General features: G+C 69.9%; 60 protein-coding genes (2 of these 60 cut by a window edge). 14 read left to right on the top strand and 46 right to left on the bottom strand.

The features are described from left to right. The 9 genes from nuoF to H4281_RS08690 all read right to left on the bottom strand — a co-directional run. A protein-coding gene (nuoF, locus tag H4281_RS08650) for an NADH-quinone oxidoreductase subunit NuoF (RefSeq protein ID WP_182890366.1) crosses the window boundary here: on the bottom strand, positions 1–1,113 show its 5' portion. The gene continues 171 nt to the left of window position 1, outside the view; 1,113 of the gene's 1,284 nt are visible here — the first part of the coding sequence; its start codon is at positions 1,111–1,113; the stop codon falls past the left edge of the window. Further along, on the bottom strand, positions 1,113–1,976 hold the full coding sequence (nuoE, locus tag H4281_RS08655) for an NADH-quinone oxidoreductase subunit NuoE (protein WP_182890367.1): 864 nt from the start codon (positions 1,974–1,976) through the stop codon (positions 1,113–1,115). The genes nuoF and nuoE overlap by 1 nt, the downstream gene beginning before the upstream one ends. Beyond that, on the bottom strand, positions 1,973–3,304 hold the full coding sequence (locus H4281_RS08660) for an NADH-quinone oxidoreductase subunit D (protein WP_182890368.1): 1,332 nt from the start codon (positions 3,302–3,304) through the stop codon (positions 1,973–1,975). The genes nuoE and H4281_RS08660 overlap by 4 nt, the downstream gene beginning before the upstream one ends. Further along, entirely contained in the window at positions 3,301–4,062 is a 762-nt protein-coding gene (locus tag H4281_RS08665; RefSeq protein ID WP_182890369.1) for an NADH-quinone oxidoreductase subunit C, read from the bottom strand. The genes H4281_RS08660 and H4281_RS08665 overlap by 4 nt, the downstream gene beginning before the upstream one ends. Positions 4,063–4,068: 6 nt before the next feature. After that, positions 4,069–4,617 carry a NuoB/complex I 20 kDa subunit family protein gene (locus H4281_RS08670; RefSeq protein WP_009072052.1) on the bottom strand — a complete coding sequence of 183 codons (549 nt, stop codon included), beginning with the start codon at positions 4,615–4,617 and terminating at the stop codon, positions 4,069–4,071. A gap of 4 nt (positions 4,618–4,621) precedes the next feature. Further along, positions 4,622–5,032: an NADH-quinone oxidoreductase subunit A gene (locus H4281_RS08675; protein WP_037818926.1), complete on the bottom strand. Its 411-nt coding sequence runs from the start codon at positions 5,030–5,032 to the stop codon at positions 4,622–4,624. A 604-nt stretch (positions 5,033–5,636) separates the two neighbouring features. Next, on the bottom strand, positions 5,637–6,929 hold the full coding sequence (locus H4281_RS08680; RefSeq protein ID WP_182890371.1) for a geranylgeranyl reductase family protein: 1,293 nt from the start codon (positions 6,927–6,929) through the stop codon (positions 5,637–5,639). Between the two features lie 10 nt (positions 6,930–6,939). Then, positions 6,940–7,629: a demethylmenaquinone methyltransferase gene (locus tag H4281_RS08685; protein WP_182890372.1), complete on the bottom strand. Its 690-nt coding sequence runs from the start codon at positions 7,627–7,629 to the stop codon at positions 6,940–6,942. 10 nt (positions 7,630–7,639) lie between these two features. Continuing rightward, positions 7,640–8,296 (bottom strand): DUF4386 domain-containing protein, encoded by a 657-nt coding sequence (locus H4281_RS08690; RefSeq protein WP_182890373.1) that lies wholly within the window; start codon positions 8,294–8,296, stop codon positions 7,640–7,642. An 81-nt stretch (positions 8,297–8,377) separates the two neighbouring features. Here H4281_RS08690 and H4281_RS08695 point away from each other — a divergent pair, with 81 nt between their 5' ends. Then, positions 8,378–8,836: a MarR family winged helix-turn-helix transcriptional regulator gene (locus H4281_RS08695; RefSeq protein ID WP_182890374.1), complete on the top strand. Its 459-nt coding sequence runs from the start codon at positions 8,378–8,380 to the stop codon at positions 8,834–8,836. A gap of 12 nt (positions 8,837–8,848) precedes the next feature. On the opposite strand, the gene H4281_RS08700 is transcribed toward H4281_RS08695, so the two are convergent. Beyond that, on the bottom strand, positions 8,849–9,952 hold the full coding sequence (locus H4281_RS08700) for a glycosyltransferase (protein WP_182890375.1): 1,104 nt from the start codon (positions 9,950–9,952) through the stop codon (positions 8,849–8,851). Between the two features lie 3 nt (positions 9,953–9,955). Then, positions 9,956–11,026, bottom strand: a complete 1,071-nt coding sequence (locus H4281_RS08705; protein WP_304504534.1) for a glycosyltransferase family 4 protein — start codon at positions 11,024–11,026, stop codon at positions 9,956–9,958. 224 nt (positions 11,027–11,250) lie between these two features. Here H4281_RS08705 and H4281_RS08710 point away from each other — a divergent pair, with 224 nt between their 5' ends. Continuing rightward, positions 11,251–12,084: an inositol monophosphatase family protein gene (locus tag H4281_RS08710; protein ID WP_116202048.1), complete on the top strand. Its 834-nt coding sequence runs from the start codon at positions 11,251–11,253 to the stop codon at positions 12,082–12,084. Between the two features lie 52 nt (positions 12,085–12,136). Here the strand turns inward: H4281_RS08710 and H4281_RS08715 are convergent, their stop codons facing one another. From H4281_RS08715 to menD, 5 genes are all read right to left on the bottom strand, one after another. Next, complete coding sequence (locus tag H4281_RS08715; protein WP_246411637.1) at positions 12,137–12,526, bottom strand: DUF3592 domain-containing protein; 390 nt, start codon at positions 12,524–12,526, stop codon at positions 12,137–12,139. A gap of 84 nt (positions 12,527–12,610) precedes the next feature. Further along, the gene (locus H4281_RS08720) at positions 12,611–13,279 is read right to left on the bottom strand and encodes a hypothetical protein (RefSeq protein WP_182890378.1); all 669 of its coding nucleotides are present in this window, start codon (positions 13,277–13,279) and stop codon (positions 12,611–12,613) included. A 63-nt stretch (positions 13,280–13,342) separates the two neighbouring features. Beyond that, positions 13,343–14,857, bottom strand: a complete 1,515-nt coding sequence (locus H4281_RS08725; protein ID WP_182890379.1) for a M1 family metallopeptidase — start codon at positions 14,855–14,857, stop codon at positions 13,343–13,345. A gap of 91 nt (positions 14,858–14,948) precedes the next feature. Beyond that, positions 14,949–15,293: a hypothetical protein gene (locus H4281_RS08730; RefSeq protein ID WP_237597910.1), complete on the bottom strand. Its 345-nt coding sequence runs from the start codon at positions 15,291–15,293 to the stop codon at positions 14,949–14,951. Between the two features lie 31 nt (positions 15,294–15,324). Beyond that, a complete protein-coding gene (menD, locus tag H4281_RS08735) occupies positions 15,325–17,001 on the bottom strand; it encodes a 2-succinyl-5-enolpyruvyl-6-hydroxy-3-cyclohexene-1-carboxylic-acid synthase (protein WP_182890381.1) in 1,677 nt (558 codons plus the stop codon). Positions 17,002–17,094: 93 nt separating this feature from the next. On the opposite strand from menD, the gene H4281_RS08740 reads away from it, so the two are divergent. The 3 genes from H4281_RS08740 to H4281_RS08750 all read left to right on the top strand — a co-directional run bounded on the left by H4281_RS08740 (position 17,095) and on the right by H4281_RS08750 (position 20,142). Then, positions 17,095–18,018 (top strand): 1,4-dihydroxy-2-naphthoyl-CoA synthase, encoded by a 924-nt coding sequence (locus H4281_RS08740; protein WP_182890382.1) that lies wholly within the window; start codon positions 17,095–17,097, stop codon positions 18,016–18,018. A 67-nt stretch (positions 18,019–18,085) separates the two neighbouring features. Next, positions 18,086–19,225: an o-succinylbenzoate--CoA ligase gene (gene menE / locus H4281_RS08745; RefSeq protein ID WP_182890383.1), complete on the top strand. Its 1,140-nt coding sequence runs from the start codon at positions 18,086–18,088 to the stop codon at positions 19,223–19,225. A gap of 47 nt (positions 19,226–19,272) precedes the next feature. Then, the gene (locus tag H4281_RS08750; protein WP_182890384.1) at positions 19,273–20,142 is read left to right on the top strand and encodes a 1,4-dihydroxy-2-naphthoate polyprenyltransferase; all 870 of its coding nucleotides are present in this window, start codon (positions 19,273–19,275) and stop codon (positions 20,140–20,142) included. Here H4281_RS08750 and H4281_RS08755 read toward each other — a convergent pair. After that, positions 20,139–20,909: an AraC family transcriptional regulator gene (locus H4281_RS08755; protein WP_182890385.1), complete on the bottom strand. Its 771-nt coding sequence runs from the start codon at positions 20,907–20,909 to the stop codon at positions 20,139–20,141. The two genes, H4281_RS08750 and H4281_RS08755, sit on opposite strands and share 4 nt — an antisense overlap. Before the next feature lie 87 nt (positions 20,910–20,996). Between H4281_RS08755 and H4281_RS08760 the strand changes: the two genes are divergently transcribed. Further along, positions 20,997–21,665 (top strand): alpha/beta fold hydrolase, encoded by a 669-nt coding sequence (locus H4281_RS08760; RefSeq protein WP_182890386.1) that lies wholly within the window; start codon positions 20,997–20,999, stop codon positions 21,663–21,665. A gap of 113 nt (positions 21,666–21,778) precedes the next feature. On the opposite strand, the gene H4281_RS08765 is transcribed toward H4281_RS08760, so the two are convergent. Continuing rightward, the gene (locus H4281_RS08765) at positions 21,779–23,218 is read right to left on the bottom strand and encodes an aldehyde dehydrogenase (protein WP_182890387.1); all 1,440 of its coding nucleotides are present in this window, start codon (positions 23,216–23,218) and stop codon (positions 21,779–21,781) included. 106 nt (positions 23,219–23,324) lie between these two features. Between H4281_RS08765 and H4281_RS08770 the strand changes: the two genes are divergently transcribed. Beyond that, a complete protein-coding gene (locus tag H4281_RS08770) occupies positions 23,325–23,972 on the top strand; it encodes a TetR/AcrR family transcriptional regulator (RefSeq protein WP_220506941.1) in 648 nt (215 codons plus the stop codon). Here H4281_RS08770 and cds1 read toward each other — a convergent pair. The 3 genes from cds1 to H4281_RS08785 are packed head-to-tail and all read right to left on the bottom strand — an operon-like array spanning position 23,950 to position 25,798. Further along, positions 23,950–25,026, bottom strand: a complete 1,077-nt coding sequence (gene cds1, locus H4281_RS08775; RefSeq protein ID WP_182890388.1) for an L-cysteine desulfhydrase Cds1 — start codon at positions 25,024–25,026, stop codon at positions 23,950–23,952. The genes H4281_RS08770 and cds1 overlap by 23 nt on opposite strands. Next, on the bottom strand, positions 25,023–25,313 hold the full coding sequence (locus H4281_RS08780; RefSeq protein WP_182890389.1) for a DUF4229 domain-containing protein: 291 nt from the start codon (positions 25,311–25,313) through the stop codon (positions 25,023–25,025). Before H4281_RS08780 ends, cds1 begins: the two co-directional genes overlap by 4 nt. 11 nt (positions 25,314–25,324) lie before the next feature. Further along, positions 25,325–25,798, bottom strand: coding sequence for an Lrp/AsnC family transcriptional regulator (locus H4281_RS08785; RefSeq protein WP_182890390.1), 474 nt, complete (start codon positions 25,796–25,798; stop codon positions 25,325–25,327). 362 nt (positions 25,799–26,160) lie between these two features. Here H4281_RS08785 and H4281_RS08790 point away from each other — a divergent pair, with 362 nt between their 5' ends. Together H4281_RS08790 and H4281_RS08795 are read left to right on the top strand one after the other, a co-directional pair. Then, the gene (locus H4281_RS08790) at positions 26,161–26,373 is read left to right on the top strand and encodes a BldC family transcriptional regulator (protein ID WP_009072010.1); all 213 of its coding nucleotides are present in this window, start codon (positions 26,161–26,163) and stop codon (positions 26,371–26,373) included. A gap of 209 nt (positions 26,374–26,582) precedes the next feature. Further along, positions 26,583–26,768 carry a hypothetical protein gene (locus H4281_RS08795; RefSeq protein ID WP_182890391.1) on the top strand — a complete coding sequence of 62 codons (186 nt, stop codon included), beginning with the start codon at positions 26,583–26,585 and terminating at the stop codon, positions 26,766–26,768. A 117-nt stretch (positions 26,769–26,885) separates the two neighbouring features. Here H4281_RS08795 and H4281_RS08800 read toward each other — a convergent pair whose 3' ends face one another. From H4281_RS08800 to hemL, 7 genes are all read right to left on the bottom strand, one after another. Next, positions 26,886–28,184, bottom strand: a complete 1,299-nt coding sequence (locus H4281_RS08800) for a MinD/ParA family ATP-binding protein (protein WP_182890392.1) — start codon at positions 28,182–28,184, stop codon at positions 26,886–26,888. An 85-nt stretch (positions 28,185–28,269) separates the two neighbouring features. After that, complete coding sequence (gene ccsB / locus H4281_RS08805) at positions 28,270–29,262, bottom strand: c-type cytochrome biogenesis protein CcsB (RefSeq protein ID WP_182890393.1); 993 nt, start codon at positions 29,260–29,262, stop codon at positions 28,270–28,272. Between the two features lie 3 nt (positions 29,263–29,265). Continuing rightward, on the bottom strand, positions 29,266–30,870 hold the full coding sequence (gene resB / locus H4281_RS08810) for a cytochrome c biogenesis protein ResB (protein WP_182890394.1): 1,605 nt from the start codon (positions 30,868–30,870) through the stop codon (positions 29,266–29,268). After that, entirely contained in the window at positions 30,867–31,640 is a 774-nt protein-coding gene (locus tag H4281_RS08815) for a cytochrome c biogenesis CcdA family protein (protein ID WP_182890395.1), read from the bottom strand. Before H4281_RS08815 ends, resB begins: the two co-directional genes overlap by 4 nt. Positions 31,641–31,902: 262 nt before the next feature. After that, on the bottom strand, positions 31,903–32,484 hold the full coding sequence (locus H4281_RS08820; protein ID WP_037818850.1) for a TlpA family protein disulfide reductase: 582 nt from the start codon (positions 32,482–32,484) through the stop codon (positions 31,903–31,905). Further along, a complete protein-coding gene (locus H4281_RS08825; RefSeq protein ID WP_009071997.1) occupies positions 32,481–33,107 on the bottom strand; it encodes a histidine phosphatase family protein in 627 nt (208 codons plus the stop codon). Before H4281_RS08825 ends, H4281_RS08820 begins: the two co-directional genes overlap by 4 nt. Next, a complete protein-coding gene (hemL, locus tag H4281_RS08830) occupies positions 33,104–34,408 on the bottom strand; it encodes a glutamate-1-semialdehyde 2,1-aminomutase (RefSeq protein WP_182890396.1) in 1,305 nt (434 codons plus the stop codon). The genes H4281_RS08825 and hemL overlap by 4 nt, the downstream gene beginning before the upstream one ends. A 130-nt stretch (positions 34,409–34,538) precedes the next feature. On the opposite strand from hemL, the gene H4281_RS08835 reads away from it, so the two are divergent. Further along, entirely contained in the window at positions 34,539–35,024 is a 486-nt protein-coding gene (locus tag H4281_RS08835) for a TspO/MBR family protein (RefSeq protein WP_370318148.1), read from the top strand. On the opposite strand, the gene H4281_RS08840 is transcribed toward H4281_RS08835, so the two are convergent. The 15 genes from H4281_RS08840 to H4281_RS08910 all read right to left on the bottom strand — a co-directional run bounded on the left by H4281_RS08840 (position 35,021) and on the right by H4281_RS08910 (position 50,004). Beyond that, complete coding sequence (locus H4281_RS08840; protein ID WP_182890397.1) at positions 35,021–35,545, bottom strand: DUF5666 domain-containing protein; 525 nt, start codon at positions 35,543–35,545, stop codon at positions 35,021–35,023. The genes H4281_RS08835 and H4281_RS08840 overlap by 4 nt on opposite strands. Before the next feature lie 7 nt (positions 35,546–35,552). Beyond that, complete coding sequence (locus tag H4281_RS08845) at positions 35,553–36,755, bottom strand: ABC transporter permease (protein WP_182890398.1); 1,203 nt, start codon at positions 36,753–36,755, stop codon at positions 35,553–35,555. After that, the gene (locus H4281_RS08850; protein ID WP_182890399.1) at positions 36,752–37,450 is read right to left on the bottom strand and encodes an ABC transporter ATP-binding protein; all 699 of its coding nucleotides are present in this window, start codon (positions 37,448–37,450) and stop codon (positions 36,752–36,754) included. The genes H4281_RS08845 and H4281_RS08850 overlap by 4 nt, the downstream gene beginning before the upstream one ends. Beyond that, positions 37,447–38,697: an efflux RND transporter periplasmic adaptor subunit gene (locus H4281_RS08855; protein ID WP_182890400.1), complete on the bottom strand. Its 1,251-nt coding sequence runs from the start codon at positions 38,695–38,697 to the stop codon at positions 37,447–37,449. Before H4281_RS08855 ends, H4281_RS08850 begins: the two co-directional genes overlap by 4 nt. Positions 38,698–38,761: 64 nt before the next feature. Then, positions 38,762–39,100, bottom strand: coding sequence for a hypothetical protein (locus tag H4281_RS08860; protein ID WP_182890401.1), 339 nt, complete (start codon positions 39,098–39,100; stop codon positions 38,762–38,764). Between the two features lie 49 nt (positions 39,101–39,149). After that, positions 39,150–39,620, bottom strand: coding sequence for a transport-regulating membrane protein Mce1N (gene mce1N, locus H4281_RS08865; RefSeq protein ID WP_182890402.1), 471 nt, complete (start codon positions 39,618–39,620; stop codon positions 39,150–39,152). Then, positions 39,620–40,192 (bottom strand): hypothetical protein, encoded by a 573-nt coding sequence (locus H4281_RS08870; protein WP_182890403.1) that lies wholly within the window; start codon positions 40,190–40,192, stop codon positions 39,620–39,622. The genes mce1N and H4281_RS08870 overlap by 1 nt, the downstream gene beginning before the upstream one ends. Positions 40,193–40,212: 20 nt before the next feature. Next, positions 40,213–41,184 carry a porphobilinogen synthase gene (hemB, locus tag H4281_RS08875; protein ID WP_182890404.1) on the bottom strand — a complete coding sequence of 324 codons (972 nt, stop codon included), beginning with the start codon at positions 41,182–41,184 and terminating at the stop codon, positions 40,213–40,215. 92 nt (positions 41,185–41,276) lie between these two features. Continuing rightward, positions 41,277–42,809, bottom strand: coding sequence for a bifunctional uroporphyrinogen-III C-methyltransferase/uroporphyrinogen-III synthase (locus H4281_RS08880; RefSeq protein WP_182890405.1), 1,533 nt, complete (start codon positions 42,807–42,809; stop codon positions 41,277–41,279). A gap of 82 nt (positions 42,810–42,891) precedes the next feature. Further along, positions 42,892–43,839, bottom strand: coding sequence for a hydroxymethylbilane synthase (hemC, locus tag H4281_RS08885; protein WP_182890406.1), 948 nt, complete (start codon positions 43,837–43,839; stop codon positions 42,892–42,894). After that, entirely contained in the window at positions 43,840–45,153 is a 1,314-nt protein-coding gene (locus H4281_RS08890) for a glutamyl-tRNA reductase (protein WP_182890407.1), read from the bottom strand. Beyond that, positions 45,154–45,957: a redox-sensing transcriptional repressor Rex gene (locus tag H4281_RS08895; protein ID WP_182890893.1), complete on the bottom strand. Its 804-nt coding sequence runs from the start codon at positions 45,955–45,957 to the stop codon at positions 45,154–45,156. It lies immediately after the preceding gene. Positions 45,958–46,636: 679 nt separating this feature from the next. Continuing rightward, positions 46,637–48,193, bottom strand: a complete 1,557-nt coding sequence (locus tag H4281_RS08900; protein ID WP_182890408.1) for a molybdopterin-dependent oxidoreductase — start codon at positions 48,191–48,193, stop codon at positions 46,637–46,639. Between the two features lie 58 nt (positions 48,194–48,251). After that, positions 48,252–48,467, bottom strand: a complete 216-nt coding sequence (locus H4281_RS08905) for a glutaredoxin family protein (protein ID WP_182890894.1) — start codon at positions 48,465–48,467, stop codon at positions 48,252–48,254. 31 nt (positions 48,468–48,498) lie between these two features. Then, positions 48,499–50,004: an AMP-binding protein gene (locus H4281_RS08910; RefSeq protein ID WP_182890409.1), complete on the bottom strand. Its 1,506-nt coding sequence runs from the start codon at positions 50,002–50,004 to the stop codon at positions 48,499–48,501. Between the two features lie 281 nt (positions 50,005–50,285). Between H4281_RS08910 and H4281_RS08915 the strand changes: the two genes are divergently transcribed. The 3 genes from H4281_RS08915 (at position 50,286) to H4281_RS08925 (ending at position 53,240) form a co-directional block, all read left to right on the top strand. Then, positions 50,286–50,996: a sigma-70 family RNA polymerase sigma factor gene (locus H4281_RS08915; RefSeq protein WP_220506944.1), complete on the top strand. Its 711-nt coding sequence runs from the start codon at positions 50,286–50,288 to the stop codon at positions 50,994–50,996. Positions 50,997–51,092: 96 nt separating this feature from the next. Continuing rightward, entirely contained in the window at positions 51,093–52,181 is a 1,089-nt protein-coding gene (locus tag H4281_RS08920) for a DUF5667 domain-containing protein (RefSeq protein ID WP_182890410.1), read from the top strand. A 150-nt stretch (positions 52,182–52,331) separates the two neighbouring features. Then, a complete protein-coding gene (locus tag H4281_RS08925; protein WP_051729659.1) occupies positions 52,332–53,240 on the top strand; it encodes an HAD family hydrolase in 909 nt (302 codons plus the stop codon). A gap of 52 nt (positions 53,241–53,292) precedes the next feature. Here H4281_RS08925 and H4281_RS08930 read toward each other — a convergent pair whose 3' ends face one another. After that, a complete protein-coding gene (locus H4281_RS08930; RefSeq protein ID WP_182890411.1) occupies positions 53,293–53,700 on the bottom strand; it encodes a RidA family protein in 408 nt (135 codons plus the stop codon). A 70-nt stretch (positions 53,701–53,770) separates the two neighbouring features. Between H4281_RS08930 and H4281_RS08935 the strand changes: the two genes are divergently transcribed. Next, the gene (locus tag H4281_RS08935) at positions 53,771–54,382 is read left to right on the top strand and encodes a TetR/AcrR family transcriptional regulator (protein ID WP_182890412.1); all 612 of its coding nucleotides are present in this window, start codon (positions 53,771–53,773) and stop codon (positions 54,380–54,382) included. Positions 54,383–54,385: 3 nt separating this feature from the next. Here H4281_RS08935 and H4281_RS08940 read toward each other — a convergent pair whose 3' ends face one another. Next, complete coding sequence (locus H4281_RS08940) at positions 54,386–55,414, bottom strand: lysophospholipid acyltransferase family protein (protein WP_182890413.1); 1,029 nt, start codon at positions 55,412–55,414, stop codon at positions 54,386–54,388. Further along, positions 55,411–55,594 carry the 3' end of an NAD-dependent epimerase/dehydratase family protein gene (locus tag H4281_RS08945; protein ID WP_182890414.1) on the bottom strand. 863 nt of this gene lie beyond the right edge of the window, so the window shows 184 of its 1,047 coding nt (coding positions 864–1,047); the start codon falls outside the window, past its right edge — the gene reads right to left on this strand; its stop codon occupies positions 55,411–55,413. Before H4281_RS08945 ends, H4281_RS08940 begins: the two co-directional genes overlap by 4 nt.

The raw sequence follows: 55,594 nt of genomic DNA on the forward strand, positions 1-55,594 counted from the left end.
CTCCTCGGTGCCGTGGCCCTCGACCATCCGCTCCAGGATCTGCGCCAGCCAGTACGTGCCCTCGCGGCACGGCGTGCACTTGCCGCAGGACTCGTGCTCGTAGAACTGCGTCCACTTCATGACCGCCCACGGCACCGAAACGGTCTCGTTGAAGACCTGCACCGCGGTCGTGCCGAGCATCGAACCGGCCTCGGCCGCGCCCTCGAAGTCGAGCGGGACGTCGAGGTGCTCGGCGGTGAACATCGGCGTCGACGAACCGCCCGGCGTCCAGAACTTGAGCGGGATGCCGTCCTTCATGCCGCCCGCCAGCTCCAGCAGCTCGCGCAGCGTGGTGCCGAGCGGGCATTCGTACTGGCCGGGCTTCTCCACGTGGCCGGAGATCGAGTAGATCTTCGGGCCGGGCGACTTCTCCCGGCCCATCTCGCGGAACCACGACGAACCGGCGTTGATGATGTACGACGCGGACGCGATGGTCTCCACGTTGTTCACCGTCGTCGGCGCGGCGTACAAACCGGCGGCCGCGGGGAACGGCGGCTTGAGCCGGGGCTGCCCGCGACGGCCTTCGAGCGAGTCCAGCAGCGCGGTTTCCTCGCCGCAGATGTACGCGCCGGCCCCGGCGTGCACGGTCAGCTCGAGGTCCCAGCCGGTGCCGAAGATGTTTTTGCCGAGGTAGCCCTTCGCGTACGCCTCGCGCGCGGCCGCGTTGAGCCGGCGGATGCAGTGCAGCGCCTCGCCCCGGACGTAGATGAAGCAGTGGTGCGACCGCATCGCGTACGAGGCGATGATGCAGCCCTCGATCAGCGAGTGCGGGTCCGCCATCATCAGCGGAATGTCCTTGCAGGTACCGGGTTCGCCCTCGTCGGCGTTGATCACCAGATAGTGCGGCTTGTCCTCGTTGGGCGGCATGAACGACCACTTCACGCCCGCCGGGAAGCCCGCGCCGCCGCGGCCGCGCAGACCGGAGTCCTTGACCACCTGCACGAGCTGCTCGGGCGTGGCGGCCAGCGCCTTGCGCGCCGCGGTGTAGCCCTCGAGCGCCTCGTAGGTTTCGATGCGCCAGGATTCCGGGGACAGCCAGCGCTTCGTGAGGACCGGAGTGATGGGATCGGCCATTACTTCTTCTCCACTTCAGGAAGCGGAACATCCTGCATGCCTGGGGCGGACCAGCCGCGATCGGCCGCGATCTGCGCGCCGCGCAAGGTCTCGACCGCCTGCGACGGGCCGTCCACCGCACTGCGGTAAGCGGCCTCGTCCTCCGGCCAGAACCCGGCGAGCTGCCGCTCCGCGCCCTTGAAGTCGGTCAGCGCCGCACCGCGCGTCGGGGCGGGCTTTTTGCCTGCCTGCAACGCATCGACGAGCGCGACCGCCTGCTCCGGCGTCTGGTTGTCGAAGTACTCGTAGTTCACCTGGATGACCGGACCGAGGTCGCAGGCCGCGAGACATTCCGCGTGCTCCAAGGTGATCGAGCCAGCCTCGCCCGGCGTGCCCGCGGTTTCCTCGTGCCCCAGCGGCTTTTCCGCCGAACCGAGGTGCGTCTGGAGCTTCTTGTAGATGTCGTCGCCGCCGAGCGCCGCGCACAGCGTGTTGGTGCAGACGCTCACCAGGTGCTCGCCGCACGGGCGGCGCTTGTACATGGTGTAGAACGTCGCGACCGCGCTGACCTCGGCGTCGGTCAGGTCGAGGTGCTGCGCGCAGAAGGCGATGCCTTCCTGGCTCACGTAACCCTGCACCGACTGCACCAGGTGCAGCATCGGCAGCAGCGCCGAACGCGACATCGGGTACCGGGCGATGATTTCCTTCGCCTCGCGGTGCGTGTCGGCGTCGAACACGTCCACCGCCGGGGTGTCGGCGAGAATGTCCTCGGCCAGCGACGGGTCGGGCGCGATCGCGGCGACATCGGTGTCGGCTCCCGCGGCCGCGTACGTCTTCGTCGCGTCGTGCGGCCCCGGCTCCGGGACTGCGGTCGGGTTCGTCATCGGTCAACTCCCCCCAGAACCGGGTCGATCGAGGCGATCACGACGACGAGGTCGGCCACCAGGCCGCCTTCGGCCATCGCGGGCATCGCCTGCATGTTCACGAAACTCGGCTCCCGCAGGTGCACGCGCAGCGGACGGGTGCCGCCGTCGGACACCAGGTGCGCGCCGATCTCGCCGCGCGGCGATTCGACCGGCGCGTAGACCTGGCCCGGCGGCACGTGGAAGCCCTCGGTGACGAGCTTGAAGTGGTGGATCAGGGATTCCATCGACTGGCCCATGATCTTCTTGACGTGGCCGAGCGAGTTGCCCATGCCGTCGCTGCCGATGGACAGCTGCGCGGGCCAGGCGATCTTCTTGTCCTCCACCATGACCGGGCCCGGCTCGGCCATCTTCGCGACCTGCTTCATGATCCGCAGGCTCTGGTGGATTTCTTCGAGCCGCAGCAGGTACCGCGCCCAGCTGTCCGCGTCGGTCGAGGTCGGCACGTCGAACTCGATCTCGTCGTAGCGCGAGTACGGCTCGGTCTTGCGCAGGTCCCACGGCAGGCCCGCGGCGCGCAGCACCGGACCGGTGATGCCGAGTTCGAGGCACGCGTCCAGCGGCAGCACGCCGACGTCCTTGAGCCGGTTCCGCCAGATCGGCTGGCCGGTGAACATCTTGTCGTACAGCGGAAGCCGCTTGTCCATGAGCTTGCAGAAGTCGAGGACCTTCTCCGTCCAGTCCTCGGGGAAGTCCTGGGCGAGCCCGCCGGGACGGATGAACGCGTGGTTCATCCGCAGGCCGGTCAGGTACTCCAGCAGGTGCATGGCTTCTTCGCGCTCGCGGAAGCCGAGCGTCATCGCGGTGGTGGCGCCGAGGTCCATGCCGCCGGTCGCGATGAACACCAGGTGCGAGGTGATCCGGTTCAGCTCGAGAAGCAGCACGCGCAGCAGTTCCGCGCGCGGCGGGGCCTTGATGCCCAGCAGTTTCTCGACGCCGAGGCAGTAGCACATCTCGTTGGACAGCGGAGCGAGGTAGTCCGCGCGCGTCACGAAGGTGACACCCTGGGTCCAGTTGCGGAACTCGGCGCTCTTCTCGATGCCGGTGTGCAGGTAGCCGACGACCGCGCGCAACTGCGTGACCGTCTCGCCTTCCAGCTCCAGCACGAGCCGGAGCACGCCGTGCGTCGACGGGTGCTGCGGGCCCATGTTGATGACCATGCGGTCGTCGTGCTGGGCGTCGCCGAGAACTTCGTCCCAGTCCCCGCCGGAGACGTGGTAGACGGGGCCTTCGGTGGTGTCCCGGACTTCCGCGTACTCGGCTTCCGTCGTTTCTTCGTTGATGGTCACGAGTACGACCTCCGCTGGTCCGGCGGCGGGATTTCCGCGCCCTTGTATTCGACCGGGATCCCGCCGAGCGGGTAGTCCTTGCGCTGGGGGTGGCCGTCCCAGTCGTCCGGCATGAAGATGCGGGTCAGCCCGGGGTGGCCGTCGAAGACGATGCCGAACATGTCGTAGGCCTCGCGCTCGTGCCAGTCGGCCGTCGGGTAGACCGGGACCAGGGACGGGACGTGCAGATCGTCCATGTCCATGGTGATTTCGAGCCGGATCCGACGGCGGTAGGTCATCGACAGGAAGTCGTAGACCGTGTGCATCCGCTGCGGGACGTCCACGCCGTAGTCGACGCCGGTGACCGCCATGAGCATTTCGAACCGCAGGCCCGGGTCGTTGCGCAGCACCTTCGCGATGGCGACGAGGTGCTCGCGGCTGACGTAGAAGGTGATCTCGCCGCGGTCCACAGTGGTCTGGAGGATCGCGGACGGCGGGATCTTGTTGTCCGCCAAGGCGGCCATGAACTCGTCGGCGAACTCGTCGAACCAGCCGCCGTACGGGCGCTCCGCGGGCGGCGGGCTGTAGGCGGGCAGCCGCAGGCCGCCGTAACCGGAGGTGTCCCCGCTGCCGCGGACGCCGAACATGCCCTTGCGCTCGCGGCCGGCGACGACCGGTTCGGCCGCGCCGGGGCCGTGCGCTTCGAGGCCTGCTTCGGGCCGCTCCGCGCTGGACTGCGGGCCGCCGGTTTCGGGAGTCTCTTCGGGGTTCTCAGGCACCGGTGCTCACTTCTTCGCGTACTTGATCGAGGACGGGATCAACTCGGTACGGGCCCCGCTGGCCGCGCGGATCGCGGCGCGGCGGGCGTTGATCGGCTCGTCCTGGATCTTGGCGTGCAGCTTGAGGATCGCGTCGAGCAGCATTTCCGGCCGCGGCGGGCAGCCGGGCAGGTACATGTCGACCGGGACGATGTGGTCGACGCCCTGCACCACGGCGTAGTTGTTGAACATGCCGCCGGACGAGGCGCAGACGCCCATCGAGAGGACCCACTTGGGCTCGGCCATCTGGTCGTAGATCTGGCGAAGGACCGGGGCCATCTTCTGGGTCACCCGGCCGGCCACGATCATCAGGTCGGCCTGCCGCGGCGTCGCGGAGAACCGCTCCATGCCGAAGCGCGCGATGTCGTAGCGCGAACCGCCGACCGACATCATCTCGAACGCGCAGCAGGCGAGGCCGAAGGTGGCGGGCCACAGGGAGTTCTTGCGAGCCCAGTTGACCAGTCCCTCGAGGCTGGCCAGCAGGATGCCGTTGGGGAGTTTTTCTTCGAGGCCCATGGGTTCAGTTCCAATCCAGGCCGCCGCGCCGCCACACGTAGGCGTACGCGAACCCGACCGTCACGATGAACAGCACGATCTCCACCAGGCCGAAGACACCGAGTGCGTTGGCGTTCACCGCGAACGGGTAGAGGAACACCATCTCGATGTCGAACAGGATGAAGAGCATGGCCGTGATGTAGTAGGCCACCGGCATCCGGCCGCCGCCGACGAGCGGCTGCGGCGACGGTTCGATGCCGCACTCGTAGGCAGCGGTCTTCGCGCGGTTGTACCGCTTCGGCCCGACGAGCGGACCCAGCAGCACGGAGAACACGGCGAACCCCGCCGCGAGCACGAAGAGCAGAACGAGCGGCAGATACACGTTGAGTCCGGGCGCCGCCGGTCCGGGATCGGCCTGCGCCAGCACGGGCACCATCAGCACGGGGTCTTCGCCATCCTTTCCGCGCCGCTGCGGGTTGTTCTCGGGTGGTGGTCCGAGTTCTCGGTTGCGCACCCTAAGGGAGCTGGGTCACACCGCCGAGGGTCAGGGCGCCCTTACGGCCCGTGTCCGACCCACCACCTGCTTGTGAAATAGTTCACAAGCGACGAGTCGCGGTTGTGAAGCGATTCACAAAGCATGGGGGGAGTGTAGGACGTGAGTCACACTCTTGTCCCGAGGGGTTGCGGACTAAGGCGGCCCTAACTTGACCCGGCGGTTCTCCAGGCCCACCCCCGCCCGCACTCGCGAGACCAGCGGTAAAGGCCGATTCAAGAACCGCGCCAGCCCTCGCGGGCGACTCGATCTTGTGACGTATCACACTGACCGGCCGGACAACCCATTGCTCCAGCCGGGTAATGCTCCGGCCCCGAACGCCTGTGCCACCCCGAAACCCGGCTCCCGAACGCTCCCGCTACGCCCGGGCCCGAACGCCCCAATGTGGCGTTGGGTGCATGTCACGCACCCAATGTGGCGTTGGGTGCGTCTGACGCACCCAACGCCACATTGGGGTTTTCTGAGTAGCGCGGCGGGTGGCGAGAGGTCAGCGCGGGCTGGGAGTGACGCGGGCGAGAGCGGCGATCAGCCGGTCCACTCCGTCGCCGCCGCGGGCGTCATAACACCCGGAAAGCCCCTTGTACACCAAGGGAAGGAGCTTGTTGACCCGCAGCCCGTACTTGGTCGCCGCGTGCATGATCTTCGGCTTCCCGATCAGCTTCGCGAACACGTTCCCGAGCCGGTAGTACCCGCCCATCAGCTCGCCGACGGCCCGCGGGTAGCCCTCCAGCGCGCGTTCCCGCGACGGGCCTTCCGGCCGAGCCAGCGCCTGTACGACAGCCTCGGCCGCGAGTTGCGCCGACTCCATCGCCGCGGAAATACCCTCGCCGTTGAACGGGCTCACCATGCCACCGGCGTCGCCGAGCAGCAGCAAGCCGTTGCGGTAATGCGGCGTCCGGTTGAAGCCCATCGGCAACCCAGCCCCGCCGACCTTGCCGATCGCGTTTTCCTCGCGGTAGCCCCATTCCTCGGGCGTTCCGTCGAGCCACTGCCGCAGCAGCGCGCGGTAATCGGTGTTCCGGAAGGACGCCGACGTCGACAGCATCCCCAGCCCGACGTTGACCGTCCCGTCCCCGAGCGGGAACGCCCAGCCATATCCGGGCAGCAGCTTCGGATCACGGGGATCAGACCGGTCCCACAGCTCGAGGTGCCCCTCGATGAACGGGTCGTCGTGCTTCGGGCTCTTGTAATACCGCCGCACCGCGACCCCCATCGGCCGCTTCTCGTTCTTGTCGATCCCCACGCTCAACGCAAGCCGAGCCGACACCCCATCGCAGGCGAGCACCAACGGCGCCCGATAGCTCACGGGAGTCTTCTCCGGCCCGACCTTCGCCTCAACGCCGACAACCCGGCCGGAAGCATTGGTGATCGCCCCGGTGACCGTGGTGCGCTCGTACAGCCGCGCCCCCGCCTTGACCGCGGTCTTCGCGAGCAGGTCGTCGAAGTCGTGCCGGGTGCGGGAGACGCCGTACGGCGGGTAGTCGGTGAGATCCGGCCAGTCGAACTCCAACGTCAGGTCCCCGGTAAGGATCCGCAGACCGCGGCTGCGCACCCAGCCCGCTTCCTCGCTGGTGTCGAGGCCGAGGTCGATCAACTGCTTCACGCCGCGGGGGGTGAGGCCGTCGCCGCACACCTTCTCGCGCGGGAAGACGGTTTTCTCCAGCAGCAGCACGTCCACGCCCGCCCGGGCGAGGTAGGTGGCCACGGTCGATCCAGCCGGTCCCGCGCCGACCACGATCACTTCGGCGTCGTGGTCCGGGCTGCGGCGCGAGGTCGTCATGCCGCCGATTTTAGGCAGGCTTGCGCGCGCGGTGGATCGCGACGACGCCGAATGTGAGGTTCAGCCACTCCACCTCGGTCCATCCGGCGCTCGCGATGATCTCGCCGAGCCCGCGCTGATCAGGCCAGGCGAGCATCGATTCGGCCAGGTAGGAGTAGGCCTCGGGGTTGGTCGAGGACCGGCTGCCGACCCAGGTGAGCAGCTTGAGGATGAACCGCCGGTAGATGAACCGGATCGGAGCGAAGGTGGGCGTCGACACCTCGCAGATCACCAGCCGGCCGCCCGGTTTGACGACGCGCAGGATCTCGGCGAGCGCGCCCTTGGTGTCGACGAAGTTCCGCAGCGCGAGGGAGATGGTGACGGCGTCGAAGCTGTCGTCGGCGAACGGCAGGCACATCGCGTCCGCGGCGACCATCGGCACGTTCCGGTGCAGCCCGGCCTTGAGCATCCCGACGGAGAAGTCGGCGGCGAGGCACCAGGCCCCGCCGCGGGCGTACTCGACGGTGGAGACCCCGGTGCCCGCCGCCAGGTCGAGCACCTTCTCCCCCGGTTTGGCGTCCAGCACGCGCGCCGTGGTGGTGCGCCAGCGCCGGTCGAACCCGAACGTCATGAACGAGTTCGCCCGGTCGTAACCGGACGCGACGCCGTCGAACATCGCGGCGACTTCGTGCGGATCCTTGTCCAGGCTCGCTCGGGGCATGGGTCCGAGATTAGTCCGTCCGTGCCGCGCGGTCGCGCGGGAGCAGGACGCTGGCAGCGACCAGCCACAGCAGCCCGCCGAACCGGCCGACCGGGATCAGCGGGTACAGCGCCGGGGTCAGCAGCGAAAGCGAGGCGAGCACCGCGGCCGCGGCGACCACCAGCCCGGCGACCGACATCCAGCGCGGCATCAGGTTCAGGAACAACGCGGGCACCGCGATCCCGGCGATCAGCAACGCCAGCGGCACCACGAACCCAGGCCCGCCGGACGCGAAGGCGAGACTGGTCAACGCCCGCGCCACCGCCGGCGTCTCGCTGGCCTGCGCGGCGGTCCAGGTGACCAGCCCGCTCATCGCGAGCGCGGCCGCGGACAGCACGCCACCAGTCAGCCCGATCACCGCGCCCGGCGCCGCGACGCCGAGCCGCCGCTGTCTGCGGTAGGCCGTAGCGGCCCAGACCGCCAACGGAACCGACGCGCCGAACACCGCGAACGCGAGCAGCCGCACGACGCCCTGGTTGCCGCCGATGTACGCGGCGACCTCAGCCGCGCTGGAATCCGGCCGCGTCCCCGCCGCCCCGAGCACCGCCGACGCGACGGTCAGCAGCCCAAACGCCAGCGCCGGTGCCAGCAACGGCGGGCCGCCCTGCTGCCGAGTCATGGTCGTCATGGCAAACCTCCAGGTCAAATAGTTTCACCATAAAAACGATTACACTGGTGTAATGGATTGTCAAGCGATACGGTTCAGGGCATGCAAGGACCCCCGCAGTTCGGCAGCGCCTTCCTGCTGGCCCAACTGGGCGCACACGCGGCCCAGCGCTTCGCCGAACGCGTCGCGGGCCTGGGCCTGACGCCGCCCCAGACCGGCCTGCTCCGGGCGATCGCGCGGCGGCCCGGCGAGAGCCAGCAGGTGCTGGCCGCGGAGCTGGGCACGCCGCCGACCCGGCTGGTCGCCCTGGTCGACGGCCTGGAGCAACAGGGCCTGATCGAACGCCGCCGCAATCCGCGAGACCGCCGCCTCTACGCGGTTTTCCTCAGCGACAAAGGCCAGGAAACGATGGCCGCGCTGGCGAAAGCCGCCGCGGCACACGAAGACGAGATGATGGCGGCACTGTCCACAGAGGAACGTTCGGTGCTGCGCGACCTGCTGGCCCGAGTCGCCGCCGACCACGACCTAACCCCCGGCGTCCACCCCGGCTACCGCGGCTAGCTGTCCGCGGCCTCAGCCGAGCGCGGCCAGCATTCCCCGCACCGAGGTCGGCCACGCGAACTCCTCCGCCCGCGCCCGAGCGGCCGCCCGCCGAAGCTCCTCCGGGCTGTCCAGCAAACCGGTCACCGCGCTGGCGAACGCGGGCGCGTGATCGTCCACCGCCGCCCCGCACCCGGGTCGCACGATCTCCCGCAACGCCGACGACGCCGAAACCACCACCGGCGTACCGGAAGCGAGCGCCTCCAAGGCCGCCAGCCCGAACGTCTCGTGCGGCCCAGGAGCCAGCGAAACATCCGCACTGGCCAGCAACCGGGCCACTTCGCCCCGGCCGGCCAAGAAGCCGAGAAACGTCACCGGCAAGCCCCGAGCCCGCCGTTCCAGCGCCCGTCGCCGAGGCCCGTCGCCCGCGATCACCAAACGCACCCGAACACCGGATTCCGTCAGCTCGGCGACCGTATCCACGCTCCGCTCAACGTGTTTCTCCGGCGACAACCGCCCACAATGGACGATCAACGCGTCAGCACCACTGGCCAACACCGACCGCCAGCCGGAATCCCGCATCGACGGCGCGAACGTCGCCAGGTCCACTCCCAACGGCACCCGCCGGACGTTAGGCGCGGCGATCCGCTCGAACTCCGCGTGCGCGAAGGCCGTCGTGCAAACCACCGTGTCGTACGAGGCCGCCATCCGCCGGTTGGCGGCGTCCGCGACGTGCCGGGCCATCGCTCCGGGCAGCAAGAACTGCTCCAGCAACCGGTCCAGCCGCTCGTGCGAGATGACCATGCTGGGCACGCCGTTGCGCCGCGCCCAGACGCCCATTCCCCGCAAGGTCAGCCGGTCGGACACCTCCAGCCGGTCCGGTTCCAGCCGTCGCAGCACCGAACGGACCCGCTGCGGATCGACCGCGCGATACCCGCCGGTGCCGGGAATTCGCAAGGCAGGCAAGGAATACCGGCACACCCCGGTCGGCAGGGTTTCCACCGCGTACCGCCGCCCGGGCACGACCAGCGTCACCCGATGCCCGCTGGCGACGTACCCCGCGCCAAGGTGGTTCAGCGCGGTCCGCAGCCCGCCGGATCGTGGTCCGTAGAAGTTCGCCAGCTGGACGATGTGCATGGCTCAAGCCGCGCGCGCGACTCGGCCCTGTACTGCTTCGTAGTGCCCGACCAGCTCCCGGCACACCGCGGGCCACGTCCGGCCCAGGACCACTTTCCGCGCCTTCTCGCCCAGCCGGGCGCGCAACGCCGCGTCCCGCAGGTCGTCGACCTTGGCCACCAGCGCCGGACCGAACGACTCCCGGTCGGCGGGCAGCAGATATCCGGTCCGGCCTGGCAGGACGAGATCCTTCGGGCCGCCCGCGTCCGGCGCGAGCACCGGCAGCCCCGACGCCATCGCCTCCTGCACCGCCTGGCAGAACGTCTCGTGCGGCCCGGTGTGCACGAAAACGTCGAGGCTCGCGTACGCGACCGACAGCTCGTCGCCGTACTTCGCGCCGAGGAAAGCCGCTCCGGGCAACCGTTCCCGCAGCGCCGGCAGCTCCGGTCCGTCGCCGACGACGACCACGCGCACGCCCGGCATCCCGGCCAGCACGGTCAGCCGGTCGACCTCCTTCTCCGGCGCGAGCCGTCCGACGAACCCGACGAGCAGCTCGCCGTTCGGCGCGAGTTCCGCGCGCAGCGCCGGGTCCGCGTGCGCCGGGGAAAACCGGCTGATGTCCACGCCGCGCGCCCAGCGGTGCACGCGCGGAACGCCGTGCAGCTTCAGCTGTTCGATCGAGTCCGACGACGGCGCGAGCGTCCGGTCGGCCCGCGAGTGCAGCCGGCGCACCCAGCGCCAGGCCGCCCGCGCGCCGATGCCGAAGCCGTACGACGTGGCGAACCCGGCGATATCGGTCTGGTAGACGGCGATCGACGGCACGCGCAGCCGTCTCGCTGCGGCGAGCCCGCGCGCGCCGACCACGAACGGCGAGGCCAGGTGCACGACATCCGGGCCGAAATCGGCCAGTGCGGTCAGCACGGTGCGCGTCGGCAGGCCGATCGGCAGCGAGTTCACGCCGGGGAAGTCCAGCGCCGGAATGCGGACGACGGGCGCGCCGCGGTAACTCGCCGGGCCCGGTCCCGGCGCGACGACCAGCACGTCGTGCGCGGATTCGACCAGGTGCTCGACGACCCGCAGCACGGAATTCGTCACGCCGTTCACCTGGGGCAGGAAACTTTCGGTGACTATGGCGACTCGCACCGCGTCACTGTCGCAAAACCGCAGGCAGGGCGGGCCAATCCCGCGTAACCGACCGGCCAACGGTGGCGAAACACTCCGCAGCGTCCGCGCCCGGGCGCCGACCGTCGAAGAATTCGCCACGACATGTCATCTTCCGGTCGCGTTCCGGACACCAGGAACGCCCAGACTAAGCAGGCATGACCCTCTTGTCCTCCAGGCCGTCGCGGCCCGTGGAACCCGGGCTGCTCTCCCGAGCGCTCGAGGTCGCGGGGCGGCTGGCGAACGACGCCACCGACGTGATCACCGCGACCGCGGGCCGCGGCGCGCACCCGGCGACGCTGGATTCGCCGTTCGACTGGGTCACCGACACCGATCGGATCCTGGAACGGCACACCCGCCGCGTGCTGACCGCGGAGTTCCCCGGAATCCCGGTGGTAGGCCACGAATTCGGCGCTGACCACGGCGCGGACGTCGCGGAGTACCGCTGGGTGGTCGATTCCGTGGACGGCACCGCGAACTACGTGGCCGGAGTGCCGTGGTGCGCGTACAGCCTCGCCCTGGTCGACGCGAGCGGCCCCGTGGTGGGCGTGGTCGCGGACCCGTACCGGGCGCAGATCTACGCCGCCGCCCGCGGCCGCGGTGCCCGGGCCAATGGGAAACCGCTGAAGCTGGTCGACCGCACGGGCACCGCCGGGGCGATCGTCTGCACCGAACTGGCCCGCAAGGGACCGTGGCCGGGAATGGGCGAGTTCATCGAACGCGCGGCGGCCGCACACGCGGGAGTGCGGGTACTGGGGTCGGCCGCGTTGTCGATCGCGCAGGTCGCACTCGGGCACGCGGCCGCGGCGGTGCTGCACAGCTACCACGAATGGGACGTCGCGGGGTCGGTCGCGATGGCGATCGAGGCCGGTGCGGTGGTGCTGGACAAGCACGGCGAGGACGCGGCGTTGCCTACGGACGGATTGCTGGTTGCGGCACCTGGCGTTGCCGATGAGGTGCTTGGCTGGTGGCAGGAAACCGTCGGGACGTAGGGGGCTCGTGAGTGTTCATGCCGGTTCTAACCGGCATGAACACTCACGAGCCTCACACCTTCGCGGGCACCGGCTCCGGAGCGGCAGCGGACCGGTCCCGCTTCATCAACCGGCGCAGCCACCACAGCAGCGGGCCCGCGACCAGCCACGTGATCAGCACCGTCATGCCTACCGGCAGCAGCGTCAACGTCGCGGTCCGGCCCGCGACCCGGGTCAGCTCCGGATTGGTCGCGTCGTACTCGATCGCCACCAGCTGACCGGCGGCGAGACCCGACGGGTACAGCACGCCGGTCGCCGGGCTGTGCACGATGCCGTCCGGCGTCTGGTACTGGATGATCGTGCGGTCGAACGCCACCGATTCGACCGTCGCGTTCGCCGTGCCAAGGTGCGATTCGATCGCGCTGTCGTTGCGGAACGCGGCGAAAACCAGGCTCACGCACATCACTGTGAGCAGCACAGCTACGCCCAACACGGCGAACCACGCGATCCGCCGTGCCTTCACACTCCTGGCTGCCACACCCAGAGTTTAGTCGGGTGCGCCGACCAGCTCGGCACTCGGCAGCCAGTGCGCCCGGTACAGCACGTGCAGGTTGTACGCGTTCACCAGCAGCCGAGACGTCCAATGCAGCTGAAAACACTTGTGGTGCGGCGATTCCTCGTCCGGAGCCGCGCCTGGGGCGCCGAACGCGAGGTCGAAGAAGTCCTCGGCGGTGTGCCGGAAGACCGCCGGGCTGCCGGTCAGGAACATCGTGTTCGCGTGGTACCGGTCGAGCAGCCGGTCCCGCGTCGGCCATTCCGGCCATTCGATCGGCCGCCGATCGGCCGGGACCCGCACCGTATGCGGCCGGGGCGGGCCGAGTGCCGCGCGCAGCCGCGGCCACTGCGAAGGGCGCAGGTGGGCGGCGTGCTGGCTCAGCACGAGATCCAGCGGACGGCCGGAGAATTCCGGTTCCGCGGGAATCCGGCCGGTGCGCAGCGGCAGGTGGATGATCGTGTGCCGGGACCGCGAAGCCAGCAGCCACAGCACCCCGATCCGGTATGCCGCGCGGCGATCGACGTACATCTCCACGTGCGACATCTCCATGCCCGGAGCGATCTCGAACAACAGCGCGGTATCCAGACCGGGATCAGGGCGCAGCACCCGCCACTCCCGGCCGTCGAGCCGGGCGTGGCGGAGCTGCGCCCGCACTTTCATGGCCACCGAATCCTCCGGGAGAGAGCGGAACTCTCCAGGATCCCGCAGCCAGGCAAGCGAATTTCAGTGCCGGTCCGCCTCCGCCAGCGCGCGGTGGTTCGCCTGGATCTGGTCCCACGCCTTCGGCTTCGCCGGGACAGCGGCGAACGCACGGGCCGCGACCGTCCCGTTAGGACCGACAGCGGGCTTGCCCTTGGTGAACAACCAGGTCTGGAACAGCTCCTGCAACGGCTTGCCCGAGACCTTCTCCGCGAGTGCGATGAAGTCCGGGATCACCGCCGCCTTGCCCGCCTTCGCGACCTGCCACTGCTGGAGAATCGAGAAGAACGCCTCGTCGCCGACCGTCTTGCGCAGCGCCTGCACGGCCATCGCGCCCCGGTCGTACACCGCGCGGTCGAACTGCTTCGGCTCGCTCGGGTCGCCCGGCAGGACCTGCCAGAACGGGTCGTCGGCGGCGTAGGAGTCGTACGCGTACTGCGCGAGTTCCGCGGTCGTGCCCTCGCCTTGATGCTCTGACCACAGGTACTCGGCGTAGGAGGCGAAGCCCTCGTTCAGCCAGATGTCGCTCCACTTGCCCAGCGAAACGTTGTCGCCGAACCACTGGTGTGCGTTCTCGTGCGCGATCAGCGTGGTGTTGGCACCGGCGGCGAAGTTGCGCGCGCCGTAGGTCGGGCGGGTCTGGTTTTCCAGCGAGAAGGTGATCCCGCTGGTCACGACGCCGCCTTCGGCCTCGAACGGGTAAGGCCCGAACTGCGATGCCAGGAACTCGTCGACCTCCGGCGTCCGCTCCACGCTCGCCTTGGCCGCGTCGAGCGAGTCGCCGAGATCCGAACCGTAGGCGGTGACGAACGGCTTGCCGTCCGGCGTAGTGGACTGGACCACGTCGTACTTGCCGACGATGAACGACGTCAGGTATGTCGCCTGCGGTTTGGTGCTGCGCCAGTTCCACCGCGTCCAGCCGGCGCGCTTCTTGGTCTTGCGCACGAGCGTGCCGTTCGAGATGGCGGCGAGCCCGTCCGGAGCCTCGATCGACACGTCGTAGGTCGCTTTGTCGGTCGGGTGGTCGTTGGAGGGGAACCACCACTGCGCGCTCTGCGGCTCATCGACGCCGAGTGCGCCGAAAGCGCCCTTCTTCCAGGTGTTCAGTCCGCCGACCTTCTCCGTCGACGGGCTGTCGGAATAGCTCACGACGACCGTCGCGGACTGGCCCTTGAGCAGCGGCTGCGCCGGAGTGATCACCAGCTCGCCGTCGCCGTTCTGATTGGTGAACTGCGCGGGCCGGTTGTTCACCAGTACCTTCGACGCCTTGAGCGCGAAGTCGAGGTCGAAGCGCGACAGGTCCTGGGTCGCGGTGAGCAGGAGCGTCGTGGTGCCCGACAGAACGTCGGTCTCCGGCTGGTAGCTCACGCGGATGTCGTAGTGCTGCACGTCGGTGCCGCCGTTGCCGGCGTTCGGGTAGTAAGGGTCGCCGACGCCGGGCGCGCCCGGTGCCGGTACTGCCGAAGCGGTGCCTGCCAGCAGCACCGTCGCGACTCCAGCCGCAACCGCCCCGATTCCGGCCCGAGTTCTCGATCGCATGGTTCCTCCAAGGTGGCCAATGCGACCGAACGTATCCACGTGGGCACCGCACAGGTACGTCCGAAGGACGGGTTCTTACCCACTGGGAAGATCACCCGGATTCGGCGATCCACCACGCGATGGCGATCGGGATGCCGTACAGGATCGGGCCCGCGTAGAGCCCCGGCCACGGCCCCCAGCCGCGCCGCACGGCCAGCCCGGCCATCGCGAACGAGCCGCCGATCGCCGCGAACCAGCCGACCCACGGCAGCGAGGCGACCGCCTGCTGTCCGGCCGCGCTGCAGATCGCCCTGCTGTCCCCGGCGAAGCAGTTGTCGCTGGCCATCACCAGGAACGACGAGAAATACGAGCACACCAACCCGAGCAGGGCCAGTGCCGCCACCGCCGCGCTGAACCAGGCCCACCGGCCTCGCGGGCGCAGGTCCGCCTCGTTCACGAAATCCCCCATTTTCACCGGCCCCCGCCGGTTAAACCGTCCCCACCGCTTCCGCGACCGCCGACTTCAGCCGCGCGTGGAGATTCCGGTGCTGTGCCCGGTCAACGCGGACCTCGACCACCCGCAGGCCCGGCGCGGGCCGCAACGCGGCACGGAATTCCTCGACCGTCTCGGCCACGACGTGCGGCACCCGGTAGCCCGCGCAGAGCGCGCCCAAATCCGCGCCGTGCGGCGTGCCGAAGACGCGCTCGAAGCTCGCCGAGTGTTCCGGCGCGCCCTGCTCCAGCAGCGAGAAAATGCCGCCGCCGTCGTCGTTCAGCACCACGATCGTCAGATCCGGCAACTGCTCCGCGGGCCCGGTGAGCAGGCCGGACGCGTCGTGCAGGAACGTCAGGTCGCCGAGCAGCGCGTACGACGGCGCGCGGTGCACGGTGGCCGCGCCGATAGCCGTCGACACCGTGCCGTCGATCCCGGCGACGCCGCGGTTGCGGTGCACCAGGACGTCCGGACGCAGCCGTCCGGCCAGCGCGACATCGCGCGTCGGGTTCGAGGAGCCGACCACCAGCAGCGCGCCTTCCGGCAACGCGTCGACCAATTCCGTCGCCACCCGCACCCCGCTCGGCCACGGCTCGGCGGCCAGCGCCGTCGCGACCGCCTGGCTGGCCGCGGCGTCCGCGCGCTGCCAGCTCGCCAGCCACTCCGGGTCCGCGGGCTTCGTCGGTTCGGCGAACCACTGCCCGACCTGCCGGACGTTGTGCGCGGGCGCGGGCCAGTCCGAGTCCGGACGCACCAGCAGCACCTCGACCTCCGGGTCCGACAGCACCTTCTGGACCTGCCGGAACACCGTCGGACGGCCGAGGCACAGCACCTGCTCGGGCCGGTGTCGCGAGATGAATTCCTCGACGCCGAGCAGCCAGGCGCCGGACGACATCGCGGTCGCGCCCGACAGGCCCAGCCCGCCGGTCTCCGAAACCACCGGCCAGCCGTGCTGTTCGGCCCATTCGCTGGCCGCCTGCGCGCCGGTGTCGCACGCGATCACCAGGCCGTGCCGTGCCGACGGGACCACGAACGAGGGCAGCGCGCCGAAGTCCGGCAGCTCGGTCCAGCGTTCGCCGTCCGGACGGCCTTCGAGGGATTCGTACCACTTGCCGTCGTCGTCGAGATCCGGCACCAGCGGCTCGCGGAACGGGATGTTCAGGTGCACCGGCCCGCAGCGCCACTCGCCGTACGCGGCGTTCCACGCGCGGCAGATCTGGCTGCGCCAGTAGGAGTTCTGCCCGGCCCGGCGTTCGGCGACGGCCAGCTCGTCGAAGTAGCGGACCGCGTCGCCGTACAGCTCGTACTGGTTGATCACCTGGCTCGCGCCCGCGGAACGCAGCTCCGGCGGGCGGTCGGCGGTGAGCACGATCAGCGGCACGCCTGCCCGGTCGGCCTCCAGCACGGCCGGGTGGAAGTTCGCCGCCGCGGTGCCGGAGGTGCAGACCACCGCCGCCGGACGGCCGGTGCGCGCCGCGATGCCGAGCGCGAGGAACGCCGCGCCGCGCTCGTCGATGCGGACGTGCAGTTGCAGCCGTCCCGAAGCGGCGGCGTCGTAGAGCGCGATCGACAGCGGCGCGTTGCGAGATCCTGGACACAACACCACGTGCGACACGGTGTTGCGGACGAGTTCGTCGACGATGACCCTGGCCTGCGCGGTGGAGGGGTTCACCGGCAGACCCCCGCTTGAGCGCCGTCCGGCCGGCCCTCTCCGGCAGCGGCGTCAGGCACAGCGATCATGTCCACAGGTCCTATTCTCCCAAACGTGGATGACGCCCGAGTTTCCGAGCTGTTCGACCCCGCCGCCTGGTCCGAGGTCGAAGGGTTCTCCTTCACCGACATCACCTACCACCGTTCGCGAGACGCCCGCTCCGGCAAACGGGTGGTCCGGATCGCTTTCGACCGTCCGGAGGTCCGCAACGCCTTCCGCCCGCACACCGTCGACGAGCTCTACCGGGCGCTCGACCACGCCCGGATGAGCTCGGACGTCGGGTGCGTCCTGCTCACCGGCAACGGCCCGTCGCCGAAGGACGGCGGCTGGGCGTTCTGCTCCGGCGGTGACCAGCGTATTCGCGGACGCTCCGGGTATCAGTACGCGAGCGGGGAGACCTCGGACACGGTCGACCCGGCGCGGGCGGGCAGGCTGCACATCCTCGAGGTCCAGCGGTTGATCCGGTTCATGCCGAAACCCGTGGTCGCCGTGGTGCCGGGCTGGGCGGCGGGCGGCGGGCATTCGCTGCACGTCGTGTGCGATCTCACCCTCGCCTCGGCCGAGCACGCGCGGTTCAAGCAGACCGACGCGGACGTCGGCTCGTTCGACGCGGGCTACGGTTCGGCGGGCCTCGCCCGGCAGGTCGGGCAGAAATTCGCGCGGGAGATCTTCTTCCTCGGCCGCGACTACACCGCCGAGCAAATGCACCGGATGGGCGCGGTCAACGAGGTCGTGCCGCACGCCGAGCTGGAGCGGGTCGCGCTCGAATGGGGCTGGGCGATCGTCGGCAAGTCGCCGACCGCGCAGCGGATGCTGAAGTACGCGTTCAACGCGATCGACGACGGGCTCGTCGGACAGCAGCTGTTCGCCGGAGAAACCACCCGGCTGGCGTACATGCAGGACGAGGCCGTCGAAGGCCGCGACGCGTTCCTGGAGAAGCGCGACCCGGACTGGTCCGGCTACCCGTACTACTACTGACCTCGTGAGTGTTTATGCCGGTTCTAACCGGCATAAACACTCACGACACCCCCGCGGAGGCCCCTAGGTGCACCTCTCCTGGCTCGACGGCAGCCCCGATGCCCTCGCCGCCCTCGACGCCGCCCTCACGGCCGCTCTCGACGGCGGCCCCGCCGTGCTGCCCCTGAACTCCGCAGACCCGTCGGCTCCCGCGTTGCTCGAGGCGATGGCCCCGGAACAGCCGGTCGAGCCGGACACCGCCGTGGTGATCGCCACGTCCGGGTCCACCGGAGCGCCGAAGGGAGTGCTGCTGTCCCCGCGCGCGCTCATCGCGTCCGCGACGGCCACGCACGCCCGGCTCGGCGGCCCCGGACACTGGCTGCTCGCCACCCCTGCGCATTACATCGGTGGCCTGCAAGTCCTGATCCGAGCGCGGCTCGCGGGCACGAAACCGGCTTTCCTGACCGGCACCGGCTTCCGTCCCGATGAGTTCGCCGCGGCGGCCGCGCCCGTGCTGGCGGAGAACGGCCCTCGCTACACCGCGCTCGTCCCGACCCAACTGGTGCGGCTCCTCGATGACGGCGGCGCTGGCCTTGCCGCTGCGAAGGCGTTCGACGGCATCATCCTGGGCGCCGCCGCGACCTCGCCTGCGCTGCGCGCGCAAGCGGCCGAGGAAGGCGTGCGGATCATCCCGTCGTACGGCATGAGCGAGACCGCCAGCGGCTGCGTCTACGACGGCGTCCCGCTCGACGGTGTCCGCGTGGAGCCCGATGCTGACGAGCGCCTGTGGATCTCCGGCCCGGTCCTGTCGCACGGCTACCGCCTCGCCCCGGAACTGACCGCGGAGTCGTTCCGGGACGGCTCTTTCCGCACCTCCGACCGCGGCCGCCTGCTGCCCGACGGACGGATCGAGGTGCTCGGACGCGCGGACGACGTCATCAACACCGGCGGGGTCAAGGTGTCCGCCGCCGCGATCGAACGCCTGCTCGGCGCACAGCCCGGGGTGCGGGACGCGTGTGTGGTCGGCATTCCAGATCCGCAGTGGGGCGAGGCAGTGGTCGCGATGGTGGTGGCTTCAACCGACGAGGCTGCGCTGCGGGCTGCGGTCCGGGCTGAACTGGGTGCTGCCGCGACGCCGAAACGCATCGAGTTCGTGAGCGAGTTGCCCCTGCGCGGGCCGGGAAAGATCGACCGCCAGGCAGTGGCCGCCGCCCTCCGAACGCGCTGAACGGGTTCACCGAACGGGTGAAGATCGCATGGCGTTGAATGGACCCCATGGCGACAGTCAGTGAGTGGATCGAAGGCGCTCGGCCGAGGACGCTGCCGAACGCGATCGCGCCGGTCGTGGCGGGCGTCGGGGCGGCGATCGCGCTCGACGGGTTCTCCTGGTTACGGTCGCTGCTCGCCTTGCTGGTCGCGTTGTCGCTGATCATCGGCGTGAACTTCGCCAACGACTACTCCGACGGCATTCGCGGCACCGACGAACACCGCGTCGGCCCGCTGCGGCTCGTCGGTTCCGGGGCCGCGAATCCGAAGGCCGTGCTGCGTGCCGCGCTGACCTCGCTCGGTTTGGCCGGAGTGCTCGGCCTGACGCTCGTCGCGCTGAGCGGATACTGGTGGCTGCTCGCGATGGGCGCGCTGTGCATCCTCGGCGCCTGGTTCTACACCGGCGGCAAAAAGCCTTACGGCTACTACGGTTTGGGCGAGATCGCGGTCTTCGTGTTCTTCGGTCTGGCCGGCGTCCTCGGCACGGTTTACGTCCAGGCCGGTCGCGTCAGCGGGGACGCGCTGGGCTGCGCGGTAGCGGTCGGCTCGTTCTCGATGGCGGTGCTGGTCGCGAACAACCTGCGCGACATTCCCACCGACATCGAGTCCGGCAAGCACACCCTTGCGACCCGCATGGGCGACGGCGGCACGCGAAAGCTCTACCTGACCCTGGTGACGGTTCCGTACGCGCTCACCGTGCTGATGGGGATCTGGCACCCGCTGCTGTTCATCACCTTCGTGACCGCGCCGCTGCTGCTGAAGCCGATCAAGGCCGTCGGCGGTGGCGGCAAGGGGCGGGAGCTGATCCCGGCCCTGCGTGACACCGGCATGGCGATGCTGGCCTGGGCGGTGCTGAGCGCGGTCGCGCTGGCGCTCTAAAGGCCGCTCCGATACCGCCCCGGCGTCGTCCCGATGACGGCGGTGAACGCCGCGATGAAGCCGCTGGGATTGGCCCAGCCACAGGCGTAAGCAGTGCGGACGGTGTCGTGACCGTCGGCGAGCAGAACCAGTGCGTGGTAAATCCGGAGCTGAGTGCGCCACTCGTAGAAGGTCATGCCGAGTTCGTTGTGGAACAGCCTGCTGAGGGTGCGCGCGCTGGCTCCGATCGACTTCCCGAGTTCGGCGAGAGTGGCGTTGTCCGCCGGATTCTCGTGCAACCTCTCGGCGATCGCCCGCAGCCGGTCGTCCCGGGGCGCGGGCAGTTGCAGCGGCGGGTCGGGTGCTTCGCGGAGTTCGTCGACGAGGACCCGGTGGAGCCGAGTGAGCGCGGAGCCGCGGTAGCCGGCGCCCTCGTAATTGTGCGGGCCGGTCAGCGCGAGCAGGACCTCGCGAGCCAGGCCGGAGGTCCGGAACACGGCCGGACGGTCCGAGATGAGCCGGGCCAAGGACGGCGCGAGGAAGACGATCCGGATGTCGGTGTCGCCGTGCGCGCGGTGGAAATGCGGGAACCCAGCGGGCGTCCAGGCGACTCGGTTGGCGGGCGCGAGCGACGTGCCGTACTCGGTCTGCACGACGAGAACGCCGCGAGCCGCGTAGACCAGGTGGCCTCGCTCGTGTGACTGCAGTTCGCTGGTTTCGCCGGAGGGCCAGAGGTGCCTGCCGCCGGAGGGCCACAGGTACGAGGTGATTTGGCGGGGAACGGGCATCAGGTGGCATTCTAGCGTTAACAAGCCAGGTGGAGTTCTTGAAAGGCTTTCTCTCGAAGAAGCTGTTGCGGCTCAAGGGAGAAATGCATGTCGACGTTCGTTCTCGTGCCCGGTGCTTGGCACGGTGGCTGGGTATTCGAGGCGGTGGTGCCGCTGCTGGAGCGCGCCGGGCACACCGCGCACGCCTTGACCCTGACCGGTCTGCGTCCGGACGACGACGCCGCGACGGTCGCGGGCGCCAACCTCGACACCCACGCCGACGACGTAGTGGACCTGCTCGATCGCGCCGACATCACCGACGCGACGCTCGTCGGCCACAGCTACGGCGGGATGGTGATCGCCGCCGCGGCCGACCGGGCAGGCGGCCGGGTCTCCCGCGTCGTGCATCTCGACGGCTACGTGCCCGACGACGGCGATTCGTGCTGGTCATCGACCACCGAGGCGTACCGGCAGGCGTTCGTGACCGGTGCCGCGGACACCGGGTACGCCGTGCGCCCGCCGGAACGCGACGGCCGGGATGCCCGGCGCCGTCCGCATCCGCTCGCCTCGCTGCTCCAGACGATCCAGCTCACCGGGGAGTTCGCCAAGGTCCCCCGGCGCGAGTTCGTCTACTGCTCCGGATGGGAAGGCACGCCCTTCGCCGAACTCCGGAACCGGCTCGAAGCCGACCCGCGGTGGCAGGTCCACGTTCTCCCCACCGCCCACAACGCGATGCGCGAAGACCCGGAAGGCGTCGCGAAACTGCTGAACGACTAACCCTGGAACTGGCCGGTGGGCAGGGACTCGTCGAACCGAGCCAGGTCGCGCCTCTGCTCACCGAACCGTTCATCTGAAGCCGATCAGCCGGGACGGCACCGAGCGCGGCAGCTCTAGCGACCGACCGCGATCGCCTGCCACTCCACGAACTCCGCCAGCCCGTGCGAGCCGTACTCGCGGCCGACCCCGCTCGCCTTGAACCCGCCGAACGGAGCGTTCCCGTGCCGCGGCGCGCCGTTGACGTGGAAGGTGCCGGTCCGCACCGCACGCGCGATCTCGACCCCGTGCTCGGCGTCGGCCGTCCACACGCCGCCGCTCAGCCCGTAGTCGGAGTCGTTCGCGAGCCGGATCGCCTCGTCCTCGGTGTCGAACGGGATCACCACGAGCACCGGCCCGAAGATCTCCTCCCGCGCGATCCGCATGTCGTTCGTGACGTCGGCGAACACTGTCGGGCGCACGTAAAACCCGTTCGCCAGTTCGGGATTCGCGAGCGGCTCGGCGCCGCCCGCCGCGATCCGCGCACCCTCCTCGACGCCCAGCCGCAGGTACGACAGCACGCGCTCGTACTGGTCGCGGCGCACGATCGGCCCGACGAAGGTGTCCGGCTTCGCCGGGTCGCCGACTACGAGTCCGTCGGCCATTTCCGCGAGCGCGGCCACGACCTCGGCGTACCGCTCGCGCGCGGCGAAGATCCGCGTGTGGGCCACGCACATCTCGCCGTTGTTGGCGAACGTCGCGGTCCGGATCCCTTCGGCCACGGTCTTCGGGTCCGCGTCCGCGAGCACGATCGCCGCGGACTTTCCGCCGAGCTCCAGCCCGACACGTTTGAACTGTTCTCCCGCGAGCGACGCGATCCGCCGTCCGGCCGCCGTCGAGCCGGTGAACGAAATCTTGTCCACGCCAGGGTGCGTCACCAGGTACTCGCTGACGTCGCGGTCCGCCGCGAACACGCTCACCACGCCGTCGGGGAATCCCGCCTCGGCGAAGATCTCCGCCAGCACCATCGCGTCGAGCGGGGTTTCCGGGGCCGCCTTCAGCAGCACCGGGTTGCCCGCCAGCAACGCCGGGATCAGCTTCACCAGCGCGGCCGAATGCGGCGAGTTCCACGGGATCACCGCCGCCACCACGCCGACCGGCGCGGCGCGCACGATCGTCCGGTTGCCGGCCTCGTCGGTCAGCGTCTCCTCCCAGGCGAACTCGCGCGCGGTCTCGAGCCACGCGGCCGTGCGCTCGGGAAGGTTGTGCTGAGTCCAGCCGGTGAACCAGTTCGGCGAGCCGTTCTCCGCGGTGATCAGTTCGGCGATTTCGTCGGCTCGGGCGGCGTGGAGTTCGTTGAACCGCTCGACCAGGCGCAGGCGCTCGGCTAACGGAGTTCTCCCCCACGGTTCGAGCGCCCGCCGAGCCGCCGCCACCGCACGGTCGACGTCCGCCGTCGAAGCCTTCGGCGCGGTGCCCACCAGCGCCCGGTCGTGCGGCGATCGGACTTCGAAGGTGTCGGTCGTCGCGGGCTCGGTCCAGCGGCCGCCGAGGAAGAGCTGGTCGTAGGTACGCATCAGGATCTCCTGCCGAAGAGTTAACGGAACACTGCTCTCTTGTTCTCGAAGTTAACAGGACGCTGTTCTTTTAGCAAGAGAGCAGTGTCCTGTTACACTGCGAGGCGTGTCCGACTTCCAGCGCGCCCGCAGCCCCGAGCAGGTGGAAGCCCGCCGCGAGGCGATCCTCGACGTGGCCGAAGAGCTGATGACGGAGTCGTCCGTCGGCGAAATCAGCATGCGCGAACTGGCCCGCCGGGTAGGCCTGTCGGCGTCGAACGTCGCGCGCTACTTCCCCACGCGGGAGGCCGTCTACCTGGAGGTGCTCGACCGTGCCCGCGGCGCGTGGCTCGACTCGCTCACCCTCGACGGCGATCTCTCGGAGGTCGCCGCGACCATCGCCGCTTCCCTAGCCGCGCGGCCAATCCTGTGCGAACTGATCAGCGTGCTGGCGAACGTGCTGGAGCGGAATGTCTCGACGGAGATCGCGCTGGACTACAAGCTGCGGTCGGCGAAGCACAACGCCCGCACCGCCGACCTGCTGCACGCCGCGCTGCCCGGCCTTTCCGCGGAGACCGCGCAAGAACTGTCGGCCGCGATCTTCATGTTCACCGCGGGAATGTGGCCGCTGGCGCACCCGAACGAAGCGGTCCGGGAAGCCATCAAGGATCCTCGCCTCGCCGGCTCCCGCCTCGACTTCGAGAACCGGTTGCGCCGGTTGATCGTCGTGCTGACGCTTGGCTACCAGGAAGCTAGGCGTCGAACCGGCCAGTGAGCAGGAACTCGTCGAACCGCGCCCGGTACGGCGCGAGGTCGATCCCCTGCTCGCCGAGCCATTCGTCCGAGTAGTACGTGTTCGCGTACCGCTCGCCGCCGTCGCACAGCAGCGTCACCACCGAGCCCGCCTGGCCGTCCGCCAGCATCCGCGAGATCAACTGGAACGCGCCGTACAGGTTGGTTCCGGTCGAGCCGCCCGCCCAGTGTCCGGTGCGGTCGCGCAGCAAGCGGATCGCCGCCAGGGAACCGGCGTCGGGCACCTGGAACATCTCGTCGATCACGCCGGGCACGAAAGACGGTTCGCAGCGCGGCCGTCCGATGCCTTCGATCCGCGACGGCATGCCGGTCGCGTAGTCGGCCGCGCCGGTTTCCCACGCGCCGTAGAACGACGAGTTTTCCGGGTCCACCACGCAGATCTTCGTGGTGTGCCGCTTGTACCGGACGTAGCGGCCGAACGTCGCGCTCGTCCCGCCGGTGCCCGCACCGACGACGATCCACGACGGCACCGGATGGCGTTCGGCGCGCATCTGCGCGAACACCGATTCGGCGATGTTGTTGTTGCCGCGCCAGTCGGTCGCGCGCTCGGCGTAGGTGAACTGGTCGAGGTAATGCCCGTTGCACTCGGCGGCAAGCCGCTCGGCCTCCGGGTACATCGCCGGGGCCGCGTCGACGTAATGGCATTCGCCGCCGTAGAACTCGATGAGCGCGATCTTTTCCTTGCTCGTCCGCCGCGGCACGACGGTCACGAACCGCAGGCCGAGCATCCGCGCGAAGTACGCCTCGGACACCGCCGTCGAGCCGCTGGACGCCTCGACCAGCACGGTGTCCGGGCCGATGTGCCCGTTGACCAGGCCGTACAGGATCAGCGAACGCGCGAGGCGATGCTTGAGCGAGCCGGTCGGGTGCACCGACTCGTCCTTCAGGTAAAGGTCGATACCCCATTCCGGCGGCAGCGGGAAAACGTGCAGGTGGGTGTCGGCGCTGCGGTTGGCGTCGGCCTCGATGATCCGGACTGCTTCGCGGACCCAGGCGCGGCTGTGCGGTTTGCTCATGCTGCGGAATCGTCGGCCGAGGTCTCGCCGCGCAGCTGCGAACGCAGCTGGGCACGAGCACGCGCGCGGGATTCGTTGCGCTTGGCCAGACCAGCCGTCACGCGCTGGTTCAGGCCGCGCAGGAGCAGCAGGCCAAGCGGAAGGCCGACGACGAGGCCGATCAGCAAAGAGACCAGCAGCGGCACGCCGATCAGCGAAAGCACGACCGCGACCACCGCGACGAGCGCGAACCGCGCGATCAAGTACACCGTCAGGTCACGGGGAAGGTGGTCCGGTGTCTCGCTCACACCGAAACAGGCTACGCCCCGCTCGGCGAGTCCTCGTCCAGGCCCGCGTTGTTGGGGCGGCCCTCGAACCGGGTGGAGAGCACCACCGTCGTGTTGGTGCGGCCGACGCCGGGGATGCGGCGCAGCCTGCCGAGGGTGAGCTCCAGCTCGTCGACCGTCGAAACCCGCACCTTTACTACGAAGGCCTCGTCGCCCGCGACCGCGTAACAGCTCTCCACCTCGGGCAGTTCGCCGAGCGAAGCCGCGACGTCCTCGTCGGTGGCGGTGTCGGTGGGATGGATGCCGACCAGCGCGGTGACGCCGAGTCCGACCGTGTTCGGGTCGACCATCGCGTGGTATCCGGTGATCACGCCCGCCGCCTCGAGTTTCCCGACGCGTTCGTGCACCGACGACGCGGAGAGCCCCACCGTCCGGCCGAGGTCGGCGTAGGTAGCCCGGCCGTTGGCCCGCAGCTCGGCGATGATCTTCCGGTCCAGCTGATCCACCGGCTCATTATGCGGCGCGTCCCCGCGACCGGCTCATCCCGGTAGGCCCCGGAATGTCTCCTGCGTCACAGCAACCTCAGCGCCGGACGCCGCCCAGACTCGGCCTTTGCTTGGTCTTTACCCGAATCTCGCCGCAGCTGATCGGAAAATACCTGGTCAGCGGGACGCGAGCGGGCCCCGAGCGATCCTGAGAATCTGCTGAGTTATGTCCCTTTTGCACTTTAAGGGCTCTTTACCCAAGGACAACCGTTCGAGTACCCGACGGGTGAAGTGCCACGATTGCCGCGTTGGCCACCCGGGCGCGACGGGCGAAATCGCCCGATGCCCCCGGTATAGCAAGTTGGGCGTTAAGGAGGCGGAAAATGACCGCAACCATGGGCGGACGGTTGCTCACCCCGGGTGAGGTGGCCGCTCTGTTCCGGGTGGACCCGAAGACCGTGACCCGCTGGGCCACCGCGGGCCGGATCGGCTCGATCCGGACGCCGGGCGGGCACCGCAGGTTCCGCGAGTCCGAGGTGAACGACCTTCTGGCCGAGCTCACCACGGACGCGAGCGAGCCGACCCGCAAGATCTGACCAGCGGGTCTCGAACACGCCGAAGGGTCGTGACTGGCAAGGGGTGCCTCCCGCATCGCTTGCCGGTCACGACCCTTCGCCGCGTTCCGGCCAGTCCCGTAACGTTCTCCGCGACCACCACCCGAGATCGCGATCTCGGCGCCACGGCGGAAGCCGGGGCGGTCGAATACCGCTAATCTGGGGAGCCAGCACGACGGAAGGACCCGGGCATGATTCCTTTGCTCGCAGCGGTGGGCGCGATCACCATCGCCGTTCTGTTGTGGCGGGCACTCGGCGCGCAGCGGATCAGCGTCCCGCAGCGCCGCCCGGCCGTCGCTCCCGACGACGATCCCGAATTCCTGCGCAAGCTCTCCGAACAGCAGCGCAACCGCCCAACGGACGAGAACGACTCCTGAGACCCGGGCTCGCCACCACCCGAGATCGCGCCGGTTTCTGGACTGAGCGATGCGACCGGCTCCGAGGCCGGGCGAATCGGGAGGGAAGAAACCGGCTGCCCGGCGGAGCCGGGGGAATCAAGCTCTGCCGTTGAACCCGTCCGCGACCGTCGCCGCCAGTTCCAGCAGCGCTAGCCGGGTGTCTCCGCCCAAGCGCTCCAGCTCGATCTCCGCGCCCTCTTCCAGGTGCGCGTCGAACGGGATCCGGCACACCGAGCGCACCTTCGCGCCGAAGTGCGCGGCCAGCTTGTCCAGATCGACCGAACTGCCCTTCGGGCGCACCGAGTTGATCACCACGACCGAGCGTTTCACCAGGTCGCCGTAGCCGTGCGCCTCGAGCCAGTCCAACGTCGCCGATGCGCTGCGGGCCCCGTCGACCGAACCGGAGGACACCACGACCAGCGAGTCCGCGACGTCGAGGACGCCCTTCATCGCCGAGTGCATCAAACCGGTGCCGCAGTCGGTGAGCACGATGTTGTAGAAGTGCTCGAGCAGGTTGACCGTGCGCCGGTAGTCGTTCTCGGAGAACGCCTCCGACACCGCCGGATCCTGTTCGCTGGCCAGGATTTCCAAGCGGCTCGAACCCTGCGACGTGTACGACCGGACGTCGCTGTAGCGCGTGATCTTGTCCGCGTCGCGCAGCAGGTGCCGCACGGTCGCGGTGGTCTCGATGGCGATCTTCTGCGACAGCGTCCCCCGGTCCGGGTTCGCGTCCACCGCCACCACCCGGTCGCCGCGCAGAGACGCGAAGGTCGCGCCGAGCGTGGTCGTGGTCGTGGTCTTGCCGACGCCGCCCTTGAGGCTCAGCATCGCGATCTTGTAGCACCCGCGCAGCGGCTGGTTGACCCGCGCGATCAGCTCGCGCCGGCGCGTGTCCGCCGGGCTCTCCCCCGGGTTGATCAGCTTGCCGCTGCCCAGGTACACCGCCTTGCGCCAGCCGGACTGCGGCGTGCGCTTCTGCTGTTTCACCAGGTGCGCGGTGGCCAGCTCGTCCGCGCTGGACGCCGGCTGCGGCAGTCCCCCGGCAGGAGCGCCCGGCACGGGAACCGCGCCCGGAGCGGGAACCGGCGTACCGGCCGGAGCGGCGGGCGGCTGCTGGTACCCGGGCGGGGCGGCGTGCTGCGGCTGGTGCGGCTGCGCGGGGGGCTGCAGCGGCGGCAGGTTCTGGTCGTAGTGCGGCTGGTAGCCGCCCGGCTGCGGCAGCGGCTGGTACGCGCCCTGCGGCGGCGGGTCGACGACCTGCGTCGGCTGCGCGTCGTACGGCCCGGTGCCGGGATGCGGCGTCGAGTCGGTGCGTTCCTCGGAGAACATGGCAGCCGGTTCCTGGGCCTGCTCGGACTGCTGTTCCCCGGCAGTCTCTTCACTGGGTCCGGTCACCGTTGCCAACCTCCCGGGTACGTCGAAGGGCCCCTGGTGACGACGGTAGTCGCCCGAGGCGCGGTCCGGGCGGTGGACCCCCGGCTCAGCTCACTCCGGCGTAGGAATGCAGTCCGACGGTCACCAGGTTGACGAAGAACAGGTTGAAGATCGTCGCGGCGAACCCGACGATGTTGATCACCGCCGCGCGGGTCCCTCGCCAGCCCGCGGTGGCCCGGGAGTGCAGGTATGCCGCGTAGATGACCCACGCGATGAACGCGACGGTCTCCTTCGGGTCCCAGCCCCAGAACCGGCCCCACGCCGCCTCGGCCCACACCGCGCCGCACAGCACGCCGAAGGTGAAGATCGGGAACGCCACGATGGTGGCGCGGTAGGCGATGCGGTCGAGCACGTCAGCCGCGGGCAGCTTCGGGCCGAACCCGGCGAACTTGGCCGGGTTGCGGTCGTGCGCGGTGCGGAAGAGGTACAGCACGCTCGCCACGCCCGGCACCAGGAACACGCCGGAGCCGATGATCGCGGCGGACACGTGGATCACGAGCCAGTAGGACTGCAGCGCGGGCACGACCGGCGCGGCCACCGTGTACAGCATCGTGCCGTTGATGAACATCAAGATCACGACGGGCAGCAGCAGGAAGCCGGTGAGGTGGCGGACCGGGAACTTCTTGATCACCACGAGCCACGCGACGACGGTGATGAAGGTGACCGCCATGCCGTACTCGTACATGTTGCCCCACGGCGCGCGGTGCACCGCGAGTCCGCGCAGCACGATCGCCGACAGCTGCAGCAGCGCGCCCAGCACGAGCAGCGCCGCGCCCATCCGGCCGATCCGCTCCGCGCGGCCGACCGCGCGCGGGGCTTCGGGCTCGGCCGGGACGTCGCCGTCCTCGATCCCGGCGTCGTCGGAGTCAGGCCCGCCCGCGCCGACCAGCACGCGCTTGCGGCTGCGCTCGGCGGCGAGACGGCCCTTCGCGCCGAATGCCTGCTCGAAGAGCGTGAACAGCAGCGCCAGCACGTAAATCGCCACTGTCGTCGTGTACAGCAGATCGCTGTACTGCGAGAGAGTCTCGTTGATCTCCATGCCTCAGCTGCCCTTCCGGCCCGTGACCAGCCGTTCGCTGATCCGCTGGAATTCCTCGCCGTATCCGGCTTGATCCGTGCGCGCGAGCCCCGCGACCTCGATCACGGTACTCGCGCTCTCGTCCTTGCCCGGCCGTACCCGCACCCACACGCGACGCCGCTTGACCAGCAGCGACGCCCCGAGTCCGGCGAACATCACGATCGCGAAGCCGAGCACGTAGCCCTGCGTCGGATCGTGCGAAATCTGCAGGTTGACCCACTTGTTGACGCCGTCGAAACGGACCTTCGTACCGTCGTCGAGCGTCAGTTCCTGGCCGACCGCGAGGTTCTTGCGGGCGACCCGCTTCAGCCTGCCGTCCTGGACGCGGGACTGGTCGACCGAGAACACCGACTGGCCGCGGCCCGCGTCGAGGCCGAGGTCGCCGCGCAGGACGTCGACCGCGACCATCGGGTTGTTCAGCTGCGGCGCGGTCGAGGTGAGCACGCCGCCGTGGATGAACGAGGACGGCGCGAAGAGGCCGGTGATCGCGAGCTGCTTGGTGCGCCGCTGGACCTCGTCGGTGACGCCGGGCTGGTCGAACTTCGTCGCGCCCTCCGACAGCATCGTGGCCGAGTTGGTGAACATCCACTGGGTGTTCTGGGTGCGCTTCTCGCCGTTCGGGAAGGTCACCGTGAACTGCGGCGAATAACCGTTGCCCAGCAGGTAAACCCGGTCGCCGACGGTGCGCAGCGGTTCGTTGACCTCGAGGTCGTAGGGCTTCCACGTGCCGGTCTGCAGGTCTTCGCCGGACTGGTACTCGATGTGCGAGTGGTAGTAGTCGGCCTGGTTCGTGGCGGTGTAGCGGGCGGTGAAGTCGTTGACCTTCACGCAGAACGGGTCGAGGTCGGTGCCGTCGACGCGCAGGCCGGCCTCGAACGAGTCGTAGTTGTAGATGCCCGAGTTGCAGAACTGGCCGCCGTTGGCCTGCACGATGACCTGGCCTTCGTAGCTGTAGAGCTTGCCGAGGGCGAAGAAGATGATCAGGCCGAGCATGCCGAAGTGGAAGAGCAGGTTGCCGGTCTCGCGCAGGTAGCCGCGTTCGGCCGAGACGCTGAACCCGCCGCCGTCCTCCTCGCGCTCGACGCGCCGCCAGCCGGACAGCTGCTTGCGCACGTCCTCGCGGATCGTCTCCGGCGTGCGCGCGGTGCGGGCGATCCGGTGGTGCGGCATGCGCGCGAGATTGCGCGGCGTCAGCACCGGCTTGGCCCGCATCTGCTTGAGGTACTCGAAGCTGCGCGGCGTGAGGCAGCCGATCAGCGAGATCATCAGCAGGATGTAGATCGCGGAGAACCAGACGCTGGAGTAGACGTCGTAGAACTCCAGCTTGTCGAGCAGCGAACCCCACCAGCCGTGCGCGCTGATGTACTCGTCGACCTTCGGCGCGTTCAGCCGCCGCTGCGGCAGCAACGCGCCGGGCAGCGCGGCGAGCGCCAGCAGGAACAGCAGCACCAGCGCGGTGCGCATGGAGGTCAGGCCGCGCCAGGTGTTGCGCAGGAAAGCCAGGAACTGCTTGGCCGCGGACGGGCGGTACGGCTGCGGGTTCTTCGGGGGCGCTTCGGTAGTGGTCACAGCGGCAGCTCGAGATCGGAGGCGACGGAGTTGCGGAGCCAGCCCATGACGTCTCCCCACAGCCCGGTGACCAGCAGGATGCCGACCACCATCAGCAGCGCCCCGCCGAAGATCTGCACGCGGCGGCCGTTGCGGCGGAGCCAGTCGGTGGCGCGCACGGCCCAGCGGGCGCCGAGCGCGATCAGCAGGAACGGGACGCCGAGGCCGAGGCAGTAGACGAGCACCAGCACGTACCCGCGAACCGCGGCCCCGCCGGTCGCGCTGGCGAGACTGGTGACGGCCGAGAGCGTCGGCCCGATGCACGGCGTCCAGCCGAGTCCGAACACCGCGCCGAGCACCGGCGCGCCCCACAGCCCGCCGCCGGGCACGTGGTGCGAGCGGACCTCGCGCTGCAGCCCCGGGATCCAGCCGATGAAGACCAGCGCCATGAGGATGGTGAGGACGCCGCCGATGCGCTGCAGCAGATCCTCGTTGACCAGCAAGGTGTTCGCGAGCCAGACCAGCGTGCCCATGGTCGCGACGAACACCACGGTGAACCCGAGCACGAACAGCCCCGCCGCGCCGAGCACGGCGTAGCGGCCCTTCTTGCGTTCCTCGCCGTCGCGCACCGCCGGGGCGTCTGCGCCGACGAGAGCCGCGAGGTAGGCCAGATACCCGGGCACGAGCGGCACCACGCACGGCGACGCGAACGAGATGGCCCCGGCCACCAGCGCGACACCCGCGGCGAGCAGCAGCGGCCCGGAGAGCGCCAGCTCGGACACGGAGTTCACGCACTTGAGAGTAGGCAGTGAGCTGGACGTGAGGCGGGCGGGGCCCGCTCACAGGACCTACGCCACAGCGGGGCCGGGACCTTGGTCCTAGCGCCCCAATGCCACATTGGGTGCGTCAGACGCACCCAACGCCACATTGGGTGCGTCACATGCACCCAATGTGGCATTGGGGCGGAGCTGAGCGGGCTGGCGCGGAGCAAGGACCGTGGCCGGGTCTCGTGAGTGGCAATCGCGGTTCTAACCGGGATTGCCACTCACGAGGTCACTTCTCCGCGCTGAGCCGCTGCACCACCGGAACCAGGTCCGAAGCCAGCACCTGCCGCAGGAACACCGCCGCCACGCGGTGCTGTTTGTCCAGCACCAGCGTCGACGGGATGATGTTGCGCGGGTACCCCGCCAGCTGCAGCAGCACGCGCCCGGACGGGTCCCAGATCGACGGGTACGTCAGGCCGCGGTCGCGGACGAAGTCCTGTGCCACGTCGCGGGCCGGGTCGCGGACATCGAGGCCGATCACCTGGGCGCCGAGCGGGGCGATCTGCTTGCTCGCGGTCTCCAGTTCGGGCGCTTCGGCGCGGCACGGGCCGCACCACTGGCCCCACAGGTTGATCACCAGCGCCTTGCCGGGAAAGTCTTCGATCGAGAGCTGTTTGCCCTCGTGCATCAGGTCGTCGCCGGCGAGCGTCGGGGCTTTCTGACGTTCGTTCTCCGGGTAGCTGATGTCGACCTTGCCACCGGGCGAGACGAAGGTGAAGGTGCCGCCCGAGACGACCGCGTCCTTGCCGGTCGAGCAGCCCGTCACGACCAGCGCGGCGGCCATCAGCATCCCGAGCAGCCGGCGTTTCATGCGCCGGTCACCTTGGGGTCAGTGGTGCCCGCGGGTTCGCTGTAGACGATCTCCAGCAGCTCTTCGCCGTCGAACACCAGGCTGGTGAGCGACGCCAGCGAGCACTGCCGCTGCCGCGGGTCGTGCCACAGCCGCTTCGCTTCCAAGAAGCGGCGAAGCGTCCAGATCGGCAGCTGATGCGACACACACAGCGCTTCGCGCCCTTCGGCCTTTACGCGCGCACGGTGCACCGCGCCGAGCATGCGGTGTGCGATCTCGACGTACGGTTCGCCCCACGACGGCTTGAACGGGTTCACCAGGTGCGGCCACGCTTTCGGCTGCCGCAGCGCGCCGTCGCCCACGGCTACGCGCTGGCCTTCGAAGACGTTCGCCGCTTCGATGAGACCTTCGTCCGTGGCGATGTCGAGACGGTGCGCGCCCGCGATAGGCGCCGCGGTCTCCTGCGCACGCTGAAGAGGCGAAGCGACGACGTACGCGAGGTCATGCCCAGCGACCGCCTCGGCGACCGTGAGCGCCTGACGCTGCCCGCGCTCCGACAGCCGGAAGTTCGGCAGCCGCCCGTAGAGGATCTTCTCCGGGTTGTGGACTTCGCCGTGCCGCAGCATGTGGACGACGGTGGTCACGGCTTAACCGCCTCAGCCGCCGCGCGCGCCGCTGCGGGCAACGCAGCTTCGATGACGGCGAACGCTTCGTCGTCCATCGCGGCGTTCACGAACCATGCCTCGTACGCGCTCGGCGGCGGGTACACGCCTGCTTCGAGCAGCGCGTGGAAGAAAGCCGGGAAGCGCCACGTCTCAGTGGCCTGCGCGTCCGCGTAGTTGCGTACGGGCTTGTCGGTGAAGAAGACGCTCACCAGGTTGCCCGCGAACTGCACAGTGTGCGTGACGCCCGCTTCGCTGAGCGCCTTGTCGAAAAGCCCGCCGAGACGCTTCGCGTTGGCGTCGAGCTTCGCGTACACAGCGTCGTCGGCTTCGCGCAGCGCGGTGAGACCGGCGGCGACCGCCACTGGGTTACCGGACAGCGTGCCCGCCTGATAGACGGGACCGCCGGGCGCGAGCTTCGCCATGATGTCCGCGCGACCGCCGAACGCCGCCGCGGGCAGCCCGCCCGACATCACCTTGCCGAACGTGTAGAGGTCGCCGGCCACACCTTCGAGGCCGAACCAGCCAGCGCGCGAAACGCGGAAGCCGGTCATCACCTCGTCCATGATCAGCAGCGCGCCGTTTTCGTGCGCGATGTCCCGCAATGCGGCGTTGAAGCCGGCGTCCGGCGGAACCGCGCCCATGTTGCCCGCGGCCGCTTCGGTGATCACCGCGGCGATCTGGCCCTCGTTCTCCGCGAAGGACTTCCGGAGCGCGTCAAGATCGTTGTACGGCAAGACAATCGTGTCCGCGGCCTGCGCACCGGTGACACCCGGCGAAGTCGGCAGGCCGAGTGTCGCGACACCGGAACCCGCTTCGGCGAGCAGCGCGTCGACGTGGCCGTGGTAGCAGCCGGCGAACTTCACGATCTTGGCGCGGCCGGTGAAACCGCGGGCCAGCCGGATGGCGCTCATCGTGGCTTCGGTGCCGGAGTTGACCAGCCGGACCTGCTCGACCGGGCCGACCCGGCCGATGATCTCCTCGGCGAGTTCGACCTCGCCGATCGTCGGCGTGCCGAAGGAAAGCCCGTGCTCCGCGGCCGCGCGGGCGGCGGCCACCACCTTCGGGTGCGCGTGCCCGAGGATCATCGGGCCCCACGAGGAGACGAGGTCGACGTAGCGGTTGCCGTCGGCGTCCCACAGATACGGGCCTTCGCCGCGGACCATGAACCGCGGCGTGCCGCCGACCGAGTTGAAGGCGCGCACCGGCGAGTTCACCCCGCCCGGAACGGCCGCCTTGGCGCGTGCGAACCATGCTTTGGACTGCTCGGTGCCAGTGCTCACCGTCCCAGTCTTGCAAATCCTCCATCCGGGTGTCGGCGGCGCCCAAGCTGCCACCCGATTGCCACCCGGCACACCGGCGCACTCGCTCTTAAGATGGGCGCGCATGGACGGGGCGAGCCATGGAGGAGACGTGACGGCGCCCACACACCGCCGGAACCCGTGGCTGATGCTCGCGGTGTTCTTCGGGCTGGTCGGCGTCATCGCGCTGGTAGGAGCGCTGGCCGCGACGACCGCGCCGGACGCCTACAACCGGTACGTGCTGCCGGAGTGGGCCCCGCCCTCGTCGCTGTTCAGTCCGGTGTGGACGGTTCTGTACATCGTGCTCGCCGTCGCGGGCTGGACTTATTGGCGCACCGACGGCGAGAACCAGGGCTTCGCCGCGTACGGCATCGGCCTGCTGTTCAACCTGATGTGGATCTCGCTGTTCTTCGCCGGCGGTTCCACGCAGGTCGCGTGTGTGGACATCGTGCTGCTCGATTTCACCGTGATCGTGACGATCGCGCTGTTCTACCGCCGGTCCCGCGTCGCCGCGTTGCTGCTCGTGCCGTATCTGGCGTGGCTGCTCTACACGACCGCGCTGAACGTCGCGATCATCGCGCTCAACGACGTTCCCTAACGACCCGGCTGCGCCACGATCGCCTGCGCGGTCACCGAACCGTCCGATCCGGTGCGGCCCTGGACGGTCACCGTCTGTCCCGGTTTGAGGTCGCTGAGCTTGCCCGGCTGGGTCACGCCGACCGTCGTGCTGTCCGAAGTGGACACTGTGACTTCGCTGCCCTGCATGGTCTTCACCGTCACCGTGCTGCCGTCGACCTTCTCCACGGTGCCGACCGTCCCGCGGCCGCCTGCCGAACGTCCGCCGAAGCTCGGCCCCTGTTGCCCGTCCGCCGCAGCAGGACGGGCGCTGGAAGTACTGCTCGACGGGCCGAACGCCGCGTGCGTCCACGCGCCGCCGGCGAACGCCAGCGCCAGCACGAGCAACCCGGCGAGCACCAGCGTCGGCTTGCCGAACGGCCGTGCGACCTGCTTCAACTCAGCGGTGAGATCACCTTGGACAGCGGGCTCGGCGATGAGGTCTTCCGGACGGGCGGGCTCCTCCGGAGGAGTCGGAATGGGCTGGGTGGTCGACGCGGACATGACGCTCCTACTCGTGCCGGAGGGCGTCGATCGGCCGCAGCCGCGAAGCCCGGTTCGCCGGGAAACTGCCGAAGAAAAGCCCGATCAGGGCGGACACCGCGAACGCGAGCGCGATCGACGACGGCACCACCACCGGCTGGATTCCGGCGATGCTGAACCGGCTGCCGACCACTCCGATCAGCACGCCGAGCAGTCCGCCGAACAGGCTGAGCATGGTCGCCTCGGCGAGGAACTGGCCGAGGATCGCCGCGCGCGGCGCGCCGATCGCCTTGCGGATGCCGATCTCGCGGATCCGCTCGGTGACCGTGACGAGCATGATGTTCGTGACGCCGATCCCGCCGACCAGCAGCGAGATCGCCGCGACCGCGCCGAGCAGCACGGTGAACGTCTGGATCGCCGAGGTCCGGGTCTGCAGCAGTTGCGCGGAGTTCTGGATCTGGAAGTCCGGGTTGGCCGAGGCCCGGATGCCGTGCCGGGCGTCGAGAATCGCGGTGACCTCGGCTTGGGCCAGCCCGATCGAATCGGCGGTGGTCGCCTGCACGGCGATCTGGTTCAGTCCGCCGTAGCCCGCGAGCGAGTTCTGGACCGCGCTGATCGGGGCGATCGCGACGTCGTCGGCGTTCTGCAGCCCGGTGCTGCCTTTCGTTTGCAGCACGCCGATCACGGTGAACTGGATGCTGTTGATCAGCACGTTCTTGCCGACCGGCTCGCCCGCGCCGAAGATCGATTGCGCGGTCGTCGGCCCGAGCACGACGACCTTGCGCGCCTGCGTCACGTCCTCGGCGCTGAACAGCTGACCGTCGGCGATCTGGCGGTTCGTGGTGGTGAAGTAACTGGGCTCGGTGCCGACAACGCTCGACACGTCGTAGGAGGTCTGCCCGTACGTCGCGGTCGCGCTGGTGTTCACCACTGGCGCGGCCGCCTTGACGTCCGGCGCACCCACCGGGTCGATCAGCGCGTGCGCGTCCTGCACGGTGAGCGGACGGACCTGACTGGTCTGCCCGCCGCCGCGCACCGGCGACACGTTGACCACGTCGGTGCCGAGGCCCTGAATGCTCGCGGTGATCGCCGCCGAAGCGCCGTTTCCCACTGCCACCAGCAAGATCACCGACGCGACGCCGATGGTGATGCCGAGCGTGGTGAGCACCGAACGCAGTTTGTTCGAGGCGAGCCCGCGCACCGCGAACCGCATGATCTCGACGAAGTTCACGCGACCACCCCGGTGCGTACCTCGTCCGACACGATCCGCCCGTCGCTGACCCGCACGACACGGTGCGCGTGCTGCGCGACCTCGTCCTCGTGCGTGATCACCACGACCGTGCGGCCGAGTGCGTTGAGCCGGTCGAAGACGCCGAGGACGTCGACAGTGCTTGCGTGGTCGAGGTTTCCGGTCGGTTCGTCGGCGAGCAGCAACGCCGGTCCGCCGACCAGCGCCCGCGCCACCGCGACGCGCTGCTGCTGGCCGCCGGACAGTTCGTTCGGCAGATGCTTGGCCCGATCGGTGAGCCCGACCATCTCCAGCGCGGCGAGCGCACGGCGTCGCCGCTCCCCGCGCTTGAGTCCGCTGTAGATCATCGGCAGTTCCACATTGGACAGCGCACTGGTGCGCGGCACGAGATTGAACGACTGGAAGATGAAGCCGATCTTTCGGTTGCGCAGCAAGGCAAGCTGACGTTCGTTGAGATCGGCGACGGAGAATCCGTCCAGCAGGTACCGGCCCGAGGTAGGCGTGTCGAGACAGCCGAGCATGTTCAGCAGCGTCGATTTCCCGGATCCGGACGCGCCCATGATCGCCACGTACTCGCCCGGCCACACCTGCAGCTCGACCCCGCGCAGCGCGTGCACCGCGGTTTCCCCGCTGCCGTAAGTCTTGCGCAGTCCGGAGACCGCGATCACCGGCTTCATCCCCGGCCCCCGACGCCGCCTTGACGGCCACCGCCGAGCCCGCCCTGCTGACCGCCGCCGAACCCGCCAAGACCGCCCGTGCCGCCCCGCTGCTGGCCATTGGACCCACTCGACGTCGTCGGCGACGCAGCCGTGAGCACCACGCTGTCGCCTTCGCTGAGCCCGGACTTGATCTCCACAGTGGACTCCCCGCGCACGCCGACCTCGACCTGCCGCGAAACCGGCTGCCCGTTCTGCTCCACGGTGACCACGTTCGTCGTCCCGGTGGTCCGCACCGCCGCGGCCGGAACGCTCAGCACGCCATCGGCTTCCGCGACCGTGATCACGACGCTCGCCGACTGTCCGGGCCGCAGCCCCGACGGCGGATTCGACAACGCCAGCTTCGCGCCGTAACTGACGACGTTGCTGCTCGTGGTCGGCGTGAGGTCAATGCTGGAAACGGTCGCCTGCAACGGCTGGTCCGGAGTCGCGTTCAAGGTCACGGTGGCTTTCTGACCGGTTTTGACCTTGCTCACGTCAATTTCCGCCACCGAAGTATTGACGACAAGATTGCCCATGTCGGTGATGTCGATAAAGCCGGTGCTGCTACTACTGCTGCTGGACGACGACTGTTGCCCGGATTGGCCGCCAGAACCGGAACCGGAACTGGGCGACGCCCCTGCCGAACTGGTGCTGGAATTGGACCCGCTGCCCGTTTGCTGCCCGACCGTCCCGTTGATCGCGGTAATCGTTCCCGCGCCCGGCGCGGTCAATGTGGTGGCGGAGAGCGCTGTTTCCGCGTTGTCGACGTCCAGCTGCGCTTGATCCACTTTGGCCTGAAGCGACGCGGTGCTGCTCTGCGCCTGAGTCGCGGTCTGGTTCGCGGGCGGATTGTCCTCCGCCGTCGTCAGGTTGTCCTCGGCGACCGCGAGATTGGCCTTGGCGACCTGAAGTTGTTTGCTCGCCTGGGAAGAGTCGACAGTGGCGAGCTTCTGCCCGGCGCTCACGACGTCGCCGACCTTCACGTCGATGCTCGTGACCTTGCCGGACGTCGTGAAGTTCGCGACGCCGGTGTACGTGCTCGCGATCGTGCCCGCCGCCGAAACGGTCTGGGAAACGTTCGCGCGCCGGACCGGCGTGGTCCGGGTTTGCGCCTGCGCGGTGGAACTGGCCGGCGAAAAGGCCTGATAAATCCCGAAAGCCGCGCCGCCGAGCAGGACGACAAGGACTCCGTTGATCACCCAGGTTCGTGTGCGCAGCCGCGTCATGGCCGCAAGACTGCGGGGCCCGGTTAGCAGTCAGCTGTTGGTTTCCTGTGGGACAGCTGTGTAATCAGTCCTTCTTCTTTTTGTGCTTCGCCCGCACCGCGAGCAGCAATTGCCGGACCGCGTCCACCACCAATACCGCCGACAGCGTGCCGAGCCCGAGCGCCCCGGCGATATGTCCGCCGAAGTACCGTTCCGAGATCAATTTCGTGCCGTCGCTCGCCGTGGTGGAGACCGTGACGACCCCGGCGTGCCACAGCGCGAACGCCGCCCACAGCACCAATCCGGCCACCACGACCTCGCCGAGCGCGACGAACGCGCGCCACGGCTGGTTGAGCTTCGTCTGCGGCTGTGTTTCCTCCGGCGGCCAAAGCCCGGCTCCGGTCGGCTGGGGTAGGTCGATCACGGGGTCCAGCCTTTCAGGTTCGCCGTCGTTCCGCGTCCCTCGTGGGGGTTCAGTTCCGGGAGTCATCGGCCTGCTCCTCGGGTCGGTTCTTCGCGGCCAGCTCCGCGAGCGCGGTCTTCAGCGCTTCGACGTCGCGGGCCCAGGCGAGCACCACCGTGCCGTCGTCCAACCCGACCGGCAACTCGTCGTACTTGCGCGGCACCGACCAGCCGCCGCCGAGCACCCGCGTCCCGACTGGCGCGCCGACGTCGGTCACCGAGACGATCCGCTCGGCGGCCAGCGTCTCCCGCCCCTGCCGCAGCCCCTCGGTGGTGACCTCGAGCGAGAGGAACCGGCGCCGCGCGTAAACCCAGGGCAGGGTCAGCGCGACCAGCGCGACACCGATCAGCACCCAGCCGACGACGTGCGTCGGCCCGCCGGTGGCCAGTTCGGCGAGCGCGCCCAGCAGCGCGAACAGCGGGCCCCAGATCAGCGCCGACCACCCGACGCCGGGCTCGGAGTACAGCGTCCTCGCCGCCATTACAGCTTCTTGCCGACCTTCGGGAAGTAGTCCGCCACCTTCGGCAGGTACAACAGGATCAGCATGACGATCAGCGCCAGCGACGAGACGAGCGCGAAGATGCTGCGGATCACCCCGAGTTCGAACACGATGCCGAGCACCGCCAGCAGCGTCGCGATGCTGCGTGCCGAACGCGTGCCCTCGCGGGCCTTCCAGGCGAACAGCACGAGCAGCGCACCGAAGCACAGCGCGCCGATCAACATGGCCCACACCAGTGTGTTGGCGTTGGCCTGCACCTGAGCGACGTCGACCTTCTGGCCTGCCTGCCGCACCTGCTCGATCGCGCGGTCGACCAGCTGCTGCTTGAGCAAGACGGTGACGACCTGCCCGGCCACCACGATCACCGCGGCCACGATGGCGAGCACGAACGCGACGTGCACCGGCGTCGGCGGCTTGGCCTTCGGCGCGATCTGCCCCGGCAGCACCGGATCCGGCGCGCGCCCGCGCTTGCGGCGCTCGTCGTCGGTGAGCCCGGAAAGATCGTCCGAGGTCACGCTGGCTGGCTTCGGGGTGTTCTCGTCCTTCTCGGCCACCCGAAAGACCCTACCCGGGCTCAGTCCAGCCAGGCCGCGGCCTCGGCCGCCCAGTAGGTCAGGATCATGTCCGCCCCCGCGCGGCGGATGGAGGTGAGCACCTCGAGGACAGTGCGCTCGCGCTCGATCCAGCCGTTCGCCGCGGCCGCCTCGACCATCGCGTACTCGCCGGAGATGTTGTACGCCGCGACGGGAACCGGCGAAATGTCGGCCGCCGCCTTGATGATGTCCAAATAGGACAGTGCAGGCTTGACCATGACCATGTCCGCGCCCTCGGCGAGGTCGAGTTCGAGCTCCCGCATCGCCTCGCGCGCGTTGCCGAGGTCCTGCTGGTAAGTCTTGCGGTCGCCCTTGAGCTGCGAGTCGACGGCCTCGCGGAAAGGCCCGTAGAACGCGCTGGCGTACTTGATCGAATAGGCGAGAATCGCGGTCTCGCTGTGCCCGACCTCGTCGAGCGCCCGGCGGATCACGCCGACCTGCCCGTCCATCATCCCGCTCGGCCCGAGCACGTGCGCCCCGGCTTCCGCCTGTGCGACCCCCATCTCGGCGTACAGCCGGAGGGTGGCGTCGTTGTCGACCACACCGTCCGCGTCGAGCACACCGCAGTGCCCGTGATCGGTGAACTCGTCCAAGCAGGTGTCGGCCATCAGCACGGTGGAGTCGCCGAGCTCGCTGCGCAGATCCCGCAACGCGACGTTGAGAATGCCCTTCTCGTCAACCGCGCCGGAGCCCTCCGGATCCCGCTTCTCCGGAATGCCGAAGAGCATGATCCCGCCAACCCCGGCGTTGACCGCCTCGACCGCGGCCTTGCGCAGAGTGTCGCGAGTGTGCTGAACAACCCCGGGCATGCTGGCGATCGGCCGCGGCGCGTCGAGACCCTCGGCCACGAACATCGGCAGAATCAACTGCCGTGGCCGCAACGTGGTCTCACCGACCAACCTGCGCATTGCCGGAGTAGTACGAAGCCTGCGGGGTCGCTGCTCAGGGAACACACATCCAAGGTACTCCCGCGCCTCCCCGGAAAGCCGTGAAGGGCTCCTTGAGGGAATCAGATTCCCGCAAGGAGCCCTTCACGGACAAATCCTCAGCTGCGCCGGGTGCGCTTGGCCTTCCGCGGCGGCGGCAACGCGCCCTCCGCACGAAGCCGCGCGGCGTGCTCGGCGAGAGCGTCCACCAAATGCGGCACGTCAGCCTTCTCCGGCTGAACATCCACCCGCAGACCGAATTCCACCGCGGTCTCCGCGGTCTTCGGCCCAATGCACGCGACCAACGTGCGCGTGTGCGGCTTCCCGGCGATGCCCACCAGGTTCCGCACGGTCGACGACGAGGTGAAGCAGACCGCGTCGAACCCGCCGGTCTTGATCATCTCGCGGGTCTCGGCTGGCGGCGGGGCGGCCCGGACGGTCCGGTAGGCCGTGACGTCGTCCACTTCCCAGCCCCGCTCGACCAGACCGGCCGACAGGATCTCGGTGGCGATGTCCGCGCGCGGCAGCAGGACGCGGTTCACCGGGTCCAGCACGTCGTCGTACGGCGGGAACTCGGCCAGCAGGCCCTCGGACGACTGCTCGCCGGTCGGGACCAGCTCCGGGATGATGCCGAACGAGCGCACCTTCGCCGCGGTCGATTCGCCGACGCAGGCGATCTTCACGCCGGAGAACGCGCGCGCGTCGAGACCGAACTCCTCGAACTTCTCCCACACCGCGCGCACCGCGTTGGTGGAGGTGAAGACGATCCACTGGTAGCGGCCGTCGACCAGGCCCTTGACCGAACGCTCCATCTGCGCCGGGCTGCGGGGCGGCTCGACCGAAATCGTCGGGACCTCGTGCGAGGTCGCGCCGTGGCCGCGCAGCCGCTCGGCCATTTCGCCGGCCTGCTCCTTGGTGCGCGGCACCAGGACCTTCCAGCCGTACAGCGCCCGCGACTCCCACCAGGACAGCTTCGACCGCTGTCCGGCGGCCTGGCCGACCGTCACGACCAGCGGGCCGACCAGTTCGCCCGCGTCGTTCGCGACCGAGGCGAGGGTGGTGTCCAGCGTGCGCTGGGTGTTGATGGTGCCGTTCGCGGTGACCGCGACCGGGGTGGTCGCGGGCAGCCCCTTCTCGGTGAGCTGGCTTGCCGCCTCGGCGAGGTGCGCGGAGGTCGCGTGCAGCACGATCGGGCCGGGGACCGCGGCCAGCGCGCCCCAGTCCACCTCGCCGCGGACGTCCGCCTCGGTGTAGGTGCCGCCAAGCGCGACCCCCGCGTACGCGGGCACCGCAGTGCCCGGCGCGACGCCCGGGATGACATCGAACACGGCCGACGTGCGGGCAACGGCCTGGACCTCGGCCACGACGGCCGGGCTGGTCAGCGGGTCGCCGGAGACCAGCCGCAGCGCGAGCCGGCCCGCCTTGGCCTCGGCGGTCAGGTCCTTCGCGACGTCGGACGGTTCGCCGACGGCGGGCCGGACCTCGGCGCCGGGGGCGGCGAAGGCGAGCACGCTGGCGGGCACGTCCGGGTCGGTCACCACGACCTCGGCCTTGGCCAGGAGTTCCTGGGCGCGGACGGTGAGCAGCCCGGCGTCCCCGGGGCCCGAGCCCACGAAGGCGACGCGCCCGGCGGTCTTGCGAGCAGGGGTCATCGTTGGTGTTCTTCTCCTCTTGGGCGGCCGGTGCTCCGGCCGCTGGTGTCGGGCAGGTCGTGCGGGTCGGTGACGACTGGCGTCACAGCGCGGGGCCGAGCAGCGCCCCGGCACCCAGGTCAAGCAGTTCGGCGGCCAGTTCCCGGCCGAGCTTCTCCGCCTCGCCGATCCCGGCGATCGCGGACGCCCGCACCATGTCGACGCCGCCGTTCTCGCCTTCGACGGCAGCGGTGCCGCGCAGCGAGATGCGTTCCACCACCGCGCCCTCGTCGTCGAGGTCCTCGACGATCTCGGCGAGCGCGCCCACCGGCGCGCTGCACCCGGCTTCGAGCGCGGCGAGCAGAGCCCGTTCGGCCGTCACCGCGACCCGCGTGCTCTCGTCGTCCACCGCGGACGCGAGCAGGTGCTCGATGTCCACGTCGGCGGCCCGGCACTCCAGCGCCAGCGCCCCCTGCGCGGGAGCGGGCAGCATCTGGATCGGGTCGAGGGTTTCGGTGATCTCGTCCACCCGGCCGACCCTGGCCAGTCCGGCACGCGCGAGCACCACGGCATCCAGCTCGCCGTCGGCCACCTTGCGCATGCGGGTATCGATATTGCCTCGGATCGGCACGATTTCCAAACCGAGACCCAGCGCGCGCAACTGAGCCATGCGCCGAGCCGCGCCGGTGCCGACCTTCGCGCCCGGCGGAAGCTCGCCGAGGGTGAGACCGTCGCGGGCGATCAGCGCGTCGCGCGGGTCCTCGCGCGGCGGCACCGCGGCCAGCACGAGGCCTTCCTCGGGTGCGGTGGGCAGGTCTTTGTACGAGTGCACGGCGACGTCGATCTCGTTGCGCAGCAACGTTTCCCGCAGCGCCGAGGTGAACACGCCGACCCCGATCTGCGAGATCGGGGCGCTGGAGAGGTCGCCGGGGGTGGTGACGGTGACGATCTCCACCTCCGCCCCGGTGGCGCGGATGGTGTCGGCGACGATGCCGGTCTGCGCGAGGGCGAGCTTGCTGCCCCGCGTGCCGATGCGAATGACTCTGGTCACTTACCGCTTCTTCTCGGTTTCCGGCGCTGTCGGGCTCGCCACGGCCGCAGGAGCCTGCGGGTCGAGGCAGAACAGTTCCCGCAACGCGTTGGCGTAGTCGGTGTCGGCCGTCTCGGCGGCCAGCTGCTTGACCCGCACCGTCGGCGCGTGCAGCAGCTTGTCGACCACGCGGCGAACCGTGCGGCCGACCTCTTCGCGAACCTGGCTGTCGAGTTCCGGCAGCCGGTTGTCCAGGCGGAGCAGTTCCGCGTCCACCACCTCGGCCGCGCGCCTGCGCAGCGCGGTGACCGTGGGCGTGACCTCGGCACTGCGCTGTCCGGCGAGGTACTCGCGCACCTCGTCGAGCACGATGCCGTTGGCTTTGGCGGTCTGCCGGTCGGTGGTCGGGGCTCCGGCGTCGCGCATGCGGCGCTGGATCGTCTCCAGGTCGACCACGGTGACGTCGGCGAGTTCGGCGACCGCGGGGTCGACGTCCTTGGGCAGCCCGAGGTCGCAGACGACCAGCGGACGTCCGGCGCGCGCGGGCACGTGTCCGGCGAGGAAGACCGCGTCCTGCGCCCCGGTGCACGCCACGACGAGATCGGCCAGCTCGACCGCGCCGGCGAGTTCGGTCAACGGCACCGAACGCGCCGGGATCCCCTCCGCGACGACCTTCTCGGCCAGCCGGACGGCGTTGGCCTCGGTGCGGTTGGCCACGGTGATCTCGGCGATCCCGGCCTTGCGCAGCTGCGCCGCGGTGAGCGCGCCCATCGAACCGGCCCCGACGATCAGCGCGTGCTTGCCAGCGATGTCGCCCGCGGCGGCCAGCGCCTCGGACACGACGGACGCGCCGAGCTGGTCGAGCCCGGTCTCGGAGTGCACGCGCTTGCCGACGCGCAGCGTGGTCTGGATCAGCTCGTGCAGCGTGCGGCCGACGGTGCCGGCGTCGCGCGCGGTCGCGTACGAGGAACGGACCTGGCCGAGGATCTGCGTCTCGCCGACCACCATCGAGTCAAGGCCCGAGGCGACGGAGAACAGGTGCTCGACGGCCGCGCCCGCGTAGTGCACGTACAGGCTGTCGTACAACTCGGCCGGCTCCATCCCGGCCTTGCGGGAGAGCACCTCCGAGACGTCGTTGACGCCGCCGTGGAACGTCTCGACCACGGCGTAGACCTCGATGCGGTTGCACGTCGAGACGAGCATGACCTCGCTGATGTGCTCGGCCTGCTGCAGGTCGTGCAGGACCTTGGTCAGCTCGTCCGCGGGGATCGCCGCACGCTCGAGCGTGCCGAGATCCGCACTGCGATGGGAGAGCCCGACCGCCAACACGCTCATTCAGCGCACCACCATTCCGAGACCGCCGTCCGTACCGGCGCCGTTTCGTCCGCCGCTGCCATTGTCGGCGGGCCGGCCCGTGCCGGGTAACCCGGTATTCCCCTGGTTTTCCCCGGCCGATCCGCCCGCGCCGGCCGCGCTGTCGGCGCGCCGAGCCACGTGGAACGAGAGGATCTGCAGCTCGACGGCCAGGTCGACCTTGCGGACCTCGACGTGTGCCGGCACCTGGAGCACTACCGGCGCGAAGTTGAGGATGCACTGGACGCCGCCTGCCACCAGCCTGTCGCACACCGACTGCGCGGCGGTAGGAGGTGTGGCGATGATCCCCACGGAAATCTCCCGTTCGGAGCAAACGCGCGGAATGTCGTCCATGTGCGAGACCGGGAGACCCCCTACGGGGACGCCGATCAAATCGGGGTCGAGGTCGAAGAGCGCCTCGACCGGGAAGCCCCGGCCGGGGAAGCCGCCGTAGTTGGCGAGCGCGTGGCCGAGGTTGCCGATTCCGACCACCGCGACCCGGTGCTGACGGGTGAGGCCGAGGATGCGTTCGATCTGGCTGACCAGCACCTGCACCTCGTAGCCGACGCCGCGAGTGCCGTACGAGCCCAGGTAGGAGAGGTCTTTGCGGAGTTTGGCGGAGTTCACGCCCGCCGCGGCGGAGAGTTCTTCGCTGGAGACGGTGGTCGCGCCCTGTTCGGCCAATCCGGAAAGGATCCGCAGGTAGACGGCCAGCCGGGCAACGGCGGCCTCCGGGATCTGCTTCGCGCGGACCGCGGTGTCTTCCGCGTCGGAGACGGCGGGCATCTCGGCGGTCGGCGCGTTGTCGGCGTCCGGGGCGGGGCGGGAGGTCCGGGCCGCACGGCGGGTGCGGGGTTTGGCGTCGCCCTCCGCGGGCGCTTCGGCCTGGGCTTCGGCGGCTGCTCGGGCGGCCGCCCGGCTCGCACGGCCGTTGCCGTTGCCGTTGGCGGCCCGGCCGTTGCCCGCGGCGTGCTCGCCGCCGCCGGCTACCTGGTCAGACCCGTTCTCAGCACTGGCTCCCGCGGAGTTTCCGTTGCGCGCCAAGCCGTTCTCGCTCACCGCGGCCCGACGGCGGCTGCCCGCGGCGTGCCGTCCACCGGCCCGGCGCGTGGCAGGCGGTGCGGGTTCGGCGGCGTCGGATTCGTCACGCGGAGGCGTGGCCGGCGGTTCGGCACCGCTGCGCCCGCCCCGCTGTGTCACCACGCTGACTTCTCCTCAATCCGGCTTCGTGCCCGCGCTGTCCCCCACCTGCCTCGACCGGCAGTGGAAAACCAACCCTTGACCCCACGGCTTCCGTCCGGTTCGATGCCGGTCCTCGCGGGGACGGGTTCCTACGGTAGTCCACTTGTGAACGCATGCACAAAGTCACTGGTCATCCGCATGACCAGAAGCACAACCCCGGTCGCTTAAGCGGGGCGAACGTCCCGCAGCGGGACCGGGTGCCGAAGCCCCGGCTGTCACTTGCTCAGGCGGCGGTGAAGGGCACGGTGTGCCACCCAGTCGCACCGTCCGGGACCGGGTCCGCAGTGTGGTCGGTCTGCGTGTAACCGGTCTGGTCGGTCGCCCGCACGGTCACCGTGTGGCTGCCCGGCGGCACCGGCACCTCGGCCCACCACATCCGCCAGGTGTCCTTGTTGACCTCGGCCGAAAGCGTCGCCGGGAGCCACGCGCCCTGGTCCACCCGCACTTCGACCTTCGCGATCCCGACGTGCTGCGCCCACGCCGTCCCCGCGACCCGGACCTTGCCCGCGCGCACCGACGTCCCGTTGGCCGGTGCGTCGATCCGCGATTCGGTCTTGATCGGGGCCTGCTCCGCCCAGCCGCGCTGCAGCCAGTACGCCTGCCGCGCGTCCCAGGTCGTGAACTCGAGGTCGGTGACCCATTTGGTCGCCGAGACGTAGCCGTACAGCCCGGGGATCACGATCCGCGCCGGGAAGCCGTGCTCGACCGGCAGCGCCTCGCCGTTCATCCCGATCGCGAGCATCGCGCCGCGTGCCGGGTCGAGCGCGACGTTGGCCGGGGTTCCGCAGGTGAACCCGTCGACGCTGGTCGCGTACATCTGCTGCGCGCCCGGTTGCACGCCCGCCGCGTCCAGCAGGTCGACCAGGTCGACGCCGATGAAGTTCGCGGTGGAGATCAGGTCGCCGCCGACCTCGTTGGAGACGCAGGTGAGCGTCACGGTCCGCTCCACCAGCGGGCGGTTCCGGATGTCGGCGTAGGAGAAGCTCACCTCGCGGTCGACCATGCCGTGGATCTTCAGGGTCCAGTCCTCGGCCCGCACCTGCGGTACGACGAACGCGGTGTCGATCCGGTAGAAACTCCCGTTCGGCGTGATGAACGGCGGCGAGCCGAGCTTGTGGAAATCCGCGTCCGGCGGCAGCGGCGGGGCTTTCTTCGCAGCGACCAGCGGCCCGATCGACGCGCGCGAGCCGGTCGCGCTGCTGGTGGTGGACACGACCTCGCCGACGATCGCCGCCACGCCGGCGCCGGCCGCGATTCCCGCGCCGCGCTGCAAGACCTGGCGACGGCTGAGTCCCTGCCGCAGTTCGCTTTCCGCCGGCAGCGCGCGTTTGTGCAGCCAGCTGAACACCAGCAGCGCAGCGCCCAGCGCCAGCACCGGAGCCAGCAAGGCGAGTTGTCCGACGTCCGTGCGCTCGAACACCGCGAAGATCCCGAACGCGCCGACCACGACCACCAGCAGCTGGCCCGGCAGCGGACGACGGCGCGAGAGCTGCCCGGCGAGCACCGCGAACGCCAGCAGCACCACGGCCAGGCCGATCTTGAGCACGGTCTTGTCGGCGGTCCCGATCGTCTGCTCCGCCCACACCACGACGGCGTGCGGGCTGTGCGCGATCACGAAGTCCGCGACCGCGACGAACGGCGACGCGTTGTACCCGACAAATCCGGCAACCAGATGCCCCACGCCCAGCGCGACGGCCAGCGAGACCAGGCCGATGAACGTCGCGATGCCCAGCGACAGACGCGGCCGGGCGGTCGGCGGGGCTTCCTTCAACGCACTCACCCCACCATCTTCGGCGGGCCCGGCGGAGTCTGGCCCGTTCAAAGCGCTTACGGGTTGCTTACCGCAGCGCCGCGCGCAGCCGTTCTTCCTCGACGCGCCAGTACCCGTGCTCGGTCCCGTCGATCAGGATCACCGGCACCTGGTCGCCGTATTCGGCCTGCCATTCCGGGTCGCTGTCGACGTCCGCGGTCTCCCACGGCACGCCCAGCTCGCCGCAGATCCGCGCGACGTCCGCCTCGGCCACCTCGCACAGGTGGCATCCTTCGCGGCTCATCACGGTCACTTTGTGCACGGTCCCAGCCTAATCAGCGCAGCTTCAGGCGGCGCAGCTTCCCGGTCGCCGAATGCGGCAGCGCTTCGGCGAACTCGACGGTGTGCGGCACCTTGTACCCGGCGAGATGCGCGGTGCACTGGTCCACCACCTGCTGCTCCGACAACGCCGCACCTTCGGCAGGCACCACGACCGCCTTCACCGCTTCGCCGCTCCGCTCGTCGACCACTCCCACGACGGCGGCCTCGGCCACCCCGGGCAGCTGCGAGATCACTTCCTCGACCTCGTGCGGGAAGACGTTGAAGCCGTTGACGATGATCAAGTCGTTGGCCCGGTCGACCAGGTGCAGATCGCCGTCGGAATCGAGGTAGCCGACATCGCCGGTCCGGAACCAGCCCTCGGCATCGGGGCCGTGCGCGCCGTCCGGCCAGTACCCGGAGAACAGGTTCGCGCCGCGCACCGACACCAGCCCGGTGCTGCCGCCCGCCTCGAACACGTCGTCCGGCTCCTCCGGGTCGAGCGGCAGTTCGTCCGCGGACCCGTCCGACTCCACCAGCCGCAGCTCGATCCCGGGCAGCGGCCGTCCGACCGATCCGGGCTTCGGATAGCCGGTGACCAGCGTCGACGTCACCACCGGCGCGCATTCGGTGAGCCCGTAGCCCTCGTACACGTCGACCCCGGCGGCCTCCCGGATCGCCGCGAGCACCTTGGGATGCAACGGCGCGGCACCGGATGTCAGCCGGTGCACGGTCGCCAGGCCGTGCGCCAGCTCTTCGGGGTCGAGCGCGGCGAATTCGTTGTACATCGCGGGCACGCCGGTGATCGCCGTGACGCGATGCTCGGCGCAGTCCTGGAGCGTGCGCTGGGCTTCGAAGCGTTCGGACAGCACCAGCGTCGCACCGACCGCCGTGGCCATGAGCAGGCCGGGGCCGAGGCCGTAGACGTGGAAGAGCGGGATCGAGACCAGCACCCGGTCGTCGTGCTCGGTCACTCCGTCCACTTGGGACAGTTGATCGAGGTTCGCCAGCAACGCGCGGTGCGACAGCAGCACTCCGCGCGGCGGGCCGGTCGTGCCGGAGGTGTACGAGACGACCGCGATGTCCTCGCCGGACCGGCCGAGGTCGACCGGGTCGCCCGGCTCCTCGCCGCGCGGCGGCAGACCGGCGACGCCCTCGGGCAGCTCGGCGTCGTCGCGCTGCACCACGCGTTTCGCGCCGCAGTGCTCCAGCAGCCGTTCCAGTTCGGGCGCGGGGGCCTGCGGCGACAACGGCACGGCGATTCCGCCCGCGCGCAGCACCGCGAACAAGGCGACCGCGAAGTCAGCCGACGTCGGGAGCCGCAGCACCACCGGGTCGCCCGGCGCGACGCCGGAGGACACCAGCCGGCGTGCTTCCGCGTGCGCCGCTTCGTCGAGCTCTCGCCAGGTCAGCGTGGCACCCGTGCCCGTCTCGGTGATCGCCGTGCGTTCCGGCCAGCGGCTGGCCGCATCGGCGAGCAGGCCGGCGACGCCGTGGGCGGTGCTGATCCGGTCCACCCCCACCCCTCTCGTTCCGTTGCGGATTCGTCATCTTGTCACCCGTAATGGGGATGCCGCGCGATCGTCGCACCTCTGCCTGACCGGGACACTACCTACTTCGCGGTAACAACACGTATGCTGCACTGCGTCGCCGGGTGGCGTTGATCACTACCGGGTGACCCGAGCAAGGGAGTCGTCGTGCCGAAGCCGCCGGTCCACGAGGGTGTGGGACACGCGCCGCGGCACGCCCGCACGCCCTCGGGTACGCGCCCGGCCGCACCAGGGACAGCCGGAGGTGCCGCCCGATGACCCGTCCGATCACCCTGTCCGCCGCCGCGCACCGCGGGCCGGTCGCGATGTTCGCCGACCGCGTGTTCGGCTCGTCCGCGGCCGCCGTGCCGCTGCCCAAGGCCGACGCCGAACCGGACCCCGCCGAGGTCGCGAAGGCCGAGGCGTGGGAACTGGTGCGGGCCGCGCAGGCCGGCGACTCCTCCGCGTTCGGCCAGCTCTACGACCGGTACGTCGACGTCGTCTACCGCTATGCGCTCTTCCGGCTCGGCGACCGCGACCTGGCCGAGGACGTCACCAGCGAGACCTTCCTGCGCGCGCTGCGCCGGATCACGTCGGTCAGCTACCAGGGCCGCGACGTCGGCGCGTGGTTCGTCACCATCGCCCGCAACCTGATCCTCGACCACGTGAAGTCCAGCCGGTTCCGGCTCGAGGTCGTCACCGACGAGGTCGCCGAACCGGGCGGTGTGCCCGGCGGACCGGTCGGCCCGGTCGCCCAGGCCGGACCCGAACAGCAGGCGATCGCGGGCGCGACCAGGGCCGAGCTGCTGCGGTGCGTCGCCGAACTCGGCGAGGACCAGCGCGAATGCATCGTGCTGCGGTTCCTCCAGGGGCTGTCGGTCGCGGAGACCGCGCAGATCATGGATCGCAACGAGGGCGCGGTGAAGGCATTGCAGCACCGGGCGGTCCGGCGGCTCGCGCAGCTGCTGCCCACCGGCCTGCGTTGATCGTTCGACGACAGCCGTAACTTTTTCGGCTTCTTAATCGTTTCTCACCCAGACCGGCGGTCAGGGCCGGGCGTTGGGTGGAGACGGAGCAGCACCGTGGGCGTGCCCGGGTGGTTTTCGCGTGGTCGGACCGAGAGCGAGCGGTTCGACGACGCGATCAATGCTTCCCCGCGGCAGCGGCCGGACGAGTTCGCCGAAGAGCTGGCCCTCGTCGGTGCCTTGCGCGAACTGGGCCAAGCGGGCGACCCCGACCCCGCCACCCGAGCCCGGATCCGCGCCGAGATCGAAGGCCGCATCGGCGAACCGCTCCCGCGCCGACGGTGGCGGCCGCGCATGGCCGACCTCGCCGCCGCGGGCATCGCGCTGATCCTCGGCCTCGGCGGCCTCACGCTGCTGCTTTCGCGAGACGCCCTGCCCGGAGACGCGCTGTACAGCGTGAAGCGAGCAGGCGAAGTCACGTCGCTCGGCCTGACCTTCGGCGACGAAGCCAAGGCCGAGAAACACCTGAAGTTCGCCGCGAACCGCGTCACCGAGCTGGGCCGGATGAGCGACGCCAGCCCGTCGGCGTATCAAACCGCGCTGCACGATTTCAGCGGCGACGTCCGCGCGGGCGTGGCCGAACTCACCGAGCTGGCGACGACAAGCGGCAACCGCACGCGGCTGACGACTTTGGAATCGTGGGCGCAGAGCCAGTCGCGGCAACTGGAATCGGAACAGGCCGACGTGCCGGCGTCCGCCCTCTCGGATTTCCGGCAAGCGCGCCTCCTGCTCGACCGCGTACAGCAGCGGAGTTCCGCGCTCGGCTCGCGCCTGAGCTGCTACCAGATCACCACCGGCACCACCGACGAACTGGGCCTCCTCCCCGCGCGCGGCGCGTGCACGCAGCAACCGCTGCCGCCCGGCGGCTCCACGCCGAGCAGCCCGCCTCCGGTCGCCGGGTCGAGCGTCCCGCCGACGGACTCCCCGCTGCCGGTGCGCTCGGTCTCGTCGCCGACGCTGAGCAACCCGGGCACGCCGACCCCGACCCCGACGTCGGCCGAGGTCCCGCACCCTCCGGCCCCGCCGAGCGTCTCGCCGCCGATCACCGCTCCCACGCCGCCCCGGATCCCGACCCGGCCCGCGCCCCCGCCGGTCGTCTCGATCCCGCCGCTGCTGCCGGGGCTCCCGCCGATCGTCATCGGCTGACGCGACTTTCGCCACTCCCCCGCGCCGTGATCAGGACGACCAGGCAACCCCTATCCGAGGTCCCGGCCACATCTCCAACGGGTGAGTCGCACGGTCGCTACCCTGTGCTGCAGGACCCGGTCGGCGTCGTCCGCCGGGACGTGCCCGAACCTGGAGGCGGTGTGCGTGTCAGCTTGGCGTGGCAAGGATAAGAGTCAGGAACTGGAGCGGCTCGCCACGCTCGCCGGAGAAGCGTCGGCGGAGGCCGCGTCCTCCTCGGCGCAGCTGGCGACGACGGTTCCGCCCGCGCCGCCGGACCTCACCGCGGGTGCCTTCTTCGACGTGGACAACACGATGATGATGGGCGCGTCGATCTTCTACTTCGCCCGCGGGCTCGCCGCGCGCAAGTTCTTCACCTCGGCCGACCTCGCCGGTTTCGTGTGGGACCAGGTCAAGTTCCGCATCGGCGGACGCGAGAACAAGGCCGACATCAAGACCCACCGCGAGCGCGCGCTGTCCTTTGTGGCCGGTCGCACGGTCGAGGAGCTCACCACGATGAGCGAGGAAATCTACGACGAGCTGATGGCGGACAAGATCTGGTCCGGCACCCGCGCGCTCGCGCAGATGCACCTCGACGCGGGCCAGCGCGTGTGGCTCGTCACGGCGACGCCGATCGAACTCGCCGCGATCATCTCGCGCCGGCTCGGCCTCACCGGCGCGCTCGGCACGGTCGCGGAAACCAAGGACGGCGTCTACACCGGACGGTTGGTCGGCGACATGCTGCACGGCCGCGCGAAGGCGCACGCGGTCCGCGCGCTCGCGTCGCGCGAAGGCCTGAACCTCAAGCGCTGCACGGCTTATTCGGATTCGCAGAACGACGTCCCGATGCTGTCGGTCGTCGGCACCGCGGTGGCGGTCAACCCGGACAGCGGCCTGCGCGACGTCGCCCGCGCCCGCGGCTGGGAGATCCGCGACTTCCGCACCGGCCGCAAAGCCGCCCGCATCGGCGTCCCGTCCGTGCTCGGCGCGGGCGCGGTCGCGGGGGCGGTCGCCGCGGGAATGGCGTACCGCCGCCGCTGAGAACTGCTCGTGAGTGTTTATGCCGGTTCTAACCGGCATAAACACTCACGACCTAGTCCAGCACCGCGGTCGCCTCGACCTCGACCAACAGGTCCGGCTCCGCGAGAAAAGCCACGCCAATCCCCGTCAACGGCGCCTGCACGATAATCCCCAGCCTCTCCTCCGCCCGCTGCACACCCTCGACGAACTCGCCCATCTTCTCCGGCGACCACTCGACGAAATAGACGGTCAACCGGGCCACGTCGGCGAACGTGGCGCCCACCTCGGCCAGCGCCGCGGCCACGTTCAGATAGGCCTGCTCGACCTGCGCGGCCAAGTCCCCTTCGCCGACGTGCCCGCCCTCGGCGGTCCGCGCCACCTGCCCGGCGACGTACACCGTCCGCGAACCGGTCGCGACGGACACCTGGCGGTAGAGGCCGACCTGCGGCAGCGCGGCCGGGTTGACCAGGGTGACGGCCATGTTTCCTCCTGAAAGCCCTGAAGATCCTCGGTCCTTAAAACATAGCATTGCAATGCTATAGAATGTCGCCATGGCGAGGACGAAGGATCCGGCAGTGCGCACCTTGCTGCTCGAACGGGCAGCGCAGATGCTCCGCACCCGCGAACCGATCACCCTGCGCTCGCTCGTCGCCGGCACCGGGGTGTCGACGATGGCCGTCTACACACACTTCGACAACATGGACGGACTGTGGAAAGCGTTGCGGCAGGAGGGTTTTACCCGCCTGGCGCACCGGATGGCCGAGGTCCGCCAGTCCGCCGATCCAGTACGCGACCACGCCGCGCTGATCTCCGCCTACCTCGGCAACGCGCTGGCCCACCCGGACCTGTACCGCGTGATGTTCGACGCCAACTTCGAACTCGAAGACGCCCAGGCCGCCGACGACACCCTCGAATACCTGGTGCAAGCCGCCGCCCGCGGCCGCGACACGGGCCGGTACCGCAAAGACCTCGACGCGCTCGAACTCGCCACGCAAAGCTGGGCCGTCGCACACGGCCTGGTCTCGCTGGTCGCGAACGGCCCTCTGCCGCGCGGCACGCTCGACCACGGCGCGCCTCTGTTGACCGCGCTGTTCGTCAGCGTCGGCGACGAACCTCAGCGCTGCGAACGCTCAGTGCGCCGCGGCTGGCGGCTGCCCGGGTGAAGCTCAGCCGCGGAAAACGCTGCGCCGCTGGGAAAGCCGCCGGTACAGCGCGTGCTGGATCGACTCGCGCACCTGGTCGGTGAGCGTGAACACGAGCATCGGGTCGTCGACCGCTTCCGGGCCATAGTCGTCGGTGCGGATCGGTTCGCCGAACTCGATGGTCCACTTCGTCGGCAGCGGCACCGCGCCGAGCGGGCCCAGCAGCGGGAAGAACGGAGTGACCGGGAAGTACGGCAGCCCGAACAGCCGCGCCAGGACCTTGAGCTCGCCGATCTTCGGGTACGTCTCCTCGGCCCCGACCACCGACACCGGAATGATCGGCACGCCCGCGCGCATCGCCGCGGACACGAACCCGCCGCGGCCGAAGCGCTGCAGCTTGTACCGCGCGGAGAACGGCTTCCCGACGCCTTTGAACCCTTCCGGCCACACGCCGACCAGTTCGCCGTTGGTCAGCAGGCGTTCGGCGTCGGCGTTGCAGGCGAGCGTCTGCCCGGACTTGCGCGCGAACGACCCGACCAGCGGAAGCTTGAACACCAGGTCCGCGCCGAGGCCGCGCAAATGCCGTCCGCGGGTCTCGTCGTGCACCGCGACCGCGGTCATCAGCGCGTCGAGCGGCAAGGTGCCGGAGTGGTTGGACACCAGCAGCGCGCCGCCCGCCTTCGGCAGGTTCCCGACGCCGAACGTGTCGACGCGGAACCACTTCTCGTACAGCGCGCGCAACGGCGGCAGCACGAGCGTCTCGGTGAGCTCGGCGTCGAAGCCGAACTCGTCCACCGCGTAGTCGCCGGTGAGCCGGTGGCGCAGGAAGGTGAGCGCGCTGCGCACCGATTCCGACAGCGGATCAGCCGCGGGCTCGCACACCGGACCGGACGGCTGCGCCGGGAACTCGACCACCGGCGCTTCGGTACGCGGCTCGGCCTGCTCCGGAATCTCAGCCGGTTTCTCCCGGCCGGGTCCGTGCAGCGGGATGACCTGTGCCTCAGCACCGTTCATGGGATTCGCCTCGCTTCCGGCCCTCGTCGCGTGGTTCATCGGCGCGCCTGCCCGGTGGCGGCGGCCTCGAGCACCTTGCCGGCCAGCCCGGCCAGCGCGCCGCCGTCGAGCACCGGACGCAGGCCGCGGCCGGCCACGTAATCGTCGAACGCCTCGCGGGTGGTCCAGCGGGGCGTGTACCCGAACTCCTTCTTGAGCTTCGTGATGTCGACCGCGCGG

This window comes from Amycolatopsis dendrobii, assembly GCF_014145675.1.
Taxonomy (GTDB): domain Bacteria; phylum Actinomycetota; class Actinomycetes; order Mycobacteriales; family Pseudonocardiaceae; genus Amycolatopsis; species Amycolatopsis dendrobii.

Excerpts from the sequence above, each read along its gene's own strand:
- nuoE (WP_182890367.1), bottom strand. The coding sequence starts at position 1,976 with ATGACGAACCCGACCGCAGTCCCGGAGCCGGGGCCGCACGACGCGACG.
- H4281_RS08670 (WP_009072052.1), bottom strand. The coding sequence starts at position 4,617 with ATGGGCCTCGAAGAAAAACTCCCCAACGGCATCCTGCTGGCCAGCCTC.
- H4281_RS08675 (WP_037818926.1), bottom strand. The coding sequence starts at position 5,032 with ATGGTGCCCGTGCTGGCGCAGGCCGATCCCGGACCGGCGGCGCCCGGA.
- H4281_RS08680 (WP_182890371.1), bottom strand. The coding sequence starts at position 6,929 with ATGACGACCTCGCGCCGCAGCCCGGACCACGACGCCGAAGTGATCGTG.
- H4281_RS08685 (WP_182890372.1), bottom strand. The coding sequence starts at position 7,629 with ATGCCCCGAGCGAGCCTGGACAAGGATCCGCACGAAGTCGCCGCGATG.
- H4281_RS08690 (WP_182890373.1), bottom strand. The coding sequence starts at position 8,296 with ATGACGACCATGACTCGGCAGCAGGGCGGCCCGCCGTTGCTGGCACCG.
- H4281_RS08695 (WP_182890374.1), top strand. The coding sequence starts at position 8,378 with ATGCAAGGACCCCCGCAGTTCGGCAGCGCCTTCCTGCTGGCCCAACTG.
- H4281_RS08700 (WP_182890375.1), bottom strand. The coding sequence starts at position 9,952 with ATGCACATCGTCCAGCTGGCGAACTTCTACGGACCACGATCCGGCGGG.
- H4281_RS08710 (WP_116202048.1), top strand. The coding sequence starts at position 11,251 with ATGACCCTCTTGTCCTCCAGGCCGTCGCGGCCCGTGGAACCCGGGCTG.
- H4281_RS08715 (WP_246411637.1), bottom strand. The coding sequence starts at position 12,526 with ATGTGCGTGAGCCTGGTTTTCGCCGCGTTCCGCAACGACAGCGCGATC.
- H4281_RS08720 (WP_182890378.1), bottom strand. The coding sequence starts at position 13,279 with ATGAAAGTGCGGGCGCAGCTCCGCCACGCCCGGCTCGACGGCCGGGAG.
- H4281_RS08725 (WP_182890379.1), bottom strand. The coding sequence starts at position 14,857 with ATGCGATCGAGAACTCGGGCCGGAATCGGGGCGGTTGCGGCTGGAGTC.
- H4281_RS08750 (WP_182890384.1), top strand. The coding sequence starts at position 19,273 with ATGGCGACAGTCAGTGAGTGGATCGAAGGCGCTCGGCCGAGGACGCTG.
- H4281_RS08755 (WP_182890385.1), bottom strand. The coding sequence starts at position 20,909 with ATGCCCGTTCCCCGCCAAATCACCTCGTACCTGTGGCCCTCCGGCGGC.
- H4281_RS08760 (WP_182890386.1), top strand. The coding sequence starts at position 20,997 with ATGTCGACGTTCGTTCTCGTGCCCGGTGCTTGGCACGGTGGCTGGGTA.
- H4281_RS08765 (WP_182890387.1), bottom strand. The coding sequence starts at position 23,218 with ATGCGTACCTACGACCAGCTCTTCCTCGGCGGCCGCTGGACCGAGCCC.
- cds1 (WP_182890388.1), bottom strand. The coding sequence starts at position 25,026 with ATGAGCAAACCGCACAGCCGCGCCTGGGTCCGCGAAGCAGTCCGGATC.
- H4281_RS08790 (WP_009072010.1), top strand. The coding sequence starts at position 26,161 with ATGACCGCAACCATGGGCGGACGGTTGCTCACCCCGGGTGAGGTGGCC.
- H4281_RS08795 (WP_182890391.1), top strand. The coding sequence starts at position 26,583 with ATGATTCCTTTGCTCGCAGCGGTGGGCGCGATCACCATCGCCGTTCTG.
- ccsB (WP_182890393.1), bottom strand. The coding sequence starts at position 29,262 with ATGGAGATCAACGAGACTCTCTCGCAGTACAGCGATCTGCTGTACACG.
- H4281_RS08820 (WP_037818850.1), bottom strand. The coding sequence starts at position 32,484 with ATGAAACGCCGGCTGCTCGGGATGCTGATGGCCGCCGCGCTGGTCGTG.
- H4281_RS08840 (WP_182890397.1), bottom strand. The coding sequence starts at position 35,545 with ATGTCCGCGTCGACCACCCAGCCCATTCCGACTCCTCCGGAGGAGCCC.
- H4281_RS08850 (WP_182890399.1), bottom strand. The coding sequence starts at position 37,450 with ATGAAGCCGGTGATCGCGGTCTCCGGACTGCGCAAGACTTACGGCAGC.
- H4281_RS08855 (WP_182890400.1), bottom strand. The coding sequence starts at position 38,697 with ATGACGCGGCTGCGCACACGAACCTGGGTGATCAACGGAGTCCTTGTC.
- mce1N (WP_182890402.1), bottom strand. The coding sequence starts at position 39,620 with ATGGCGGCGAGGACGCTGTACTCCGAGCCCGGCGTCGGGTGGTCGGCG.
- H4281_RS08880 (WP_182890405.1), bottom strand. The coding sequence starts at position 42,809 with ATGACCCCTGCTCGCAAGACCGCCGGGCGCGTCGCCTTCGTGGGCTCG.
- H4281_RS08890 (WP_182890407.1), bottom strand. The coding sequence starts at position 45,153 with ATGAGCGTGTTGGCGGTCGGGCTCTCCCATCGCAGTGCGGATCTCGGC.
- H4281_RS08895 (WP_182890893.1), bottom strand. The coding sequence starts at position 45,957 with ATGCCCGCCGTCTCCGACGCGGAAGACACCGCGGTCCGCGCGAAGCAG.
- H4281_RS08905 (WP_182890894.1), bottom strand. The coding sequence starts at position 48,467 with ATGAGCCGCGAAGGATGCCACCTGTGCGAGGTGGCCGAGGCGGACGTC.
- H4281_RS08915 (WP_220506944.1), top strand. The coding sequence starts at position 50,286 with ATGACCCGTCCGATCACCCTGTCCGCCGCCGCGCACCGCGGGCCGGTC.
- H4281_RS08930 (WP_182890411.1), bottom strand. The coding sequence starts at position 53,700 with ATGGCCGTCACCCTGGTCAACCCGGCCGCGCTGCCGCAGGTCGGCCTC.
- H4281_RS08935 (WP_182890412.1), top strand. The coding sequence starts at position 53,771 with ATGGCGAGGACGAAGGATCCGGCAGTGCGCACCTTGCTGCTCGAACGG.
- H4281_RS08940 (WP_182890413.1), bottom strand. The coding sequence starts at position 55,414 with ATGAACCACGCGACGAGGGCCGGAAGCGAGGCGAATCCCATGAACGGT.